Source organism: uncultured Xanthomonas sp., assembly GCF_964278005.1.
Taxonomy (GTDB): domain Bacteria; phylum Pseudomonadota; class Gammaproteobacteria; order Xanthomonadales; family Xanthomonadaceae; genus Xanthomonas_A; species Xanthomonas_A sontii.
Genome location: NZ_CAXYKF010000027.1, coordinates 1 through 56,418, shown reverse-complemented (window position 1 = coordinate 56,418; position 56,418 = coordinate 1). Strand labels below are relative to the sequence as shown.

Here is a 56,418-nt window from a genome sequence, read left to right as displayed (position 1 = left end):
CCCGTGGACCGCCGCGCACGAGAAGCTGCTGACCGCCTTCGCCGCCGACGGCCTGCCGGACGTGTGCCAGCTGGGCAACACCTGGATCCCGGAATTCGCCGAACTGGGCACGCTGCAGCCGCTGCAGCCCTATGTCGAGCGCTCCAAGGTGGTCGACCCGAAGGACTACTTCCCCGGCATCTGGGACACCAGCGTCATCGATGGCCAGCTCTACGGCATCCCCTGGTACGTGGACACGCGCCTGCTGTTCTATCGCAAGGACATGCTGCGCGACGCCGGGGTGACCAAGCTGCCGCAGACCTGGGCCGAGTGGGAGCAGGCGATGGCGGCGGTGAAGAAGCATGTCGGGCCGAAGCGCTACGCCATCCTGATGCCGCTCAACGAGTTCGAGCAGCAACTGTCGCTGGGCCTGCAACTGCCCGATCCGCTGCTGCGCGACCACAACAACTACGGCAACTTCGAAAGCCCCGGCTTCCGCAAGGCGCTGGCGTTCTACGCCAACATGTTCGACCAGGGCTGGGCGCCGAAGATGTCGGAGACGCAGATCTCCAACGTCTGGGACGAGTTCTTCAACGGTTTCTACGCGTTCTACATCTCCGGCCCGTGGAACATCCGCGAGTTCCGCAAGGTGCAGCCGGCTGCGCTCAAGGACCAGTGGGGCACCATGCCGCTGCCGGGCCCGGACGGCCCCGGCGCCGGCATCGCCGGCGGCACCAGCCTGGTGATCTTCCGCAAGTCCGAGCACAAGGACGCGGCGTGGAAGCTGATCGAGTTCCTGTCGCGGCCGCAGATCCAGGCGCGCTTCCACGCGCTGATCGGCGACATGCCGCCGCGGCGCAGCACCTGGGCGTATCCGTCGCTGGCCGACGATCCGCTGGCGCACGCCTTCCGCGATCAGCTGGAGCGGGTCAAGCCGGCACCGAAGGTGCTGGAGTGGGAGCGCATCGTGCAGGAGATGCGGCTGGCCACCGAGCGCGTGGTGCGCGGCGGCGAGCCGCAGGAGAAGGCGATGCGGGAACTGGACAAGCGGGTCGACGAGATCCTGGAGAAACGCCGCTGGATCCACCAGCAGCACCGCGAAGGCACGGCGGCGCCGGCCGCGGGAGCGGCGCCATGAAGCGCGGTTCCCTGATCGGCTGGCTGTTCGCCGGCCCGGCGCTGATCGTGATCGGCGTGTTCTTCGGCCTGCCGGTGCTGTCGGCGCTGGCGCTGAGCGTCACCGACTTCGACCTGTATTCGCTGGCCGACCGCCACAACCTGCGCTTCGTCGGCTTCGGCAACTACATCGAGTTGCTGCAGACGCCGATGTTCTGGAAGTCGCTGTGGAACACCACGTACTTCGTGATCGTCGGCGTGCCGCTGTCCATCGGCGCCTCGCTGGGCGCGGCGCTGCTGCTGAACGCGCCGGTGGCGCGCTTCAAGGCGCTGTTCCGCACCGCGCTGTTCGCGCCGGTGGTGACCACGCTGGTGGCGGTGGCGGTGATCTGGCGCTACCTGTTCCACACCAGCTACGGCCTGGTCAACTACGGCCTGGCGCACCTGGGCATCGGCCCGATCGACTGGCTCGGCGACCCGCACTGGGCGATGCCGACCATCATGCTGTTCGCGGTGTGGAAGAACTTCGGCTACAACATGGTGATCTTCCTCGCCGGCCTGCAGGCGATCCCGCAGGACCTGTACGAGGCCGCGCGCATCGACGGCGCCTCGAAGTGGCGGCAGTTCCTGCACATCACCCTGCCGATGCTGGGGCCGGTGCTGCTGGTGGTCGGGGTGATTACCGTGTCCGGCTACTTCCAGCTGTTCGCCGAACCCTACGTGATGACCCGCGGCGATCCCCTGCAGAGCACGGTCAGCGTGCTGTATTACATGTTCGAGGAAGGCTTCAAGTGGTGGAACCTCGGCCGCGCGTCGGCGGTGGCGTTCCTGCTGTTCCTGATCATCCTGGGAGTGACGACGGTGATGCTGCGCTTCGGCCGCAAGAGGGACCTGGTATGAGCCGGGAGATCGGCGCCTCGCGCTGGAACACGCTGCTGGTCAACGGCGGGCTGCTGCTGCTCGCCGTGATCAGCCTGGCGCCGCTGTTGTGGATGGTGTCGGTGTCGTTCATGCCGGCCGGGCAAGCGAGTCGCTTTCCGCCGCCGATGCTGCCCACCGGCGCCACCCTGGCCAACTATGGCGAGCTGTTCTCGCGCACCGGCATGGCCCGCAACTTCGCCAACAGCCTGCTGGTGTCGTGTGCGATCACCTTCGGTTCGCTGCTGATCAACACCATGGCCGGCTATGCCTTCGCCAAGCTGCGCTTCGTCGGCAAGGAACGGATCTTCCAGATCCTGCTGGCGGCGCTGGTGATCCCGGCGCAGGTGGCGATGCTGCCGCTGTTCCTGCTGATGAAGCAGTTGCACCTGGTCAACAACTTCGGCGGCGTGGTCGTGCCGGCGCTGGCGACGGTGTTCGGCATCTTCCTGGTGCGCCAGTACGCGCGTTCGATCCCGGACGAGCTGCTGGAGGCCGCGCGCATCGACGGTGCCGGCGAGCTGCGGATCTTCTTCCAGATCGTGCTGCCGATGCTCAAGCCGGTGCTGGTGACGCTGACCATCTTCACCTTCATGGCGGCGTGGAACGACTTCATGTGGCCGCTGATCGTGCTGACCGACCAGGAGCACTACACCTTGCCGGTGGCGCTGGCGGCGCTGTCGCGCGAGCACATCATGGACGTGGAGATGATGATGGCCGGCGCCGTGGTCACGGTGGTCCCGGTGCTGGCGCTGTTCCTGGCGCTGCAGCGCTACTACATCCAGGGCCTGCTGCTCGGCAGCGTGAAGGGGTGAGGGAACGCGCTTGCGAGCCACTGGCTCGCGCGTTCGCGAATGCCTGGCCATGGATGGCCAGGCCGGACGATCTGGTGTGGGATGGTTGCGCCATGGACGGCAGCATCGATGCGGAACATCGAGCGCCACTGGCGCGCGCGTTCGCGAATGCCTGGCCATGGAGTGCCAGGCCTGACGTGTAGGAGCGGCTTCAGCCGCGACAACATGCAAGGCGATGCCGTGGGGCGCCGATGGGTGCGATGCCCGCTGGGATGCACAGACACATACAAGCAGACACGCAACGAAACGACAGCGACGGGGAAGGCGATGAGGGACGGGATGGCGATGACGTGCGCACGCGCGATGCTGGCGATGCTGGGACTGGCGGCCGCCCAGGCCGTCGCCGCGCCGCCGACCTCCACGGTGACGCTGGACAGTTTCAACGATCTGGACAAGTGGCAGATCGTCGTCTCCAACCAGGTCACCGCCTCGACCCGGCTGGTGCAGGCGCCCAGCGGCGGCCGCGCCAAGGCGCTGTGCCTGGACTACGACTTCAACGGCGTGTCCGGCTATGCCGGGATCCGCCGCAGCGTGCCGATCGAGTACCCGGACAACTACCAGTTTTCGTTCCAGCTGCGCGGCGAGTCGCCGAGCAACGACCTGCAGTTCAAGCTGGTCGACGCCAGCGGCGACAACGTGTGGTGGGTCAACCGGCCGCGCTACGACTTCCCCACGCAGTGGAGCACGGTCACCTACAAGAAGCGGCAGATCGACAAGGCCTGGGGACCGAGCCCGGAGAAGGAACTGACCCGCAGCGCACAGATCGAGTTCACCATCTACAACCAGGTCGGCGGCGCCGGCACGGTGTGCTTCGATCAGCTGACCCTGACCCCGTTGCCGCCGCAGGACACCTCGCCGCTGACGGTCAAGGTCAACACCGATACCGCGCCGGCGCTGGAGCAGCGCATCGCCGACGGCAAGCCCGACACCGTCTGGTACAGCGGCAACGCCAAGACCCAGACGGTGATGCTGGACCTGGGCAAGGTGCGCGAGTTCGGCGGCGCCAAGGTGCAGTGGGCGCCGGGCGTCTATGCCTCGCGCTACACCGTGCAAGGCTCGGCCGACGGGCGTAGCTGGCGCGAGTTGCGCAGCGTGACCGCCGGCAACGGCGGCACCGACTGGCTGGCGCTGCCGGAAACCGAGGCGCGCTACGTGCGCTTCGACCTGCAGGACGGCCCCAGCTTCCGTTACGGCATCGCCGACATCACGCTGCAGCCGCTGGCCTTCGCCGCCACCCAGAACGACTTCATCAAGTCGGTGGCGGCGCAATCGACCCGCGGCTGGTTCCCGCGCGGCTTCAGCGGCGAGCAGCCGTACTGGACCATCGTCGGCCTGGATGGCGGCCGCGAGCAGGGCCTGGTCGGCGAGGATGGCGCGATCGAGGTGGGCAAGGGCGGCTTCAGCATCGAGCCGTTCCTGCTGCTGGACGGCAAGCGGCTGAGCTGGGCCGACGTCAAGACCGCGCAGAGCCTGCAGGACGACTACCTGCCGATTCCCAGCGTGGACTGGAGCCACGACAACGCCGCGCTGCGCGTGACCGCCTTCGTGCAGGGCGAGCCGGAGCAGGCGCAACTGGTGGCGCGCTACCGGCTCAGCAACCCGGGCAAGCAGCCGCACGACTACACCCTGGCGCTGGCGGTGCGTCCGTTCCAGGTCAATCCGCCCAGCCAGTTCCTCAACACGGTCGGCGGGGTCAGCCCGATCCGCTCGCTGGCCTTCGCCGGGACGCAGGTGCAGGTCAACGGCCAGCCGCGGGTGTTCGCGGTGCAGAAGCCGGACGCCGCCTACGCAAGCGCGTTCGACGCCGGCATGGACGTCGAACGGCTGAGCACCGACGCCAGCGGCCTGCCGCAGCAGGCGCAGGATCCGGACGGACTGGCCTCCGGCGCGTTGCTGTACCGCGGGCGCCTGGCCCCGGGCGAGGTGCGCGAGGTGGCGCTGGTGATCCCGCAGACCGGCAACGCCGGCGTGCCGGCAGGCTTCGACGCGGCGCGCGCGCAGCAGCAGGTCGCCGCGCAGTGGCACGAGAAGCTGGACCGCGTGCAATTGCACGTGCCTGCGCAGGGCAAGGCGGTGACCGACACGCTGCGCACCGCGCTGGCGCACATGCTGATCTCGCGGATCGGCCCGCGCATGCAGCCGGGCACGCGTTCGTACTCGCGCAGCTGGATCCGCGACGGCGCGATGATCTCCGAAGGCCTGCTGCGGCTGGGCCGCGCCGACGTGGTGCGCGAGTACGTGGAGTGGTATGCGCCGTACCAGTTCGCCAACGGCATGGTGCCGTGCTGCGTGGACGACCGCGGCAGCGATCCGGTGCCGGAGAACGACAGCCACGGCGAACTGATCTACAGCGTCGCCGACTACTACCGCTACAGCGGCGACCGCGCCTTCCTGGAACAGATGTGGCCGCACGTGCTCGGCGCGTACACCTACATGGAACAGCTGCGGCTGAGCGAGCGCACCGACGAGAACCGCGCGCGCAACGCCGCCTTCTACGGGATGATGCCGGTGTCGATCAGCCACGAGGGCTATTCGGCCAAGCCGATGCACTCGTACTGGGACAACTTCTGGGCGCTGCGCGGCTACAAGGACGCGGTGAGCATCGCCGCCGAACTCGGCCGCATCGACGATGCCGCGCACTTCGCCGCCTCGCGCGACCAGTTCCGCCAGGACCTGTACGCCTCGCTGGACGCGGCCACCCAGCAGCACCACATCGACTTCCTGCCGGGCTCGGCGGAACTGGGCGATTTCGACCCGACCTCGACCACCATCGCGCTGGCGCCGGGCGGCGAGCAGGGCTGGTTGCCGCAGGCGCTGCTCGACAACACCTTCGAGCGTTACTGGAGCGAGTTCGTCGGCCGCCGCGACGGCACCCGCGAGTGGAAGGACTACACCCCCTACGAGTGGCGCAACGTGTCCGCGTTCGTGCGCCTGGGCTGGCGCGAGCGCGCGTGGGAGGCGACGCAGTTCTTCTTCAAGGACCGCACGCCGCAGGCGTGGAACCAGTGGGCCGAAGTGGTCTCGCGCACGCCGCGCAAGCCGTTCTTCCTCGGCGACCTGCCGCATGCCTGGGTCGCCTCGGACTTCGTGCGCTCGGTGCTGGACATGTTCGCCTACGCCCGCGACGTCGACGACAGCCTGGTGCTGGCCGCCGGCATCCCCGCCGACTGGTTCGACGGCAAGGGCGTGGCGATCGAACAGTTGCGCACCCCGCAGGGCCCGCTGAGCTACCAGTTGCGCCGGCAGAAGAACCGGCTGCTACTGAACATCCCCGAGGGCCTGCGCATGCCCAGCGGCGGCCTGGTGCTGCCGTGGCCGTACCCGGGCGAACCGGGCCGCACCCTGGTCAACGGCGAAGCGGCGCAGTGGGAGCACGGCGAACTGCGCATCCACGCGTTGCCGGCGGATGTGCAGATCGAGGTGCGGTGAAGCCGGGAATGGGGAGTGGGGAATCGGGAATCGCAAAAGCAAAAGCAAAAGCGCCGGCATGCCGGCGCTTTTGCTTTCTGGAGTATGGAGTTGTGAGAGCCGAGGTTCGGGTTTTTACCGATTCCCGATTCCCGAATCCCGATTCCCGGCTTCACGCACGATCGCGGCCGCCTTCGCCGAGCTCTCGCGCACCTTGTCCCAGGCGCCGTCGGCCAGCCAGTCCTTGGGCACCATCCACGAGCCGCCGATGCAGACCACGTTCGGCTGGGCCAGGTACTCGGCGGCGGTGCTTTCGCCGATACCGCCGGTGGGGCACAGCTTGAGTTCGGCCAGGGGGCCGGCCAGGCCCTTGAGCATGGCCAGGCCGCCGACGGCGGAGGCGGGGAACAGCTTGCACACGCGGAAGCCGCGCTCCATCAGCGCCAGCAGCTCGCTCGGGGTGGCCGCGCCCGGCACCACCGGCAGCGGCGCCTGCGCCAGGGCGTCGGCCAGGGTCGGGGTGGTGCCCGGGGTGACGATGAAGTCGGCGCCGGCGTCGATCGATTGCTGCAGCTGGGTGGCGTTGAGCACGGTGCCGGCGCCGATCACGATGTCCGGCAGTTCGCGCTTGAGCATCGCCAGGGCGTCCATCGCCACCGGCGTGCGCAGGGTCAGTTCGATCGCCGGCAGGCCGCCTTCGAGCAGTGCGGCCGAGACGCGGCGCGCTTCTTCCAGGGTGTGGACGGTGACGACGGGCAGGATGCCGGCCGCGCGCAGCAGCTGTTCGGCCTTGGTCTGGTGTTCGGCGATGGTCATGGGCGTCTCGGTTGCGATGGGGGCGAGGCCCTGGCCGCGCACGGCCAGAGCGGGGTAGGGCGAACGGCGGCGCCGGTCAGGCGTCCTTGGCTTCGTGCGGCGCGGCGGCGGCCTCGGCATCGCGGCCCAGGTCGTACTCGGCGTCGTAGTTCCACAGGTCGCCGTCGGCGGCCGGCGGGCCGCAGGAGATCGACAGCGCACCCTGGTCGGCCGGACCGACCATGCGGCGGTTGAGCCCGAACAGGTTGCGACCCAGGTCGTGCGCGGCCGGCGCGGTGTTCGGCGCCAGCGGGCGTGCGGCCCACTCGGCGGCGTCCACAAGCACTTCCAGGGTGCCTGCCTCGCCGTCCAGGCGCACGATGTCGCCTTCGCGCACGCGTGCCAGGGGGCCGCCGCGCGCCGCTTCCGGGGTCACGTGGATGGCCGCGGGGAACTTGCCGGAGGCGCCGGACAGGCGTCCGTCGGTGACCAGCGCCACGCGCCGGCCCTGGTTCTGCAGCAGGCCCAGCAGCGGCGCCAGCGAATGCAGTTCCGGCATGCCGTTGGCCTGCGGGCCCTGGTAGCGCAGCACCACCACGAAGTCGTGCGGCAGCGCGCCGGCGGCGTGCAGCTTGTTCAGCGCCTGCGGCGCGTCGATCACCACGGCCGGCGCTTCGATGGTGCGGAACTGCGGCTTCACCGCCGACAGCTTGATCAGCGAGCGGCCGAGGTTGCCGCGCAGCAGGCGCAGGCCGCCCTGCGCCTCGAACGGGTTGGACGCCGGGCGTACCACGGCCTCGTCGGCGCTCTTGGCCGGGCTCGGCACGTAGGCCAGCTTGCCGTCCTGCACGCAGGGCTCGTCGCCGTAGGCGCGCATGCCGCCGGGCACGATGGTGGCCAGGTCGTCGTGCATCAGCCCGGCGTCCATCAGCTCGCGGAACACGAAGCCGATGCCGCCGGCAGCGGCGAAGTGGTTCACGTCGGCCTCGCCGTTCGGGTACACCCGCGCCAGCAGCGGCACCAGCTGCGACAGCGCGTCCAGGTCGTCCCAGGTCAGCACGATGCCGGCCGCGCGCGCCACCGCCAGCCAGTGGATGGTGTGGTTGGTGGAACCGCCGGTGGCCATCAGCGCGACCACCGCGTTGACGATGGCGCGCTCGTCGATCAAGCGGCCCAGCGGGCGGAAGTCGTTGCCCAGGGCGGTGATGCGCAGCGCGCGCTCGGTCGCCTGCTGGGTCAGCGCCTCGCGCAGCGGGGTGCCGGGATTGACGAAGGAGGCGCCGGGCAACTGCACGCCCATCGCTTCCAGCAGCACCTGGTTGGAGTTGGCGGTGCCGTAGAAGGTGCAGGTGCCGGGGGCGTGGTAGGACGCCGATTCGGCGGCCAGCAGCTCCTCGCGGGTAGCCTGGCCCGCGGCGTAGCGCTCGCGCACCTCGGCCTTCTGCTTGTTGGGGATGCCCGGGGTCATCGGCCCGGCCGGCACGAACACCGCCGGCAGGTGGCCGAAGGCCAGCGCGCCGATCAGCAGGCCCGGCACGATCTTGTCGCACACGCCCAGGTACAGGCTGGTGTCGAACATGTCGTGGCTGAGGCCGATCGCGGTGGCCTGGGCGATCACGTCGCGCGAGAACAGCGACAGCTCCATGCCCGGCCGGCCCTGGGTCACGCCGTCGCACATCGCCGGCACGCCGCCGGCGACCTGCGCGGTGGCGCCGAGCGCGCGCGCGGTGCTGCGGATGATCTCCGGGTAGTGCTCGAACGGCTGGTGCGCCGAGAGCATGTCGTTGTACGCGGTGATGATGCCGAGGTTGGGGGTGATCCCGCCTTCCAGCCGGCTCTTGTCGGTGGGGCCGCAGGCGGCGAAGCCGTGGGCGAGGTTGCCGCAGCTCAGGCGGCTGCGGAACGGACCGTCGCGCAGCGCGGCGTCGATGCCGGCCAGGTAGGCGCGCCGCGACGGCGCACTGCGCTGGCGGATGCGTTCGGTGATCGCGTGGAGGGTCGGATGCAGGCTCATTGGCGGAAGTGGCTATGAAGGGGGAGTCGGGAAACGGGAAACGGGAATCGGGAATCGGAAGAGCGGGAAGCGGGAATCGGAAGAGCGGAAAAGCGTCAGCGTGCAGCCGTTGCGAATCCCCAATCCCCAATCCCCAATCCCGGCCTCACTCGCACCAATGCACGCGCAGGCGCGCACCCGGCGTATCGAAGGCGACGCGGATCGGGTACTCGTGCGGATCGGTGCCGGCCAGCGCGCGCTCCAGCACTTCCAGCTTCTGCTTGCCGCGCAACAGCAGCATGCGCTGGCCGATCGGCGCCAGGCCGGCCGGGGTCAGGGTGATGCGCAGCGGCCAGGTGTTGGCGCCGGGGCAGCCGGTGGCGTCGAGCACGGCGTAGGGCAGTGGATTGGTCAGCGCCTTGTTCAGGTCGGTGGCGCCGGGAAACAGCGAAGCGGTGTGGCCGTCGCCGCCCATGCCCAGCACCGCCATGCACGGGGCCGGGGCGTGCTGCGCGTGCAGGTTGGCCGCGTGCACGCAGTCCTGCAGCGGCTTGCCGACCCGCACCAGCGGTTCGAAGCGCGCCTCTTCGGCGCGGTCCAGCAGACTGTGCCGGACCAGGTAGGCATTGCTGTCGCTGTCCTGCGGCGACAGCCAGCGCTCGTCGACCAGGCCGACCTCCAGCTTCGACCAGTCCAGCGGCAGCTCGGCCAGCGCCTGGTACACCGGCGCCGGGGTGGTGCCGCCGGACAGCAGCAGGCGCGCGCCGCCGCGGCGCTGGATCTCCTCGCGCAGCGCGGTGCCGATCTCGGCCGCCGCCGCGTCGATCCATTCGTCCGGATCGTCGTAGCGGATCAGCGTGATGCGGTCGGACAGCGTGGGGCTCATGCGATGGCTCCTGGGGATTGCCGCGCGGCGTCCACCGCGTAGGCGGCGGCGCCGAGCAGGCCGGGACGGGGGTGGATCACCGCCAGCGACGGCACCCGCGCCATGATCGACGAAAACCGGCCCTTGTGCTCGAAGCGCTGGCGGAATCCGGAATGCTGGATCGCGTCGAGCATCTTCGGCACCAGCCCGCCGGTCAGGAACACGCCGTCCCAGGCGCCCTGCATCAGCACCAGGTCGCCGGCGATGGCGCCGAACACGGCGCAGAACACGTCCACCGTGCGCATCGCCCGGTAGTCGCCCTGCGCGGCGCGCGCGGTGATGTCCTCCGGCTGCAGCGGGCCCGGGTCGTCGCCGGCGATCTCGCTGAGCGCGCGGTGGATGTTGACCAGGCCGGGGCCGCAGATCAGGCGCTCGTTGGAGACGCGGCCGAACTGCTGCGAGAGCAGTTCCAGGATGCGGATCTCCTCCGGCGTGCCCGGCGGGAAGCTGACATGGCCGCCCTCGGTCTCCAGCGGGAAGCAGCGCCCGCCGCGCATCAGCAGGCCGCCCACGCCCAGGCCGGTGCCGGGGCCGATCACCCCGTAGTTGCGCGGCACCTCGACCGGCGACGGCGTCCAGCTGGCGCCGCCGACCTGGACCACGTCCTGCGGCCGCAGCAGGCTGATCGCCATCGCCTGCGCGGCGAAATCGTTGATCAGGTGCAGTTCGTCGAAGCCGAGCATGGCGCGGGTGCGCGCCCGCGAGATCACCCACGGATGGTTGGTGATGCGCGCCTCGTCGCCGTCGACGCGGCCGGCGACTGCGAAGGTGCCGCTGCGCGCGTCCACCCCGGTCTGTTCCAGGTAGTGGCGGGCGGCGTCGCCCAGCGACGGGAATTCCACCACCGAGTAGGTCTGGGTGCTGTCGTCGAGCAGCGGCACCGAGGCGTCGAGATCGGCGAGGGCGAAACGGGCATTGGTGCCGCCGATGTCGGCGACCAGCACCGGGCGCTGCGGCGCGCTCATTGCGCGACCTTCGGCGCGGCGCCGGACTGGTCGCAGGACACGTAGGCCTGCGCTTCCTCCGGCCCCCAACTGCCGGCCGGGTAGGGCAGCAGCGGCAGGTGCGCCTGCGCCCAGGCGGCGCTGACGCTGTCGATCCAGGCCCAGGCGGCGCGGACTTCGTCGTCGCGCACGAACAGCGCATGGTTGCCGTTGAGCGCATCGAGCATCAGCCGCTCGTAGGCGATGCGCCGATGCAGGCCGGTGGGTACCGACAGTTCCAGTTCCAGCGGCTGCAGTTCCAGCGCGCCCCATTCCGGGCCGGCCAGGCTGCTCATCAGCCCCAGTTCGATGTTCTCCTGCGGCTGCAGCTGGAAGGTCAGCCGGTTCGGCGCCACCTGCTGCGCGGCCGGGCGCTCGAACAGCCAGTGGGTGACCGGCTTGAGCGTGACCACCACGCGGGTGGAGCGCTCGGCCAGGCGCTTGCCGGTGCACAGCCGGAACGGCACCCCGGCCCAGCGCCAGTTGTCGATGTAGGCGGTGACCGCGGCGAAGGTCTCCACGTCGCTGCCTTCCGGCGGCTGGTAGGCCTGCGCCGGCTGGCCGTTGATGGTGCCGGCGGTGTAGCGCCCACGCACGCTGTCGCGTGCGGCATGCTCGGCGCTGAGCGGACGCAGCGCGCGCAGCACCTTGACCTTTTCGTCGCGGATGCGGTCGGCTTCCAGCGACGCCGGCGGCTCCATCGCCACCAGGCACAGCAACTGCAGGATATGGCTCTGCACCATGTCGCGCAGCGCGCCGGAACGCGCGTAGTAGGCGTCGCGGCCGTCCACGCCCTCGCTCTCGGCGACCAGGATGTCCACCGACTCGATGTAGTTGCGGTTCCACACCGCTTCCAACAGCGTGTTGCCGAAGCGCAGCGCGATCAGGTTCTGCACTGCAGCCTTGCCCAGGTAGTGGTCCAGGCGGAACACGCGGTCCTCGTCGATCAGCGCGCCGATCGCCTGCACGATCTCGCGGGCGCTGTCCGAGTCGTGGCCGATCGGCTTCTCCAGCATCAGCCGGTGCGGTGCGGCCAGGGCGCCGCCCAGGGCCAGGCCCTGGCAGGTGCTGATGTACAGCCCCGGCGGGATCGCCAGGTAGCTCACGCAGCGGCGCGCGGTCAGGTCGCGCACCGCGGCGGCCACCGATTCGGCATCGCGCAGGTCCACCGAGCGGTAGTCGATGCGCGCCAGCAGCGCCTGCACGATCGATTCGCCGATCTGCGGCATCGCCGCCTGCAGGCGCGGCTTGAGGATCTCGTGGAACTTGGCGGTGTCGTGCGGCGACAGCGCCAGCGCGCGGATGCGGAAGTCTTCCGGCAGGAAGCCGTCGTCGAGCATGCGCAGCAGCGAGGGAAACAGGTAGCGCTGGGCCAGATCGCCGGTGGCGCCGAACAACAGGAAGGTATCGTGCATCGACCGGGTTTCGGTTTCGGGTGACATGGTGTCGATCACCTGGGGGCTAGGAGTGACGTGGCGTGGGAAAGCGAACGACGGCGACGGCCTGTATCCGGCCGGTTCGGGCGAGGGCGTGACGCGGGAGGGCCGCCAGGCGGGAACGCACGATCCAGGAGATGAATACGACTGCCAGACCTCTGAGCATACCTCTCCAATGCCTCATGCTGCAGGTCGGCTGTCATCCCGCAGGATGACGGGCGCGCGCCGGATCGGCGGCTGGCGGATCTCATTGCATGCCCTCCCAGGCTCGATGTTGCCCCGTGAAAACGGTTACATGGCAGAATACCGCATCGCGATCCATTGTTGCCTGCGCGCGGGCATGATGCGACCCGAATTCGTATGCACTGCCCTCGGGAGGGACCGGCGGCAGCCCGTTCCTCACTGCCGGAAACCGGATACATGGCGAAAGTACAACTGGACAACATCCGCAAGGTCTACGACAACGGCCAGGTCGCCGTGCACGGGGCCAGCTTCGAAGTGGCCGACGGCGAACTGATGGTGCTGGTCGGGCCCTCGGGCTGCGGCAAGTCCACGCTGCTGCGCATGATCGCCGGCCTGGAAGAGATCAGCGGCGGCGAACTGCGCATCGGCGAGCGCGTGGTCAACGAGGTGGCGCCGAAGGACCGCGACATCGCCATGGTGTTCCAGAGCTATGCGCTGTACCCGCACATGACCGTGGCCGAGAACCTGGCGTTCGGGCTCAAGCTGCGCGGCGAGAGCAAGGAGGTCATCCGTCAGCGCGTGGCCGCGGCCGCCGACACCCTGGGCCTGACCCCGATGCTGGACAAGCTGCCGCGCGCCATGTCCGGCGGCCAGCGCCAGCGCGTGGCGCTGGGCCGCGCGCTGGTGCGCGAGCCGGCGGTGTTCCTGCTCGACGAGCCGCTGTCCAACCTGGACGCCAAGCTGCGCCATTCGGTGCGCACCGAGATCGCGCAACTGCACCGCAAGCTCGGCACCACCATGATCTACGTCACCCACGACCAGGTCGAGGCGATGACCCTGGGCCAGCGCATCGTCGTGCTCAAGGACGGTGTGATCCAGCAGATCGACACGCCGATGGCGCTGTACGACCGCCCGGCCAACCTGTTCGTGGCCGGTTTCCTCGGCAGCCCGGCGATGAACGTGCTGCGCGGGCGGTTGGTGGAGGAGGGCGGCCTGCAGCTGCAGTTGCAGGACGGCGGGCGGGTGCCGCTGCCGGGCGCGCAGGTCGCGCCGCAGTGGTTGGGCCGGGAACTGGCGATCGGCGTGCGGCCGGAGCACCTGCAGCCCAGCGACGACGCGCAGGGCGGCTTCGAGGCCACCATCGAGGTGATCGAGCCGGTCGGCAACGAGATCTTCGTCAATCTCAGCCACGGCGCGCAGCCGCTGGTGATGCGGGTGGCGCCGCGCGCGCTGCCGGGCCTGGGCGAGCGCCTGCGGGTGGCGGTGCGCGGCGATGCGCTGCACTTCTTCGATGCCGAGAGTGGGGGGCGTCTGGAGGCGCGGGAGTCGGGAGTCGGGAATCGGGAATCGCAATAGCAACAGCGAAGGCGCCGGCGCGTTCAGCGCGCCAGGCCGTCGATCAGGGGCTGCCACCGTGCGGGGTGGCCGTCGATGTCCAGTCCCGCCGGTGGCGCCTCCTCGAGCGGCAGCACCGCCAATGCCAGGGTGCCGGCGACGCTGACCACGCTGCCGAACGGTTGGCCGTCGCGCAGCACCGGTGCGTCGATCGCGACGGGCGCATCCACTTCCAGCAACTGCACCGCGCGCTTGGCCTTGCCCAGGAAGTGGGTGCGGGCGACGATTTCCTGGCCGGGGTAGCAGCCCTTCTTGACGCTGAAGGCGTGCAGCCGGTCCAGACCCAACTGCTGCGGGGTCCATTGTTCGCGCTGGCTCGGCGCAAGCCGGGCCAGGCCCAGGCGCAGGTCGGCCGCGCGCCAGGCCTCGGCCAGCGCCGGGTCGGCGGCCGGCGCATCCGCGGCCGGCGCCGGCACCAGGCGCAGGGTGCGCGGCAGGCCGTCGCCGCCCATGTCCAGTTCGATCACGCCAGCCTCATCGTGCGCTGACGTCGCGCCGCGGGCCTGCTCGGGTAGGCTCAGGCGACCGAAAGCAACAAGCGTGTCCTCGACCGACACGCGCAGTTTGCGCCGGAACACGAAGCGGCCCAGTGCCGTTGCCAGTTCCTCGGCGCCGCCGTCGGCCAGCAGCATCAGCAAGGCGTCGTCGGCCTGGCGCAGCAGCGCGAACACCGCGATCACCCGGCCCTTGGCGGTGAGCCAGGCGTTCCACTGCCACTGGCCCACCGCCAGCGCCTGCACGTCGTTGGCGAATTGCGCATGGGCGAAGGCCGCTGCATCCGGACCGCGCAATGCGACGTATTGCAGGTGTGGCAAGGCGGAAAAACCGCCGGATTCCAGATTCAGGTTGTCAGGCACGAGAGGGGAGGACTAAAATTGACGAGTTGTGAGACCCGCATGATAGGCCAACCAACCCCCACACCCGAGTCCGATCCCGAAACGCAGCGGCCCGCCGAGGACACCCCTCCGCAGACCGAGCCTGCGCCGCGGGAGATCGGCGGGCGCGGCGGCCTCGAGCCGACGCGCTACGGCGACTGGGAGAAAAACGGACGCTGCATCGATTTTTGAGCAGCTTTGAGCCAACGCGGCCTTAAGCACGCCGCCCAGCCGAGACAACGAGCCCAGCGAATGGCTACGCGCGAACGTCCCCTTTCCCCGCATCTGCAGGTCTATCGCTGGCAGATCCAGATGGTCACCTCCATCCTGCACCGTGCCACCGGCATCGTGCTGTCGGTCGGTGCCCTGATCATCGCCGCCGCGCTGCTGGTGCTGATGCTCGGCCCGGCGTCCTGGAACTGCTTCCGCGGCATGGCCGGCGCCTGGTACGGCCAGGTATTCCTGTTCGCCTGGAGCTGGGCCTTCGCCTACCACCTGTGCAACGGCCTGCGCCACATCGTGCAGGACTTCGGCCATGGCTACAGCATTCCCGCCTTCGTGCGCAGCAGCTGGATGTCGGTGGTCGGCAGCCTGGTGATCGTGGCGCTGATCTGGGCCTACGTCCTCCACGGAGCCGCCGCATGAGCCGCTATCGCACCCCCCTGAAGAACGTCCGCGGCCTGGGCGCGGCCAAGTCCGGCACCGAGCATTTCGTGCTGCAGCGGCTCACCGCGACCGCGCTGGTCGGCCTGACCGTGTGGTTCCTGGTGTTCGTGCTGAGCCTGCTCGGCGCCGACTACGTCACCGCCACCGAAGCGGTGGCCAAGCCGTGGAACGCGGTGCTGCTGGTCGGCTTCCTGATCGCGATGTTCTGGCATGCGCAGATCGGCCTGCAGGTCATTCTCGAAGATTACGTGCACAACTCGCTGCTGGCCCTGGCGCTGCAGACCACGGTGAAGTTCGTCGCCGTGCTCGGCGCGATCGTCGGTGTATTCGCGGTCGCCCGCATCGCGCTGGGCAGCGCCTGATCGGCGCCCGGAACAGGAATTCAGATTCGATGTCCGCTTACAAGATCACCGAACACAAGTACGACATGGTCGTGGTCGGCGCCGGCGGCGCCGGCCTGCGCGCCACCTTCGGCCTGGCCGCCAAGGGCCTGCAGACGGTCTGCCTGACCAAGGTCTTCCCGACCCGCTCGCACACCGTGGCCGCGCAGGGCGGCATCTCCGCCGCGCTCGGCAACATGGGCGAGGACGACTGGCGCTACCACTTCTATGACACCATCAAGGGCTCGGACTGGCTGGGCGACCAGGACGCCATCGAGTACATGTGCCGCGAGGCGATCCCGGCGATCATCGAGCTGGAGCACTACGGCGTGCCGTTCAGCCGCACCGAGGACGGCAAGATCTACCAGCGTCCGTTCGGCGGCATGACCACCAAGTACGGCGAAGGCCCGTCCGCGCAGCGCACCTGCGCCGCCGCCGACCGCACCGGCCACGCCATGCTGCACACGCTGTACCAGCAGTCGCTGGCGCACAACGCGCGCTTCATGATCGAGTACTTCGCGCTCGACCTGATCTTCGACGAAGAAGGCGCCTGCCGCGGCGTGCTCGCCCTGGACATGGCCGAAGGCTCGCTGCACCTGTTCCGCGCCCACGGCGTGGTGCTGGCTACCGGCGGCTACGGCCGCGCCTACTTCAGCGCCACCTCGGCGCACACCTGTACCGGCGACGGCGGCGGCCTGGTGATGCGCGCCGGCCTGCCGATGCAGGACATGGAGTTCGTGCAGTTCCACCCGACCGGCATCTACGGCGCCGGCTGCCTGATCACCGAAGGCGTGCGCGGCGAAGGCGGCATCCTGCGCAACAGCAGCGGCGAGCGCTTCATGGAGCGCTACGCGCCGCACTACAAGGATCTGGCCTCGCGCGACGTGGTGTCGCGTTCGATGACCATCGAGATCCGCGAAGGCCGCGGCGTCGGCGAGCACAAGGACCACATCCTGCTCGACCTGACCCACCTCGGCCCGGGCGTGATCGACGAGAAGCTGCCCGGCATCGCCGAGAGCGCGCGCATCTTCGCCGGCGTCGACGTGCACAAGCAGCCGATCCCGGTGATCCCGACCGTCCACTACAACATGGGCGGCATCCCGACCAACTACCACGGCGAAGTGGTGCGCAAGGACGGCGACAACCCCGATGCGGTGGTGCCGGGCCTGTACGCCATCGGCGAGGCCGCCTGCGTGTCGGTGCACGGCGCCAACCGCCTGGGCTCCAACTCGCTGCTCGACCTGGTGGTGTTCGGCCGCGCGGTGGCCAACCGCTGCGCCGAGACGATCAAGACCGGCGCGCCGCACAAGGGCCTGCCGGGCGACGCCTGCGACAAGGCGCTGGGCCTGCTGGACAAGCTGCGCAACGCCAACGGCAGCACGCCCACCTCGGTGATCCGCGACAAGATGCAGCGCACCATGCAGTCCGACGCGGCGGTGTTCCGCACCAGCAAGACGCTGAAGGAAGGCGTGGACAAGATGGCCGACATCTTCGCCAGCTTCGAGGACGTGAAGGTCTCCGACCGCTCGCTGGTGTGGAATTCCGACCTGATCGAGACCTACGAGCTGAACAACCTGCTGCTCAACGCAGTGGCGACGATCAACTCGGCCGAACAGCGCAAGGAAAGCCGCGGCGCGCACGCCCACGAGGATTTCCCCGACCGCGACGACGTCAACTGGCAGAAGCACACGCTGGTCACCGTCGACGACAAGGGCCAGTGCAGCTTCGACTACCGCCCGGTGCACATGTACACGCTCAGCAAGGACGTGGACGTGGTGCCGCCGAAGCCGCGCGTTTACTGACCACAGCCGGGAAACGGGAGTAGGGAATCGGGAATCGAGAACAGCGCATGCGCTCTTCGCTCCCGCTTCCCATTCCCCATTCCCCAATCCCCATTCCCGGATTTTAAAGCCATGGCAGAGTTCACCCTCCCCAAGAATTCCAAGATCGGCAAGGGCAAGCACTTTCCCGCCAAGGGCGCGAAGAACGTGCGGACCTTCAAGGTCTACCGGTGGAATCCGGACGACAACAGCAACCCGCGGACCGACACCTACGAGGTGGACCTGGACGCGTGCGGCCCGATGGTTCTGGACGCGCTGATCAAGATCAAGAACGAGATCGACCCGACCCTGACCTTCCGCCGCTCGTGCCGCGAAGGCATCTGCGGGTCGTGCGCGATGAACATCGACGGCACCAATACGCTGGCCTGCACCAAGGCGATCAGCGACTGCGGCAAGAAGGAAGTGCCGATCTACCCGCTGCCGCACATGAGCGTGGTCAAGGATCTGGTGCCGGACCTGACCCACTTCTACGCGCAGTACGCCTCGATCAAGCCGTGGATCCGCACCCAGACCCCGCCGCCGCCGGACCGCGAGCGGCTGCAGTCGCCGGAAGACCGCAAGAAGCTCGACGGCCTGTACGAGTGCATCCTGTGCGCGTGCTGCTCGACCAGCTGCCCGAGCTACTGGTGGAACGGCGAGCGTTATCTGGGCCCGGCGATCCTGCTGCAGGCCTACCGCTGGATCATCGACTCGCGCGACGAGGACACCGGTGCGCGCCTGGACGATCTGGAAGATCCGTTCAAGCTGTACCGCTGCCACACCATCATGAACTGCGCGCGCACCTGCCCGAAGGGGCTGAACCCGGCGCTGGCGATCGCCGAGATCAAGAAGCTGATGATGGCGCGCCGCGCCTGATCGCAGCGGCGGACGTTCCATGCGGCGGGCCTGCCCGCCGACCGCGCGGCACCGGCTTTCGGGTTCGGTGCCGCGTTCGTTTTCGGCGGCTGCCGTGCGGCGCCGCCCCCAGGCAAAGGCGCATGCGATGGACGAGAGCACCGAACTGAAGAAGCTGCGCTGGCGCTGCCGGCGCGGCATGCGCGAACTGGACCAGTTGTTCGGCCGCTACCTGGACCGGCGCTGGGGAGAGGCTTCCGAGGACGAGCGCGGGGTTTTCCTATACCTGCTCGATTGCGAGGACGATAAGTTGTGGCGCTGGTTCATGGGCTACGAGGCCTGTCCCGATGCACGCGCCGCCGATCTCATCGCCTCCATCCGCGCCATGCCGGCTTGACTGGCGCCCCTCGCGCTGGCTGCTGGCCGCGCTGACCCTGCTCGGCGCGCTGGCGCCGCTGTCGCTGCTCGGCTCCGACCTGCCGCCACACCTGGCCTGGCCGGCGGTCGCGCTGGCGCTGCTGTATGCGGGGTGGCTGCTGCGCCGTGAGGCCAGGCGGGCGCCGCGCACGCTGTTGGTTCCCGCCGGTGCCGGTACGCCCAGCATCGATGGCGTGGCGGTGAGCGCGCTGCAGGTCGCCTGGCGCGGACCGCTGGCGTTCGTGCGCTGGCGCGACGCGCAGGGGAGTACGCAGCGCCTGGCGTGGTGGCCGGACACGCTGCCGCCGGCGGCACGACGTGAACTGCGTCTGGCCGCTGCCGCCCATGCCGCTTCGTCTGCGCCGCCGCAAATGGCACCATAGCGCTCCCTGGATGGTGGCTGCGCATGTTCAAACCCTTACCCGTGGCCATCGGCCTGCGCTATCTGCGCGCCAAGCGCCGCAACAATTTCATCTCCTTCATCTCCATGGCCTCGATCCTCGGCATCGCCTTGGGCGTGACCGTGCTGATCACCACCCTGGCGGTGATGAGCGGCTTCCAGAAGGAGATCCGCGACCGCCTGCTGCAGATGGCCGCGCATGCCACGGTCAGCGCGCAGGGCGCGCCGATGGAGGACTGGCAGCACGCGGTGGACGTGGCCATGCGCGACAAGCGCGTCGCCGGCGCCGCGCCCTACGTCGAGGAAGAGGCGCTGCTGACCGGCCAGCGCAACCAGCCGGCGATCGTCCGCGGCATCCTGCCCAAGGAAGAGGCCAAGGTCTCGGTGCTGGCGCAGAAGATGAAGCAGGGCTCGGTCGACAGCCTGACCCCGGGGTCGTACAACATCCTGCTCGGCCAGGAACTGGCGCTGTGGCTGGGCGTGGGCGTCGGCGACAAGGTGGTGGTGATGCTGGGCGAGCCGCAGGCCAGCCCGATGGGCATGGTGCCGCGCTACAAGCGCTTCACCGTCAGCGGCATCTTCGAGGCCGGCTACAACGAGATCGACCGCGGCCTGGCGGTGACCAGCATGCCCGACCTGCAGCGGGTGCTGCGCATGGGCGACGGCGTCACCGGCGTGCGCCTGAAGCTGTACGACATGGACCAGGCCTGGAACGTGGCGCGCGACCTGGCGCTGAACCTGCACGGGCCGTACATGGTCAGCGACTGGACCCGCGAGAACGCCAACCTCTACCAGTCGCTGAAGATGGAAAAGACGGTGATGGGCATCCTGCTGTCGCTGATCATCGCGATGGGCGCGTTCAACCTGGTGTCCTCGCAGGTGATGCTGGTGACCGACAAGCAGGCCGACATCGCGATCCTGCGCACGCTGGGACTGAGCCCGGGCGGGGTGATGCAGGTGTTCATGGTGCAGGGCACGCTGATCGGCGTGATCGGCACCGTCGCCGGCGTGATCGGCGGCATCGTGCTGACGCTCAACCTGGAGCGGATCCTGGCCGGCATCGAGGCGGTGTTCAACATCAAGCTGCTGCCGGAGGACGTCTACTACATCACCGGCCTGCCTACCGACATGCAGCCGCACGACGTCATGGTGATCACCATCGTCGCCTTGCTGATGAGCTTCCTGGCTACGCTGTACCCGGCCTGGCGCGCGGCGCGCACGCAGCCGGCGGAGGCGCTGCGCTATGAATGAGAGCCGGGAATCGGGAATGGGGAATCGGGAATCGGGAATGCAGAAGCGACAAGCGGACGCGGCGATCCGCGCCGAAGGCCTGGCCAAGACCTACGCCGAAGGCAAGATGCGCACGCCGGTGTTCGACGGCCTGGAGCTGAGCGTGGCGGCGGGCGAGACCGTGGCTATCGTCGGCGCCTCCGGTGCCGGCAAGAGCACCTTGCTGCACCTGCTCGGCGGCCTCGACGTGCCGACCTCCGGCGAGGTCTACGTGGCCGGCCAGCGCATGTCGGCGCTGACCGACGCGGCGCGCGGGCAGTTGCGCAACCGCTCGCTGGGCTTCGTCTACCAGTTCCATCACCTGCTGCCCGAGTTCACCGCGCTGGAGAACGTGATGATGCCGGTGCTGCTGGGCGGCGCGCCGATCCAGGACGCCGATGCGCGCGCGCGGGCGCTGCTGGAATCGGTGGGCCTGGGCCATCGCCTGGAGCACAAGCCGGGCGAACTGTCCGGCGGCGAGCGCCAGCGTGCCGCGGTGGCGCGTGCGCTGGTCAATCGCCCGGCCTGCGTGCTCGGCGACGAGCCGACCGGCAACCTCGACGACAAGACCGCGGCCAACGTGTTCGCGCTGATGCTCGAACTCAACCGCGCGCAGGGCACCAGCCTGGCCCTGGTCACCCACGACCGCAGCCTCGCGCGCAAGCTGGACCGGGTGCTGGAACTGCACCAGGGCAAGCTGCGCGAGCTGGCGCCTGCCGACGTTTGAACGTGCGTGGTGGCGGCCGCGATGTGCGGCCGTATTGCACGGTGTGGGGACTCAATCGCGGCCAGAGGGCGCGCCACTGAAGCCTGCTGCATGCGGGGGCCGGGCGTGAGAGCCTCGCTGGCTGTGCAGCGCCCGCGGTCACGACGAGAGCAGTGTCCTGCTATCTGATGCAGTGCGCGTCGGGACTGAAGTCCCTCCCACAGTGCACATCGCCGCTTCGCCGAGCGGTGGAGCGACGTCACGCGCGACGAACGAGGCAGCGAGCCGCAGTGGCTTCACTGCATCTGCCAACACCGGAGATCCTCGGACAGGCGAAAGCATTTCTAGCGCAAGCGCCCCGTAGGAGCGGCTCCAGCCGCGACGAACGAAGCCGGGCACGTCGCCGGCCTTGGTTGCTGTCGGTGCCGAAAAACTTCGTACAGCATGCCCGGCAAACACGTCGCCGCGGCAGTGCGGTGCATGTCCCTACAACGGCGACCGTGCTGGAGCGCACCGCGTGCCCCATAGGCGGCAACATTCCGGATTGCCGCTTTCCCACGGCATCGGCGACTCTTCACCCACCCGCGTGCCTCAGGGAATCACCCGCTGCGCGCGCAGCCGCGTGAACAGTTCCAGGAACGAGGCGCGGCTGTCGTAATAGCCCAGGAAGCCCAGATCGCGGCTCTTGGTCATGTCGTTGACGCATTCGATCTCGCGGCCCAGATCGGCATCGGTATGCCACCACGACGCCAGTTGGTTCACATCGGTCTGCACCAGTCCATGCCGCGCGGCGATCTCGCGCCACAGAGCCGGTGCGGTGTCCTGCAGGCGCGGCTGCAGCGGCATCGGTGCCTGCGGGTAGGGGGCAGGTTCCAGGCCGAAGAACGCGGCGATCTCGCCCCACATCCAGCGCCAGCGGAACACGTCGCCGTTGACCGTGTTGAAGGCCTGGTTGCGTGCGGCCGGATTGGTCGCGGCCCAGGCCAGCTGGCGGCCGAGCAGGCCGGCGTCGGTGAGGTCGGTGAGGCTGTCCCACTGCGCGCGCGAACCGGGGAACACGAAGGGCTGCCCGCTGTGCTTGCACAGCGTCGCGTACACCGCCAGGGTCACACCCATGTTCATCGCATTGCTGCCGTTGGCCTGGCCGATCATGGTGTGCGAGCGGTGCACGCTCCAGCCGAAGCCATGGCGCGCGGCGGCGTCGAACAGCAGGTCTTCCAGCGTGTAGTAGAAATTCTCGCCCGGCTGCCGCGGTTCGCTCTCGCGGAACGGCGTCTCCGCCTTGCCGCTGCCGTAGTGCTCGAACGAGCCCAGGTAATGCTTGGTGCCGGTGACCAGCGCCATGTGCTGCAGCGTCGCGCCGTCCAGGCCCTCGCACAGGTGCCGCAACATCGCGCCGTTGGCGGCGACGTTCTCCTTCTCGGTGTCGCGCCGCGTCCAGGTGCAGAAGAACACGTGGGTGATCGGCAGCCCGCGCAGCGCCGCGATGGTGGCGTCGCGGTCGAGCAGATCGGCCGCCACCGGAATCACGCCTTCCTGCGGCACCGGACGGCGTGCCAGCCCATAGACGGTCCAGCCCTCGGCGACCAGCACGTTGGCGAGGTTGTAGCCGGAGATGCCAGTGACTCCGACGATCAATGCGATGCCCTTGCGCATCCGCGAACTCCTTACGACGTGGGGTATCGCACCTTAGGCGCGGGGCGATGAAGCTGCGGAGAACTGCGTCGGGACTGTGACGCGGCGCGCGCTCGCGCGTTAGGCGAATTCTGACGCGGTGCCGCGGCATGGACCGATGGCTCGCGTCCAGGCGGGATGCGACGCTGGCATGGCGATACAGACGGTGTCGCGCGATGCGCACGTCGCGCCGCTTCGTCTCGCTGCTTCCGATCCATCGATGCCTAGGAGGGCAAGCACATGCAACCGTCGGCAGACGCCGTGCCGTGCCAGGGCCCCGTCGCGGCTCGCGCTGCCCGCTGGCCGGCACCGGCGCCGTTCGGCGCAGCGGTCGCGGCCAGCCTCGCCGCCGGCGTGCTGGCCGCGCTGTGGCTGCCGCGCCTGCTGCCCTGGCCGCTGGCCGTGGCGATCCTGCTCGCCGGGGCGTCGCTGTACGTGGCGGCGCCGCACTGGCGCTGGCTGGGGGCGTTCGCGATCGGTGCAGGCTGGCTGGCGCTGGTCGCCGGCATGGTGCTGGCAAGGCAGTTGCCGGCCGACTGGGAAAAGCGCGTGGTCGATGTCCGCGGCCAGGTGGTGGAACTGCCGCAGGCCGAAACCCGCCGCACCCGCTTCCTGTTCCGGGTGGACAGCGACGCGGCGCAGCCGGCGCCGTTACGCGGGCGCCTGCTGCAATTGGCGTGGTACGACGACTTCGGCACGCACCAGGCCGGGCCGCGCAGCGCCCTGCGCGCCGGCGCGCGCTGGCAGTTGCAGGTGCGCCTGCGCGCGCCGCGCGGCTTGAGCAATCCGGGCGGCTTCGATGCCGAGGCCTATGCGCTGGCGCAGCGGATCAGCGCCAGCGGCTACGTGGTGGCGCCGCATGCGGCAGCGCAACTGACGCCGGGGCAGGGCATCGACGCCTGGCGTGCGGATATGTCCGCACGCATCGCCGCGGCCGTGCCGCAGGCCTCGGCGCGCTACGTGCAGGCGCTGGCGCTGGGCGACACGCGGCGCCTGGACGATCGCGACTGGCGCATCCTGCGCGCCGCCGGCCTGACCCATCTCATTGCCATCTCCGGATTCCATGTCGGCCTGGTCGCCGGGGCCTTCGCACTGCTCGGTGGCGGACTGTGGCGGCTGTGGCCGCAATTGGGACGCTCTTGGCCGCGGCGCCAGGCGGCTGCCGCGCTGGCGCTGCTCGGCGCCGGCGGCTACACCCTGGTCTCGGGCATGGCCCTGCCGACCGTGCGCACCGCGCTGATGATCGCCGTGGTGGTCGCGGCCCGGCTGTGGCGGCGGCCGGTGCGGGTGGTCGACGCATTGGCGCTGGCGGCGATCGCCATGCTGCTCTGCGACCCGCTGGCGGTGCTCTCGGCCGGCTTCTGGCTGAGCTTCCTCGGCGTCGCCTGGCTGGCTTGGTGCATGCCCGATGCCGGTCGTGGCTGGCGCGAGACGCTGCGCAGCTTCCTGACCGCGCAAGGCGTGGCCACGGTCGGCCTGCTGCCGGTGAGCACGATGCTGTTCGGGCAGGCCTCCGTGGTCGGGCCGCTGGCCAACCTGCTGGCGATCCCGTGGTGGAGCCTGGTGGTGGTCCCGCTGGCCTTGCTCGGCACCGCGCTGGATGCGTTGCACGCCGGTGCCGGCGCCTGGCTGTGGCGCCTGGCCGCGGCCTGCTTCGACCTGACCTGGCCGTTGTTCGTCGCCTTGGGCGAGAGCCGCTTCGCCCTGCGCTGGTTGCCGGAGGCGCGCGACTGGGCGCTGCCGCTGGCCCTGCTGGGCGCGTTCTGGCTGCTGCTGCCGCGCGCGGTGCCGGGCAAACCGCTGGCGGCGCTGCTGTGGTTGCCCTTGCTGTGGCCGCCGCTGGAGCGACCGCGACCGGGCGAGGTCGATCTGGTGATGTTCGACGTGGGGCAGGGGCTGTCGCTGCTGGTCCGCACCGCCCACCATCAACTGCTGTACGACACCGGGCCGGCGGTGGAGGACGGCTACGACGCCGGCGAGCGGGTGGTGGTGCCGGCGCTGCATGCGCTCGGCGTGGCGCGGCTGGATCGCGCGGTGATCAGTCATGGCGACAACGACCACGCCGGCGGCCTGGGCGCGGTGCGCGCGGCGCTGCCGATCGGCCTGGTCCAGGGCCCGGCCGACGCGCCGGTGCCGCTGGACCGCCCCTGCGTGACCGGCGATGCCTGGGAATGGGATGGCGTGCGGTTCCGGTTCCTGCATCCGGCGCCGCACTTTCCCTATTTGCGCAACGAGTCCAGTTGCGTGCTGCGCGTGGAGACCGCGCATGGCGCGTTGCTGCTGGCCGGCGATATCGGCGACGTGGTCGAGCGCACGCTGCTGCGCGAGGCGCCGCAGGCGCTGCGCGCCGACGTCGTGGTGGCGCCGCACCATGGCAGCGCGCATTCCTCGCAGCCGGCCTTCGTCGCCGCCACCGGCGCGCGGTTGGTACTGGTGTCGGCGGCCTACGGCAACCGCTTCGGCCATCCGCATCCGGGCGTGGTGGCGCGCTGGCAGGCGGCCGGCGCCGAGGTCGCCGGCACGCCGCAGGGCGGTGCGCTGCGCGTGTGGCTGGGGCGCACGGGCCTGCAATTGCGTGAGCGGCGGCCCTGGCGGGCGCGGCTGTGGGATGCGGCGGAGCGGGCGCGGGCGGCTGCTATCCTATCGGCCAGTGAACGAACGGCCGAGCGTGCCGGAGGGTTGCGACGTGTGGGAACTGGTCAAGGCCGGTGGCTGGCCGATGGTGCCATTGCTGCTGTTGGGCGTGGTCGCGCTGGCGATCGTCCTGGAGCGGTTCTGGAGCCTGCGCCGTAGCGAGGTGTTGCCGCCGGGACTGGGCCAGGAAGTGCGCAACTGGGCCACGCGCGGCAAGCTCGACCCCACCCACATCGAATCGCTGCGGCGCAATTCGCCGCTGGGCGCGCTGCTCGCGGCCGGCCTGGACGTGCGCAACCGTCCGCGCGAGATCGTGCGCGAGCGCATCGAGGACACCGGCCGGCACGTCGTGCACCGCATGGAGCGTTACCTGAACGCGTTGGGCACCATCGCCTCGGCCGGGCCGCTGCTCGGCCTGCTCGGCACCGTGGTCGGCATGATCCAGATGTTCCTCGGCATCCTCGACCATGGCCTGGGCGACGTGAACCAGCTCGCCGGCGGCATCGGCAAGGCGCTGGTGTGCACCGCCACCGGCATGATCATCGCGGTGCCGGCGCTGATCTTCCATCGCCATTTCAAGGGCCGCATCGCCGGCTACGTGATCGAGATGGAGCAGGAAGCCACCGCCCTGACTGACGCGCTCGACGGCCACGGCCGTGCGGTTGCGCCGGCACGCGGCGCCGCGTCGAACGCCGCGTCGGCCAAGGGCTGAGCCGGTGCGGATCCGCGACGACCGTGGCCAGGACGAGCCGCACATCGACCTGGTGCCGTTGATCGACGTCATCCTGGTGCTGATCATCTTCTTCGTCGTGACCACCACCTTCGATGCGCGTTCGACGCTGCAACTGCAGTTGCCCAACGCCAGCGACCGCAACGCGCCGCCGCCGGCGCGAGCGCTGAGCGTGCTGATCAACGCCGACGGGCATTACTTCATCAACGACCAGGAAGTGCTGCGCACCGACGTGGAGTCGGTCAAGCGCAGCATCGCCCAGGTCGCCGGCGACGACCGCGAACAGCCGGTGCTGCTGCGCGCCGACGCGCGCACGCCGTACCAGGCGGTGGTCACCGCGCAGGACGCGCTGGGCCAGCTCGGATTCCGCCGCATCGCCATCGCCACTGCCCCCGAAGTCAACAGGGACGGAAGCTCCAAGTGAATGTACCCACCGACGTGCCCGTCCAGGATTCCCCCTGGCGGACCTATCGCCGCCTGTTGTCCTATGCCGGCGGCTACCGCGGCCTGCTGCTGATCGCCGCCGTCGGCGCGCTGCTGGAGGCGCTGGCCGGCTCGGGCTTCCTGGCGCTGATGAAGCCGATCACCGACGAGACCTTCATCGCCCGCAACCGCGAGGTGGCGATGTGGCTGCCGTTGCAGATCGTCGGCCTGTTCGTGCTGCGCGGTATCGCCGGCTACGTCACCGACATGTCGATGGGGCGCGCGGCGCGGAGCATTTCCCGCGATTTCCGGGTCAACGTGCTGGACAAGTACCTGCGCCTGCCGGGCAGCCGCTTCGATGCCGAGCCGGTGGCGTCGATGCTGGTGCGGCTGGGTTCGGACAGCGAGCAGGTGGCGCAGGCCGCGGTCGACGCGATGAAGGTGATGGTGCAGCAGACCCTGCAGATCGTCGGCGCGCTGGCGGTGATGCTGTGGTACAGCTGGACGGTGACCGTGACCATCCTGCTGGTGGCGCCGCCGCTGGCCTGGGTGATGGACCGCGTGGCCAAGCGCTACCGGCGGGTCAGCCACCGCATCCAGGAGAGCAACGCCGAGCTGATGCAGTCCGCCGAGCAGGCCCTGTCCGGCAACCAGGAGGTCAAGGTCTACGGCGCGCGCGCCAGCGAGATGGAGCGCTACCAGCACCTGGCCGACACCAACCTGCATCTGGCGATGAAGGTCGAATCCACCCGCGGCATCTCCTCGGCCGCGGTGCAGTTGCTGGGCGCGATCGGCCTGGCCGCGCTGCTGCTGATCGCCGGCCACGAGGCGCTGGCCGGGCGCCTGACCGCCGGCGAGTTCGTGTCGCTGATGACCGCGATGATGGCGATCATCCCGGCGCTGAAGAACCTCACCAACGTGCAGAACATGCTGCAGCGGGGCGTCGCCTCGGCGCAGCGGCTGTTCGTGGTGCTGGATGCGCCGGAGGAACAGGACAGCGGTACCCGCCACATCGAGCGCGCGCAGGGCCGGATCGAGTTCCGCGAGGTCACCGCCGCCTATCCGGGGCAGGCGCGGCCGGCGCTGGCCGAGGTCAGCTTCGTCGCCGAACCCGGCACCGTCACCGCCATCGTCGGCCGCTCCGGCAGCGGCAAGTCGAGCCTGGTCAAGCTGATCCCGCGCTTCTACGACCCGCAGTCCGGGCAGATCCTGCTCGACGGCCATCCGCTGCAGGAATACCGCCTGGAGGATCTGCGCCGGCAGATCGCCCTGGTCGGCCAGCAGGTGATGCTGTTCGACGGCAGCATCGCCGAGAACGTCGCCTACGGCGAGATGCGCGAGGCCGGTCCGGCGCAATTGCAGCAGGCGATCGCCGATGCCAACGCGATGGAGTTCGTCGAGCACCTTCCCGAGGGCGTGCAGGCGCAGGTCGGGGCCAAGGGCGGACGCCTGTCCGGCGGTCAGCGCCAGCGCCTGGCGATCGCCCGCGCCATGCTCAAGGACGCGCCGATCCTGATCCTCGACGAAGCCACCGCCGCGCTGGACAACGAATCCGAGCGGCTGGTGCAGGACGCCTTGCACCGGCTGATGCCCGACCGCACCACGCTGGTCATCGCCCACCGCCTGTCGACCATCGAACACGCCGACCAGGTGCTGGTGATGGACCACGGCCGCATCGTCGAGCGCGGCACCCACCACGAGCTGCTGGCGCTGGGCGGGGTGTATGCGCACCTGCACAGCATGCAGTTCCGCGAAAGGCAGTTCGGATGAGCGAGCGCGGGCCGCACACCCCCGCCTATTGGTACGGCACGGGTTCGCCGCCGCTGCACGCGCGCGTGCTGACCCCGCTGTACGCGGCGGCGATCGCGCTGCGCCGCGCGCTGTACCGGCGCGGCTGGCGCAAGCGCCACAGCATCGCCGCGCCGGTGGTGGTGGTGGGCAATCTGACCGCCGGCGGCACCGGCAAGACGCCGCTGACCATTGCCCTGGTGCAGCGCCTGCGCGACGCCGGCTGGAGCCCGGGCGTGGCCAGCCGCGGCTACGGCCGCAGCCAGCCGCAGGAGCCGCGCTGGATCGAGCCGGGCACCTCGGCCGAGCAGGGCGGCGACGAGCCGGTGCTGATCGCGCGCAAGACCGGCGTGCCGGTGCGGGTGGACCGCGACCGCGTGGCCGCGGCGCGCGCGCTGCTGCAGGCCGGCTGCGACATCGTGGTCTGCGACGACGGCCTGCAGCATTACCGGCTGCAGCGCGACATCGAGATCGAGGTGGTGGACGGCCAGCGCCGCTACGGCAACGGCCGCCTGCTGCCGGCCGGGCCGCTGCGCGAGCCGGTGGCGCGCGGCAACGAATGCGATTTCCGGGTCGTCAACCTGGGCCAGGCCAGCGACAGCGGCGCGCTTGAAGTCGGCTTCGGCGAATGGGCGATGCGCCTGCGCATCGACAGCGCGCAACCGTTGCGCGGCGGCCGTGCGCGGCCATTGCGCAGCTTCGCCGGCCAGCGGGTGCACGCCGTGGCCGGCATCGCCCACCCGCAGCGCTTCTTCGACATGCTGCGCGCGCAGGGCATCGGCGTGGTGCCGCATGCCTTTCCCGACCACCACCAGTACCGCGCCGCGGATCTGGGCTTCGGCAGCGAACTGCCGGTGCTGATGACCGAGAAGGACGCGGTCAAGTGCGCCGCCTTCGTCAACGACTGGTGCTTCAGCGTGCCGCTGGTCGCCGAGCTGCCGGCGGCGTTCTGGATCGGCCTGCTGGATCGGCTGGACAAGCTGCGCGGCCGCGCGGGCGGGACCGGCGACTAGGCGGGTCACCAATTCCCGAGTATGCCGCGCCGCGGTTGGCCTGCAGGAGCGCCATCGGCGCGCGTGGCGTAGCCTGGCCATTGGTCGCATCCAAGCTGCGGCCCCAGCGGTGCGTCCGCCATCTTCAGCCCCCAGGGCACTGGTGCTGCGCGCACGACGCCGTGTCATCGCTACGGGGTGAGGGGCGAACCACCTCCTCGCGCTTCCTCGCCACAGATGGGCGCCAACACGGCGCGCGTGCGGCGCGCGCGACGTGAGCGCAAGCCGCAGCACGCCGACGCTTTCCGCGCCGCGGGGCAGGGCGCGCGTGCGGTCGCCGGCCGGCGCCACCACCTGCACACCGGCGATCCCGACGTGGTCGATACAATGACCCTCAGTGCCGTTGCGGCGTGCGGCGGCCACCGGGCAGCTGCCCGGCGTCCACCAGGCCGTTTCGGCCAACCATGCGGAGAGCTTTCGATGACGGTCTTCTCGCGATATCCCCGGCGCACGCGCGCCGCTGCCGGCGCCACCCGCGCATGAGCGCCGCCGTGCCGCCGTTCGTCGTCGCCATCCCGGCCCGCTACGCCGCCTCGCGGCTGCCGGGCAAGCCCTTGCGTGCGCTCGGCGGCGAGCCGCTGGTCCGCCACGTGGCGCGGCGTGCCCTCGCCGCCGGTGCCACCCAGGTGTGGGTAGCCGCCGACGATGCCCGCATCGCCGCCGCCGTGGCCGACCTGGACGGCGTGCATGTGGCCAATACCTCTGCCGACCACGCCTCCGGCACCGACCGCCTGGCCGAGTGCGCCGACATCGCCGGTTGGGACGATGCGACCCTGGTGGTCAATCTGCAGGGCGACGAGCCGTTCGCGCCGGTGGCCGGCATCGTCGCGGTGGCCCGGACCCTGGCCGACAGCGGCGCCGAGATGGCGACCCTGGGCACCCCGGTGGACGCGGCCGAGCACCTGTTCGATCCCAACGTGGTCAAGCTGGTGCGCAGCGCCGCCGGCGATGCGCTGTACTTCAGCCGCGCACCGATCCCCTGGCACCGCGACGCCTTCGCCGCCTCGCAGACGCAGTTGCCGCTGCCCGGCCCGTGGCTGCGGCATATCGGCATCTACGCCTATCGTGCCGGCTTCCTGCGCCGGTTCGCGGCGATGCCGCCGGGCACGCTGGAGCGGATCGAGTCGCTGGAGCAGTTGCGGGTGCTGGAAGCCGGGTTCCGCATCGCGGTGGCGTTGTCGCCGGCGCCGTTCCCGCCGGGCGTGGACACGCCCGAGGACCTGGCGCGCGCCGAGGCCTACCTGCAGGGGCAGGCATGAAGCTGCTGCTGGTGTGCCTGGGCAACATCTGCCGTTCGCCGATGGCCGAGGGCGCGCTGCGCCACCACCTGCAGCGCTCGCCGCTGGCGAGTGTGGTGGAGGTCGACTCGGCCGGCACCGGCGACTGGCACCGCGGCGAGCCGCCGGACCGGCGCGCGGTCGCCTGCGCCGCCGCCCATGACGTGGACATCGCCGGCCTGCGCGCCCGGCAACTGCGCGACCGCGACTTTGCCGAGTTCGACTGGATCCTGTGCGCCGACGCGGCCAACCTGCGCGACGTGCGTCAGCGCGCCCCGGCGGCGGCGCACGAGCGCGTGGCCCTGTGGCTGCCGTGGGCCGGGGTGCACGGCCATCGCGAGATCCCGGATCCGTACACCGGCGGCAGCGCCCAGTTCGAGCAGGTCTGGCAACTGGTAGACGAAGCCGCCGCCGGCAGCGTGGCGCGACTGTCCGTCGACCTCGGCTCCGGCATAATCGGCCGATGAATTCCATCGCCGCCCTGGAACTCCCCGCGTCCGGCGCCTGGCTCAACGCCGAGCCCATTCGCCTGCGCGATCTGCAGGGCCGGGCGCTGGTGCTGGCCTTCGTCAACGCCGCCTCGGTCTGGTGCGCGCAGCGTCTGGCCGAACTCGGCCAGTGGCAGGCGCGCAATCCCGGACGCCTGCAGGTGATCGTGGTGCAAGTGCCGCGCTTCGACAGCGAGCGCGAGCCGCAGCGGGCGCTGAAGCTGCTGCGCAGCCAGGGCGTGTCCGCGCCGGTCCTGCTCGATGCCGATTGGGCCGCCTGGCAGCGCTTCGGCGTCCAGGCCTGGCCGACCCTGGTGCTGATCGACGCCGGCGGCGTGGAGCGCGAGCGCCTGGTCGGCATCGGTGGCGCGGAACTGGACAAGGCGCTGCACGCGCTCTGCGCCGGGCAGCCGCTGCCGCTGGACGAGGACCTGCGCGACGCGCGCGAGACCCAGCCGGAGCCGCGCCTGCCGCTGCGCTTCCCGACCGGCCTGGCGGTGGCCGAGGATCGCCTGTACGTCGCCGACAGCGGCCATCACCGCATCCTCGAATGCAGCACCAGCGGCCGCGTGCTGCGCCAGTTCGGCATCGGCACCGCGGACTTCATCGACGGCGCGATCGGCGAGGCGGCGTTCCACCGCCCGCGCGGGCTGGCGCTGGAGCGCGGCGTGCTGTACGTGGCCGATACCGGCAACCATGCGCTGCGCCGGATCAACCTGCTCACCGGCCAGGTCGACACGCTGTGCGGCAACGGCCGCGCCGGCGAGCCGGTCGAAGGCCCGGTGGAGCAACCGCTGCTGGCGCCGCTGAACCATCCGCAGGACGTGGTGATCGCCGACAACCAGGTGCACCTGGCGATGGCCGGCGACAACCGCATCTGGAGCTACGACCTGGGCAGCCGCAGCCTGCGCTGGCGCGCCGGTGCCGGCGCGCTGGAGCTGCGCGACGGCAGCGGCCACCTGGCCGCGTTCGCGCAGCCGTGCAGCCTGGCCGCGGTGCAGCAGGTGCTGTACGTGTGCGATGCGCTGGGCTCGGCGGTGCGCTCGATGCAGTTGCGCGGCGACCTGGTGCAGACCCTGCTCGGCGGCCAGGGGCCGTGGGATTTCGGCAACGAGGACGGGCCGCGCAGCCGTGCCCGCCTGCAGTTCCCGCAGGCGATCGCGCTGAGCCCGGACGCGCCGCTGCTGTGGATCGCCGACAGCGGCAACGGTAGTCTGCGCAGCCTGCGTCTGGGCGGCGGCGAACTGTCCACCGCGGCCTTGCCGCGGCGCCTGCATGGCCCGGGCGGGTTGGCGGTCAGCGCCGGCACGGTGTGGATCGCCGAGACCGATGCGCATGCGGTGCTGCGCTACGACATCGCCAGCGGCGAACTGCGCGACCTCGCGATCGGCGAATGAGTACCCCCGCATTGCCCGCGTTCGACGGCAAGGCCTTTGCCGCCAACCTCAGTACCGCGCCCGGCGTCTACCGCATGTATGCCGCCGACGACACCTTGCTCTACGTCGGCAAGGCCGGCGCGCTGCGCAAGCGCGTGTCCAGCTACTTCAGCGGCTCGCCGAAGAACGCGCGGACCATGGCCATGCTGGCGCAGGTGGCGCGCATGGACGTCACCGTCACCCGCAGCGAGGGCGAGGCGCTGCTGCTGGAAAACCAGCTGATCAAGTCGCTGTCGCCGCGCTACAACGTGTCGCTGCGCGACGACAAGAGCTATCCCTACGTGCTGCTGACCCGCGAGGAGTGGCCGCGGATCACCCTGCACCGTGGCCCGCGCGCGGTGCCCGGGCGCTATTTCGGGCCGTATCCCGGCGTCACCGCGGTGCGCGAGACGCTGAACCTGATGCATAAGCTGTTCAAGCTGCGCAGCTGCGAGGACAGCGTGTTCCGCAATCGTTCGCGGCCGTGCCTGCAGTACCAGATCGGCCGTTGCAGCGCGCCGTGCGTGGCGTTGGTGGCGGCCGACGAGTACGCCGAGGCGGTGCGCCGCTCCACGCTGTTCCTGGAAGGGCGCAGCGATCAGCTCGGTGAGGAATTGGTGCAGGCGATGCAGGCCGCCAGCGAACGTCTGGAGTTCGAACGCGCCGCGCGCCTGCGCGATCTGCTGGGCTCGCTGCGCAGCATGCAGAGCCGGCAATACGTGGACGGCCGCGCCGCCGACCTCGACGTGCTGGCCTGCGCCACCCAGGGCGCCAACGCCTGTGTGCTGCTGCTGGCGTTCCGCGACGGGCGCAATCTCGGCACCCGCGCGTTCTTCCCCAAGACCAATGGCGAGGACAGCGCCGCCGAGGTGCTGGGCGCGTTCGTGTCGCAGTACTACGTCGAGCACGCGCCGCCGCGCGAGGTGCTGCTGGACCGCGAGATTCCCGACGCCGAGCTGATCGAGGCGGCGCTGAGTTCGGCCGCCGAGCGCAAGGTGCAGCTGAAGTGGAACGTGCGCGGCGAGCGCGCCGGCTACCTGGAACTGGCCAGCCGCAACGCCCAGGCCACCCTGGTCACCGAACTGACCAGCCGCAACGCCCAGCACGCGCGCAGCGAGGCGCTGCGCGAGATGCTCGGCCTGGCCGAGCCGGTCAAGCGGGTGGAATGCTTCGACATCAGCCACACCATGGGCGAGGCCACGGTGGCCTCCTGCGTGGTGTTCGACGCCAGCGGCCCGGTGCGCAGCCAGTACCGGCGCTACAACATCAGCGGCATCGAGCCGGGCGACGACTACGCGGCGATGCGCCAGGCGATCGAGCGCCGCTTCCGCCGCGCCGCCGAAGGCGAGGGCAAGGGCGATGCGGTGCTGCCGGACGTGCTGCTGATCGACGGCGGCGCCGGACAGCTGGCGCAGGCCACCGGTGCGCTGGCCGACCTGGGCGTGGACGGGGTGCTGCTGATTGGCGTGGCCAAGGGCGCCGAGCGCCGTGCCGGCCACGAGACCCTGGTGATGCCGGACGGGCGCGAGCTGCGCCCGGGCGCGGCGTCGCCGGCGCTGCAGTTCATCCAGCAGGTGCGCGACGAGGCGCACCGCTTCGCCATCACCGGCCACCGCGGGCGCCGCCAGAAGGCACGGATGACCAGCAAGCTGGAGGACATCCCCGGCATCGGCCCGCGGCGCCGCGCCAGCCTGCTCAAGCATTTCGGCGGGCTGGCCGGACTCAAGGCCGCCGGCGAGGCCGAGATCGCGCGGGTGGAAGGCATCAACGACGCACTGGCTGCACGAATCTACGCTAACCTGCACGGGCTGCCGGTCCCCGATCCGGCAGGCGAGTAGAGCAGCGCAATGAAGTTGACCATCCCCACCTGGCTCACGCTGCTGCGGATCGTGATGATCCCCGTGCTGGTGCTGGTGTTCTATCTGCCGTACACCTGGACCAACTTCGCCTCGGCGGCGATCTTCGGCCTGGCCGCGTTCACCGACTGGCTGGACGGCTGGGTGGCGCGGCGCTACCACCAGTACTCCGCGTTCGGTGCGTTCCTGGATCCGGTGGCCGACAAGCTGATGGTGGCGGTGGCGCTGTTCCTGATCGTGCAGGGCCACCCCACGCCGTGGATGGCGTTCTGGGCGGCGGTGATCGTCGGCCGCGAGATCGCGGTGTCGGCGCTGCGCGAATGGATGGCCGAGATCGGCCAGCGCGCCAAGGTGCGGGTGGCGATGATCGGCAAGATCAAGACCACCGCGCAGATGGTGGCGCTGCTGTGCCTGCTGTACTCGGTGATGCCCGACGGCTCGCCGCCGGAGAGCGTGTGGATGGGCTTGTTCATCTTCCACGTCGGCGACTGGACCCTGGCGATCGCGTCGATCCTGACCCTGTTTTCGGGCATCCAGTACCTGCATGCGGCCTGGCCGAGCCTGCGCGACGACGAGCGCGCGGCGATGGCGGAAAAGAACGCGAAAAAAATCGAAGGCAACGGTTGACAGGCTGCGTGGTCCCGGTAGAATTCGCGGCCTCAAGCGGGAATAGCTCAGTTGGTAGAGCGCAACCTTGCCAAGGTTGAGGTCGCGAGTTCGAGTCTCGTTTCCCGCTCCAGATCATGAAAACAGGACCTTCGGGTCCTGTTTTCGTTTTGGGCGGATGCGCTGCATTGGCAGATGCGTGCATGCGCGTCGAGCCGTCGCGCAGGGCCGTTTCGCTTCATGCGGTCGCCAGCAACGCGATGGCGAACTGCACTGCGTCAGTTGGCCATCGCATCGCATCGCATCGCGTTGCCGGATGGCCGTGCCACTCGCCGTTGCCGGAAGCGATCCAGCTCGCTGCCTTGGCCTGCCACGCCCGCGTTGGGGTGTGGTTCGCATGCAGGTTGCCGGCTGCTCCACGTTGAATGGGACGCGCCGTTCGCCATGCGCAATCTCGGCTGGATCAACACGCAGGCACCGTGGCCGCGTTGAGGATGCAGCGGGCGCTGCATCGGCATGTACTCGCCGCCGTGCGCTGCCCGCGCGCGCCAGCGTCGAGCGCGTCATACAGACACGACCGTGACGCGATAGATGCGCCCCTGCGTTCTTGTGCCGCCTCAGGGCCTTGGAGTGGCCGCACGGAAGCCGGCATGCCCGCAGGCCGCGTCGTAGGCGTAGTCGCCGGCGGCAAGCAAATGGCGGCCGCTGTTGATGTGGGCCGGCGGCGTCTTCAGCGGCCCGCGCCACTGCACGCTGTCCGGGGTCGCCGCCTTGCCGTCGCCGACCGCAAAGTTGTAACCGAACACCGATTGCCCCTTCGCGTCGACGACGTCGAGCCGCAGTTGGGTGGCATCCGGCACCACGCGCGTCGGATGGCCTGACATCTCCACGGTCTGTTGCATGCTCGCGGGCGTGGCCGGCGGCACCACCGGGTTGAGCATCATGTAGGACACGCCGGTATCGGGCAGCAACTTGCCGCAGACGCGGTAGTCGCTGCCGCTGCCGGGAAAGCTGGCGCAGGCACTGGGCGCCTGCCAGTCGCCCGGCGCATCGGCGGTGGCGCCGCCGCGCTGCAGCGGTACCAGTGCGAATCCCTTCAGCGCCGCCTGGCTGACGCCCAGGGTGATGCCCTTGGCACTGACGATGTAGCCGGGGCTCATGCGCTGCGCGCGCATCTGCGCCAGGTTGAGGAACGGATTGCGCGCGGCATCGACGCCGCGGTCGTAGCCCACGCCCATCATGCCGAAGGTCGGCGAGATGGTGCTGCAGTTGCGCAGCACCTGCGTGCTGCTGCTCAGCGCAGGGCTGCCGTCGTAACCGGCGCAGGTGGCGGGCACCTGTGTCAGCGGCTTGGGTTGTTGGGCCACGCTGGCGACATCGCAGGTGCACTGCGCGGCCAGCACGGTGATGCGGTCCACCCGCGCGGCGGCGCGTTTGCCGTCGGGCGAGACACCGAGTTGCATCGGCACGTCCACGTACTTGCCGGGGTGATACTTGCTGTCGCTCGAGTAGAAGATGTGACCCGGCGTGCTGGACGCGTCCCAGGCGCTGCGCAACGCGTCGCTCAGCGGCACCACCACGCCGGTGGAGCCGGTATCCACCTCCAGCACCTGACTGCCCTTGCTGCGGCCGTCGGCATCGCTGCCGAGCTGCACCCGCACCTGGTAAGCGAACTTGGGCATGGCCCTGGAGGCCAGCGGCAGGTCGACCGTTTGCGTCTGCAGCGCGCAGGTCTGCGCGGCGGCGGTGGCGCTCGCGGCCAGGCACAGCGCGGTCCCGCTCCAGCGTGTCCATCGGTTCATGGCGATGTCTCGTTTGGGTGTGGCGCCATGCTAGAGCGCGGCGGCATGCCCATCGTGCGCGGATCCGCGCGATGCGGCGCTTGTCTACCGCCGCTGGCGTGGCGCTGTGGTCGGCATTCCAGTCGCGACGCGGCGCCATCTGCACACGCGAGGCGCGCATTCGGATCCCGGCAACGTCTGCGCGCGCGCAACCCAGGGTTGCCAAGCCGGGGAGCTTGGTACACAATGCAGTCCGTTGTGCGCCGGGCTGATTCAAAAACATCTTTTGAATCAACGCGTTGGACGAGAGCCGCAAGGCATCGTCCGGTTCCCGCCGCAAGGGCCCCGGCAGCGGGGCTTTGTTTTTGTCGGACGCCACAGGCGTTGCGGCGAGACGTCAGTCCACCGGCCTGGTGGCAGAGTGGTTATGCAGCGGACTGCAAATCCGCGTACGCCGGTTCAATTCCGACCCAGGCCTCCAGTTCGATGTAATGCAAAAGGGCCGCTTTCTGCGGCCCTTTTGCATTGTGCAGTGCGTGCACCTTTCCGCAATCGCGCAGAACGTGCCGCCATTGCGCGATGGCGTGGGGAACGACCTGCGCGAAGCGTGTGCGCGATGACGCCTCTCGCCATCGCGCACACGCCGCTTCACCGGCGATATGTGGCCGTGGCCATGACACGTCGCTGTTCGCCGTAGTAGCAGTCGTCGTGGGCGTCGCAGTGTTGAGACGCAGCTTCTCCTTGAATGGCAGCGCTTTCATCGCTTCCTTGAAGGTCGCCGACTTGGGTTCGCCGTGGGTGTCGTAGAAGCTGAAGCGGAACTGCCATTTCGGGCTGTACTGGCTGTAGTCGTGGGTCGTGCTTTGCATCGGGGTTCTCTTCTGCGGGTGGATGGGGCGGGGGAATGCAGGGAATGGCGCCAACGCACGCAATGACGCCCGCTGCGCGTCGTGTCGTCGCGTTGACCTTTGGCGATGTCGGAGGCACCGTATGCGCGGCCTGGCGATGTGGCCTGCAGCAGTGGTCGGCTGTGCCGCCGGGCGTGCGAGGCGAAGGCCGAGGTCTTTGCCGGTCTCGATCCTGCAGCCGACAGGGAGCGTGTGATGGTGTCGAAGGGAATGTCCGCCACGGCGCGCTGCGCGCTGCCGCTGCTCATCGCCGTGTCCGCTGCGCCCGCCGCGGCCAGGGAGACGCTGCAGTGCCCCGAGCGCCTGCGCATCGCCGAGGCACAGCTGCAGAGCCCCGACGTGCCGGCCGGCGCCCGCGTCGATCTGGCCGCCGCGCCGCCGCTGCGGCTGTTCTCCAGCGGCGTCTATTCCGGGCCGCAGCGCGAGATGGCTGCACTGGTGCCGAGCAACGAGGACGCGCGCCGCCCCGGCGATGCGGGCGTGTCGGTCTGGCGCTTCGATGCGCCCGATCCGCATGGCCTCTATCTGGTGTGTGGATACGGGCCTGACGGCAGGGTGCAGGTCTCGCGGCGTGTCGGCGACGTCGCGCGGTGCGAAGCGAAGCCGCTGCGTCCGGGCAGTGCCGATCCGGCCGCCGGCACCTTGTTCGTGTGCGAGTGAGGCCGCGCGATGGCAGCTGCGCGCAAGGCCGTGGCGATCGCCGCGCAGGCGCTGTCCTGGAGCGGCTATGCGTTGGGCATGCTGCTGCTGTATGCCGTGTCCGGTAGCCCGTACGCATGGGGGGACGGTGCCGATCCGCAGTTGTCCTCCGCCAATTTCCAGGACAGCGGCAACGGGTGGCTGGTCGGCCTGTGCGTGCCGGCGGTGCTGGTGCTGTTGCAGGCCGTGCACGCGCTGCTGAGCCGCCGCCGCAGCGTGCGCCTGTGCTGCCCGGTTGCGCTGACGATCGCCTGCCTGGTTTGGTACTGCTGGAACTGAGCGCAGTCTCCAGGCCGCATGTCTGCGGGACTGGCGCAGGCACGTGAACGCCACGCGGCGCATGCCGCGAGCGATGACGTGCTTGTCGCGCGTGGTGCGGTGCTGCATCGGGAGAACGGTCGTCCAGGACGACAGAGCGGCCGGCGCCGCATGCATCGACGCGATTCCAGCGGTAAACAGGAAAGTCCTGTTGAAGAGACGAGCGGGGGCGGCGATCCCTACCTTCGGGGTTGGGGAGTCGGGATTGGGGATTGGTCGGAGCGGCGCAGTGCAGGCCTGACGGTTTCGCCGGTGGTGGCAAGCAATGCGCTCGTGCGCGGATCGCGGCCGACCCGCGCCGCGGGCTCAGTCCTGCGGCGTTTGCGCTGCGACTGTCCGTGCCTTGCGCTGCATGCGCCGGCGCACCAGCCAGCCTGCCGCGGCCAGCAGCGCCAGGCCGGCCGCGCACAGGGCGAGCCGTTGCGTGTGCACGAACTGGCGTACGGCCTGGCCGCGCTCGATCCACAGGCGCCGCCGCGCGCCCTCGAAATCCGGCGTCTCGCAGGCGCCTACGCCGAACACATAGGCCTTGCCAGGCACCGGATTGAGTGCGCCGTGCGCGACATAGCGCTGGTAGGACCGACGCGCCTGCGCCGGGTCGATGGTGATCAGCCAGTCGGTCGCCTGGCACAGCGCGGCGGCGTAGGCCTGGCTGCGTGCGGGCAGGTCGTCGGCGGCGCGATCGGCCAGGGCGGCGGCGATCCAGCGGTAGTGGTAGCGGCGGTAAGGCTGCGCGGCGGTGGTGTTCCAGCGCTGCGCTTCGGCGGCGGCGATCAGGCCGCCGGGGCGCAGCTGCGCATGCGCCGTGGCTTCGGCATAGTTGCCGGCGTAGACCCGGTTGTCCGGCCCCATTTCGTAGCCCAGCAGTTCCATGCCCTGGCGGCGCGCGATCAGGGCGGCCCGGTAATTGCCCTCGGCGCGGCCGAGGCCGGTCCAGGCCGATGCGCCTTGCCGCCGCGCATCGCGATAACGGCGCGCCGCCTCGCGCAATTCGGGCTGGGCGAAGTAGGGCAGCGCCGCGTCGTAACGGCCGTCGCGCATCAGCCGGCGCGCCAGCAGTTCGCGCAGTTTCAGGGCCGGCGTCCGTTCCCAATACGCCGGCGCCGCGTTCGCGGTGGACGGCGGCGTGGCGGGAACGTGGCGATCCACGTAGTCCTGCAGTTCCGGCACGGTGAGGACGCGCTCGGCGACCGCGGCGGCGTCTTCCCAGTAGAGGTCGCCGCTGCGGTACAGCTGTGCGAACGCCTCCACGTAGCTGCCGCGTTGCAGCGCCAGGATCGCCGCTTCGCCCTCGATGCGGCACTGCGGTTTGAGCGTCTCGTTGCTCCAGTCGCCATTGCGGCGCGTGCCCCAGTCCTCGTTCGGCGGGAAGCGCCGGGATGCCTGCGCGTAGGCCTGTGCGGCGCGCGCGGCGTCGCCGTCGCGCAGTGCCATCTTGGCGCGCAGCCACCAGGCCAGGCCGCTGTCGCCGGCATGCGCGAGCAGGCGCGCGGTGCCGGGGTAATCGCCCTGGCGATAGGCCAGCGCGGCCAGGCGGTCGGCGTCTTCCATCGGATCGCCCGCGGCGTCCTGCAACAAATTCAGGAAGCGCGTCGAGGTCAGTACGCTGCCGGAGTCGGCATCGAAGGCGTGGCTGTCGCTGAGCAGCCGGGCGATCAACAGCCGCCGCACCGCCTGCTGTCGCAGCAGCGGCGCCAGTTCGGCATCGCTGCGGCGGGCGAGATCGGCGGCCACCTGCTTGAGCGAACTCATGCCGGTGTCCGAGCCCTGTGCCGCCTGCACCGCGTACAGGCCGATCGCGCCGTTCCAGTCGCCGCTGGCGAGCAGCAGACGCGCCTCCTCGCCGAGGCTGGCGATGCCCAGCTCCAGCGGATCGTCGAATCCGGCCAGGCGTAACGCGCGGGTCTGCTGGAAGGCCTGCCGCGCCTGCTGCCGGTACGACTGCCGCTGCGCCACGGCATCGCCGGCCAGCGCGCCGTCGGCGGCCAGCGCCAGGCTGCGTCCCAGCGAATAGGCGGCCCACGTGCTGCGCGCCCGGCGCTGTGCCTCGGGCAGCGCCAGCACCTGGCGAAAGTAGTCCGTTGCCTGTGGATAATGCCCCTGCGCGAACGCCACCGCGCCGGCGGTGTACAGGCGCAGTTCCGGTGGCAGGTCGGCGCCGTCGCGCTCGGCCTGCTGCGCGTCGTCCAGCGCGCGCAGTTGTTCGATCCGGGCGAACCGCGCGGTGCCCACTTGCCTGCGTTCGACGTCGTCGCGCTGCTGCGGGAACTGCGCGCTGGCGTCCCAGTAGCGCGGCAGGGTCGCCGTGCCGGCGCGGCCGAGGCCGTCGATCGGTGCGCCCAGGCGCTGCACTTCGCGAGCGAAGCTGCCTTCGGGCAATTGCGCGAGCGCGCCGGCACGATCGTCGAGCAGGCGGTACGGGAACTCCGGGCCGCAGGCGCGGGCGCCGCCCAGCGGCAGCAGGAGCAGCATCAGCGCGGCGGCAGGCGTGGCCGCGGGTCGGGGATCACGGCAGGACATCGATGGCACCTGTGTGCAGGCGGCGGCAGCGGACCCAGCCGAGCGCACGGCGTTCTCCGGCGGCCAGGGGTTGGGATGCGCGAGTGCGTTCGAAGCGGGGCGACGGTGCCGGCCATTGCAGCCGGTAATCGCCGAGTGCGTCGCCGGCTTCGCAGGCGCTGCCGCGCAGAACCACGCGCTGCGGCGGCGTGGCCGCGGTCGTGCCATCGTTCGCGAGCGTCAGGTCGTAGACCAGGCCGGTGCCGCTGGCCTGCACCTGCACGGCCGCCTGCAGCGGACGTCCGTGCACCACCGCCTGCAGCGTCGCCAGCGGCCAGGCGCGGCGGTCGCCCGGCAGCGGCAGGCGGAACCAGACGATGCCGGCCAGGTGCGGCGGGCGACGGGCGCGCAGCGCATCGACGAAGGCGGCGAGCTGCTGCGGCGACACGCGCAGTTCGTGGCGTGCGCCGCTCGCCGCCAGCGGCACCTCGCTTTCGATCAGCGGTGCAGTGTCGGTGTCGGTGCCGTCGACCAGGGCCACGCCGTAGGCCGGCAAGGCCAGCCAGAACGGCGTGGCGCTGCGCTGGGCGTAACGGTCGGCCCAGCGTCGCGCCTGCACCGGATCGAACAGGCCGGCCGTCGGTGCGTTCACCGCATGCACCTGCAGCACCGAGCTGTCGACCGTGCGCAGCATTGCGGTCAGTGCCGGACTGTCCAGCCAGGCGGGCAGGGCGGTGATGCTCAGCGCCAGGTCCGCCGGCAGCGCGCCGCGCAGTTGCCGCAGCAGCGCCGCATAGGCGGGCAGACGCGCGGTGGCGCAGTCGTGGTCGATCTCCACGCCGCGCAGCGCCACGCCGGCGGCGCGCCAAGTGCGTACCACCTGCAGCACCTCGGCCTCGATGCGCGTCGCGTCCAGTTGCGGCAGTTGCCCGTCCAGCCGCACCACCGCGATCACCGGGCGGCCATCGGCGGCGAGCTGCCGCAGATCCACCGCGGCGGGACCCCAGCCGGCGCGGGGATGCGCCTGCAGCGCGAGTACGCGCAACGTCGAGAAGTCCGCGCGGGTCTGTGCCAGCGCCACCGCGTGCGCGCCACTCCATTGCCGCTGCCAGACGTAGACCTGGTGTTCCAGCGGCGTCGGGGCCGATGCCGCACAGCCACCAAGCAGCAGACTCAGCCCGAGCAGCGCGCAGCGCAGCGACACGACGGCTGCGTCAGGACAGGTACGGCCGCATGCGGCCGCGGCACGGGAATGACGCCGTCAGGCCGGCAGTGCCCGGAACGTGGCATGCCGTGGCGGTCACGAGAACAGTCGTCCGAACAAGCCCTTCTTTGGTTTGGCGGCCAGTTGCCGGGCCAGCTCGTAGCTCTCGCGCACGTCCGCACGCTCGTGCAGCGCCAGCGAGCGCTCGAAGGCGGCGACCGACGCGGGATAGGCACCGAGGTTCATGTGGCAATTGGCTTGCATCATGTACAGCTGCGCCGCCGAGCCGAGGTCCGCCTGCACCACCGCGTCGTCGAGCAAGGCGCGTGCCGCGTCGCAGGCCGGCAGTGCGCTGCGGTAGTCCTTGAGCACGTAATGGCAGTTGGCCCGGTAGTAGTGCGTGTAGAAGTCGTCCGTGCCGTCGCGCTGCACGGCGAGGAAGTCCTGCAGTGCGGCCTTGGCGTCGGGCAGATAGTACAGCAGCAGGTAGCCGCGCCCGTGCCGCGCGCGCTTGAGCGCCTGTAGGTCCTGCCGCTGCGAGGCCTGGGTGATCAGCGTGCCGTACGCGTCGACCGCGGCCGGGTAGTCGCGCGCCTCGCCGAGTGCGCTGGCGTGCACGAACAGCGTGTCCAGGTCGTGCGGATTCGCATCCGCTGCCGCCTGCGACAGGGCGGTATCCACATGCTCCGGCTGCAGCCGGCCCAGCGCCCGCGCCGCGGTGAGACGGTGGTGCGCCTGCACCAGCGCATACATCCGCAGCAGTTCCGGATCGGCCTGGGCCTCGTCGGGCAACGCCTCGAACTCTTCCTGCGCCGCATCGGCGATTTCCAGCACGTCGGCATGGCGGCCGACGCGATTGAGATGGCTGCATGCCGCCTGCGCGCAATCCAGGAACAGCGGCGTGTCCAGTTCGTAGTCCATCATCAGGGTCAGCGCCAGATCCGCAGCCTCGGCGCGCATGCCCTGGTGGCGATAGGCCTCGCGCAGGTTCTGGTACAGGAACTGGAACTGGCTGTGGCGCAGCCCTTCTTCGAGGATGGCCTGCGCCTGCGCGTACAGGCCCCGGTCCAGGTACAGCAGGCCGAGATTGTTGCAGCACATCGCGAAGGTATGCGTGTCGGTGTTGCAGGTGGCGGCCTCGCCCTGTTCCAGGGCTTGCCGGAACAGCGTGGTGCCGTGCTCGTAGAGGGCGAACTGCACCGCGTCGACGTAGCCGGCATCGGCCGGCTCCATTCCGGCGTGTTTCCATTTGCCGATGGAGACGCCGGCGCTGTAGTAGTGGCAGGCGTTGCCGTCGCGGAAGTCCAGCTGCAGCAGCTGCGGCGACTGCCCGGCAGGCAGCGATTCCATCTCGAACAGGCGGACCTGCAGGTCCACCTGCGGCTGCAGCGCGTGGGCGTTGCGGTAGGCGCTGATCGCCGATGCGGGTTCGTCCAGCCAGTAGTGCGCGCTGCCGAGCAGGCGGTGCGCCTCGGCGTCGTGCGGGGCCAGGCCGATCGCACGTCCGGCCCACTCGGCGACGGTGCGCAGCGCCTGCCGGCGGTCGCTGGTGAAGTGCGCGCTGCGGTCGAGGTAGATCAGGCACTTCAGCCGCCATGGCGCCGCGTCGCCCGGCACGGCCTGGATCCGGGCGTCGCAGCGCTGCATCAGCACCTCGAGGTCGGCCTCCTGCAGATGGTTGAGCACGGTCGTGCCGGACCACAGCCTGTACAGGCCGTCGACGTCGTTCTGGCGAAGGGCGGCCATGCCGCGTTGGATCAGGGTCTGCATGCAGCGGATGCTCTGGAAAGACGGTGCGGGACCCGGCAGCAGCGCGCGGCAGCGTCTCCCGCAGGGCGACGTTGCGGTAGATAGACGAGCCAGTTGCGGTTTTCCCTACCGCGACCGCGGTGCGCCCGGCGCCGGCGACGCTGCGTCGCCGCTACGGCGCCGCCGCCCAGAAGCGCTGCTTGTACTGCACGAACCGCTGGCGGCCGACGGTGTCGAACCAGGACAGGTCGTAGAACGGACACACGACGGCACTGCGATCGCGCGGCGGCAGCGCATCGAACAGGAGAGGCGGCATCGGCGCTGTGCCTCGCCGCCTGCAGGGCCTCCCGGCAGCGCCGGCGGGCGCCGATTTGCGATGATGCCGGTCTCGTCCCTCGATCCTGATGTCATGCATCCATCGCGACCTGTTTTGCGTTTCGCCAGCGTGTTCGGTGCGGCCCTGGCTGCCATGACCGGCCTGTGCGCTGTCGCCGATGCCACGCCGCCTGCCGGTGCCGTCACGCGTTGCGGCTGGTTCGACAATCCCTCGCCAGGCAACGCCACGCTCGTGGACAAGGACGGCGAGTGGACGGTCGGCCAGCAGGGCGGGCACCAGGCCGAGGGCACATGGCCGACGTTCTCCCAGGCGCGCTGGGTGGCGACCGGGACGGGCAGCGCTGGCTACGGCTGCGCCTGCCTGAAGGTGCATGCGCGTGACGACACCCGCGAGGTGACCGCGATCGAGTCGGCGACGGCCCAGCCCTTGAAGACCTGCCGGCAGGACAAGGCACTGCGGGGCAGGGAGCCGGAGAATCCGCTGAAGTAGCGCGCTGGTTGCGTGGTTCCGTGGTGGCGGGTCGCCGGCGCGATGCCATCGGGGACGCATTGCCGCAGAGAAGGCGTCTCGCGATGCAGGCTGACCGCCGGTTCCAATGCCGCGGGGAGCGTCTTGTTGTTTGCGTCGGAAAGACGCCGCTCCAGTTTCCGGCAGTGGGGTTCCGATTCAGCGAGGTGGCAGTGCCCAGCCGAATGCCGCCATGGCCACCGTTCGGTGCGTTCGGGCTTGGACGGCCGAGGTTGCGTGTGGCATCGGCCGGCGGCCGCCCGACCCGGCGCGCACAGGGCCGCTGCCGATCCGACCCTGCCGCAGAACCGCGAACCGGAAGGGCCGAATCGCGACCTGGCACCGTGCCGGCCGGCGGCGGACATTTTTTTGCAACGAAGGGCTAGCGCACCTCCGGGGAGGCGTGTAGAATGCGCGGCTCCCAAGCGGGAATAGCTCAGTTGGTAGAGCGCAACCTTGCCAAGGTTGAGGTCGCGAGTTCGAGTCTCGTTTCCCGCTCCAAATTGCGTCACGTGCCTCTTGCGAGGCGGGTGAAACCCCGAAAAAGGAGCCGCGGCTCCTTTTTTTCGTTTCCGCGATTCGTCTTTTCCGAAGAGCGCCGGCCCCGGCCCTGCGCGACGACTTCCCGGCATCACGAACACGCCCGGCGTCCGCTCACGCAAGCGAGCTGGCCAGGAGCGCCTGCCTGGTCGCATCGTCGGCAGGGTAGAAGCATTCCAGTGTCAGCTCGGCCAGTGTCACGTCGGTTGCGGTGCCGAAGACGGTCGTGGTGGACAGAAACGACAGGACGCTTCCGCTTGTTCCGCTGCGGATCGAAAGCGGCACCGCGATCCGTTCGGTAGGCCCGGGTGGGCGATCGCTGGCCGGGCAGGGGAACCCGTTGAGTTCGGCATGCAGGGTTTCGAGTGCTGGATCGGCCGAATGGTCGATCTCGAGGCGAAGCCGGGCCAGCAGATGGTGCCGCCATTCGGCCAGGTTGACGATGCGTGGCGCCAGGCCATTGGGGTGGAGCGTGGCCCGCAGCACGTTGACGGGTGCGGTCAGCAACGTCGGATCGATGCCGACCAGCAGCGCGGTCGCCGCCTCGTTGGCGCACACCAGGTTCCAGTGACGGTCGACCGCAAGGGCGGGAAACGGGGCGTGCGCGCGTAGAACCGTGTCGACGGCCGCCAGCGCGGCCGCCATGTCGGGTGTGTCGAGGGCGCGCTCGCCATGCACTGGCGCATAGCCCGCCACGTGCAGCAGCCGGTTCTGTTCCCTGAGCGGCATCGCCAGCGGTGCGGCCAGGCGCAGCAGCAGGTCGCGGCTGGGAGCCGCTCGCCCGCTCTCGACGAAGCTCAGATGCCGCGTGGACACCTCTGCCGCGCAGGCCAGATCGAGTTGGCTCAGCCTGCGCCTGGCCCGCCAGTCGCGCAGCACGTCGCCAACAGTGATCGCGCGTGTGGTCATGTCCTCATCCTACCGGCCTGCGGCGGTGGTGCCATTACCTGCGAGGTAATCGCAGCGTCCGAGCGGCATCGGCATGCTCGACCCATCAACGACGAGGAGATGGCGATGAATGACCCTGACCTGCTGGCACGTGCCTATCTTGCGCTATGGAACGATGCCGATGCGGCCTCGCGCGACCGTCGCTTGGCGGACGGCTGGACCCCCGACGCCTGCTATGCCGATCCGATGATGACGGGCGCAGGCCATGACGGCATCGCCGCGATGATCGCAGCTGCCCGCGCACAGGTTCCCGGTCACCGATTCGCGCTGCGCGGCGTGCCCGATGCGCACGGCCCCTTCGTGCGTTTCTCCTGGACGCTGTCGCCCGAACACGGCGCTCCGATCGCCGCTGGAACCGATATCGCCCGACTCGCCGCGGACGGGCGCATCGCCGACGTCATCGGCTTTCTCGACAAGGAGAGCGCATGACGCCGGCATTCATCCCGCGTGGCGACGGCCATGCGCTGTTCGTGCGCGACTGGGGCGAGGGTCCGCCTGTGGTTTTGCTGGCGGGCTGGGCGATGGACGGCCGGATCTGGGGCGACACCATGCTCCATCTCAACGCCGCCGGCCTGCGCACCATCGCGTACGATCGCAATGGCCACGGGCGCTCGACCGACCGTGCTGGCTATGGCTACGACGCGCTTGCCGACGACCTGGCCGCCGTCCTCGAGGCGCTCGACCTGGAAGGCGTCACGCTGGTGGCGCATTCGGGCGCTGGCGGCGAGGCGATCCGCTATCTCGCGCGCCACGGTCGTACGCGGATCGCGCGATTGATCCTGGTCGGTGCGACCGGTCCGCGGGTCGTCGGTGATGCCGGGATCACGCCGGCGATGGTGGACGATTTGTGCGCGCAGCTCGCGTCCGATCTGTCGGGCTGGATCGACGCCAACATCGATCCCTTCGCGCCGGGTGCGTCGAGCCGCGTCAACGCATGGATGGCCGCCATGGTGCTCGACTGCTCGCGCCGCGCGGTGGTCGCGTTCCAGCGCACCATCGCGCTGAGCGACCTGTCGGCGGAAGCCGCCGCGCTCCATCTGCCGGTCACGATCATTCACGGCGACCGCGACGCGTCCGCGCCACTCGAGGTGAGTGGACGTGTCTATGCTGCGACCATTCCCGGCGCCGAACTGCTCGTCTACGAAGGCGCGGCGCACGGCGTGATGGTGACGCATGCAGCGCGGCTTGCCGGCGACATCGTCAGCCGAGCGGCGTCATGAGCTGGCTGGCCGCTGCCCGGGCCGGCGTCGCAGGCCGGCTGCCGGGTAGATCTGTCGTGCGCTCGCTGGGAATGGTCGCCGATCCGGTCGCTCAGGGTTTGGTTCGTCCTGTCGCCGAGGCGAGACTCACGGTAGCGCGCGCATGAACGCGAAGCCACTCCCGGAAACGTACGTCATCACCTTCCACGTCAAAGCGGATCAGGTGGATCGCTTCCGCATGCTGCTCGACCCCGTGCTCGACGCAATGCGTCACGAGCGGACCTTCGTCCGTGCGGCGCTACACGTCGATCCCGAGCGGCCGACCGTGTTCCAGCTCCATGAAACCTGGACCGATCGCGACGATGTCCTCAACGTGCAACTGCATCGGCGCTATCGTCGAGCGTGGAACGCCGCGCTCGACGACGTGCTGGTTGCACCCAGGCACATCGCCATCTGGACAGCCGTGCGAGTGGATTGAGGTTGGACGGCAAGAGCGCCAGCCACCTCGTTGCGCCGCCGATGCTCTGCCAGCGTACCGCCGACCGCACGGCAGGATGCGCAGCGCAGGCGGCGGCCGCGGCTGCCGTGAGCGTGTTCAACGCTGCCCGGGCAACGGCGCGAGGCCTCGTGATCGAGCCGGGAAAGCGGAGTGATCTCCATGCCTGGCGCCTGCGCAAGCCGCAGACCCGGTGAGTAACCGGCCCGGATCACGCCGCCAGCCACCACCACGCCAGCAACGCCGCCAGCAGCGTGGCGGCGCCGCCCAGCAGCCGCGGCCGGCGCCACCAGTGCCGCGGCTGGCGATCGATGGCATTGGCACCGGCCAGACGCAACAGGCCGCGGGCGAAACCGTGGCGATCCATGCTGCGGTCGCAGGCCTCGACGCACGCGCCGCAGGCGGTGCAGGCGTAATGCGCACCATTGCGCGGATCGATGCCGGCCGGGCAGGCCTGTACGCAGGCGTCGCAGGCCACGCAGTCGCCGAGTTGTTCGACGCTGAACTTGGGCAGGGTGCCGGCATACGCGGCCAGGGCCTCGCCGCGGCTGCCGCCCTGGCCGGCGAGCTGGGCGATGCTGGCGCGCACGGCATAGTCGCGGGCGGTGACGGGGTCGAGCAGGCGCCGCCCGCGCTTGGCGATGCTGCCAGTGCCGCATGCGCGGGCGCCACGCGGTTCGCCGCGCATCGCGTCGTAGCCGACCAGCGGCGTGTCGCGGTCGCACAGCAGCGGTTGCAGGCGCGCGTACGGGCACAGGTAGCGGCAGACCTGACTGCGCAGGAAGCCGGCGTTGCCCCAGGTGGCCAGTGCATAGAACAGTACCCAGAACGTCTCCCCACCGCTCCAGGCGAACGGATGCAGGCGCGCGACCAGGTCGGCGATCGGCACGAAGTAGCCGACGAAGCTGACCCCGGTCCACAGCGCCACGGTCGCCCACAGCAGGTGCCGTGCCGCGGCCGGCCAGTCGGCGAAGCGCCGTTCGATCCAGGCGAAGGCATGGCTCCACACCGTCTGCGGACAGGCGAAACCGCACCACGGGCGCCCGGCCAGGGTGGTGAGCACCGCCAGCGAGGCCGCTGCGGCGCCCAGCGCCAGCAGCAGCCAGCCGACGTCGTGCGGCCACAGGGTCCAGCCGAACACGTCGAAGCGCCGCGCCGGCAGGTCCAGCAGCAGCGCCTGCCGGCCCTGCCAGCGCAGCCACGGCAGCAGGTAGAAGGCGGCGAACAGCAGCCACAGCACCACGCGTCGGAACTGCGTGTACCGATGTGGCGGCGCCGGTCCTGCCGTGGCTGCGGGCGAGGTGACGACATGCAAGTGGATCGGGCGAGGCATCGGCAGCCGGCTCAGGACAGCGGCGCGGTGTCGCCGTGCGGCGCCGGACGCAACAGGAAGCCGGTCAGCACGCTCGAGGCCAGCGTCGCCAGCCAGAACATGAAGAAACCCACCGTATAGCCCAGCTCGCGGCTCAGCTGGCGGCCGGGGAAGGTGATGTCGCGCAGCGCCAGCGGATCGACCAGGGCGAAGAACAGCACGCTCATCGCGCCGGCCACCAGGAAGCTCGGCCACAGGATCACCCCCAGCCGCTGCACCAGCGGGCGTGGCGTACCGGGATCGAGCGGGTCGAGCAGCGGATCGTCGGGAGAGGCCATGACGGTGGATTCCATCGCGAAAGGAGGATGCGGCATGCGCCAAGGGGGCAGCGCCACACACGTCGCCGCGCCTGCCAGCCGCCTGGCCGCCGATCCCCCGTCGACACCGGCGTCGGCGCATGCCGCAGCGGCAGACTAGGCAGTGCCGGCCGTGCCGACATTGATCCTGATCAAGGCCGCCGCGGTGGCGGCGTGGAGACTGTCGGCGTCGAGCGACGTGGAGCGGACCATGCAGGACCAGATCGAGGGCATGCCCTTGCCGGGGCCGGACCTGTGCAGCGAGGCCGAGGTGCAGGCGCTGGTGGAGACGTTCTACCGCCGCGTGCGCGCCGACGCCGATCTGTCGGCGGTGTTCGCCGCGCACATCGAGGACTGGGACGCGCACCAGCAGCAGCTGTGCGATTTCTGGTCGGCGATGCTGCGCGGCACCCGCCGCTTCCGCGGCGCGCCGATGCCGCGGCACATGGCCATGCGCGAACTCAGCGCACTGTTGTTCCAGCGCTGGCTGGGCCTGTTCCGCGCCACCACCGCCGAGCTGCCCAACATGCCGATGCGGCTGCTGGCCGACGACATCGCCCAGCGCATCGCCGAGACGTTCTGGCGCCGCCACCAGATGAGCTGGCGCCCGTTCGAGCCGGCATCGCCGCTGCCGCCGGCTGCGTGCGCGGATTGATCCAGGTCAAGGCGGCCGTGCCGGGCGCCGCGCATGCTCGGGGCATGGACATTCTGACCGCGCCCGATTCCTCCGCCGCCTGGACCTTCGACGCCGACCTGCTGCGCCGCTACGACCGTCCCGGCCCGCGCTACACCTCGTACCCGACCGCGCCGCATTTCCAGACCGGTTTCGGCCCGGCGCAGTTGTTCGCCGCGGTCCAGGCCAGCGATCCGCGGCGGCCGCTGTCGCTGTACGTGCACGTGCCGTTCTGCCGCAATCCCTGCTTCTATTGCGGTTGCCATCGGGTGATCACCCGCGACCCGCAGCGCGGCCGCACCTACGTGCAGCGGCTGCTGCGCGAGGCGGCGATGATGGCCGCGTGTTTCGAGGGCGAGCGCGAGGTGGTGCAACTGCACCTGGGCGGGGGTACCCCCAACTTCCTCGCTCCCGAGTCGCTGGGCGAACTGGTGCATGGCCTGCGCGGGCTGTTCCGCTTCAGCCAGGCGCCGGACCGCGAGATGTCCATCGAACTGGACCCACGCACGGTGACGCCGCAGGACATCGCCGCATTGGCCGAACTGGGCTTCAATCGCGCCAGCCTGGGCATCCAGGATTTCGACCCGCTGGTGCAGCAGGCGATCAACCGGCGCCAGGGCGTGCACGAGACGCTGGACATCCTGCGCGCCTGCCGCGTGCACGGCATGCGCTCGGTCAACGTCGACCTGATCTACGGCCTGCCGCGGCAGACCCTGGCCGGGTTCGAACAGACCCTGGAGACGGTGATCGCGGCGCGCCCGGACCGCCTGGCGGTCTACGGCTACGCGCACATGCCGCAGCTGTTCAAGGCGCAGCGGCGCATCGCAGACGCCGATCTGCCCGATGCCGAGCAGAAGCTGGCCCTGCTCGGGCTGGCGGTCAGCAGGCTCTCGGCGGCCGGCTACCAGTACATCGGCATGGACCACTTCGCGCTGCCGCAGGAAGACCTGGCGCGCGCGCAGCGGCAGGGCAGCCTGCACCGCAACTTCATGGGCTACACCACCCACGCCGACACCGACCTGCTGGGCCTGGGGGTCAGCGCGATCAGCCGCATCGGCGCCAGCTACAGCCAGAACCAGCGCGACCTGCCGGCCTGGGAAGCGGCCGTGGACGCCGGCGACAGCCCGGTGCTGCGCGGCCTGCAGCTCAGTGCCGACGACGCCTTGCGCGCCGAACTGATCCAGCAGCTGATGTGCCAGGGGCGGGTGGACGCGGCAGCGGTGGCGCAGCGCCACGGTATCGACTTCGCCAGCTACTTCCGCGAGGAACTGCGCGCACTGGCGCCGCTGTGCGCGGACGGTCTGGCCGACTACCGCGACGGCGTGGTCCAGGCCACCGCCCGCGGCCGCCCGCTGCTGCGCCTGATCGCCATGTGCTTCGACCGCTACCTGCGCCAGCCCGACCAGCCGGCGCGCTACTCGCGCGCGATCTGAGCGCCGCGAATCACGCTTGCCGTTTGCATCCCCGGTGCCGCCGTGGCGGCGATGCCGGGGACTTTTCGGTGGCGGTACTCAGGCCTGTCGATGCCGGCATGTGCTGTCTCGGTTCGGCGCGTCTGCCGGATCTGCAGCGCCCTGCAGTTCACAAGCGCCGTGCGATCAGGCACGCTACGCGCCACCAGGCCCGGATGGCGAAACTGGTAGACGCATCGGACTTAAAATCCGCCGGGGGCAACCCCATGCCGGTTCGATTCCGGCTCCGGGCACCATGGGTGCGTAAGAGTTTCAGTGCTTTGGCGGCTTCGATTGATTTCGCCGCTGTGCATTTTTTGTGCAGCCCACTACATCGCTAGCGCTTCGGTGATGTGCTTGTGGTGTCAAGTGGCACGAGCTTGCTGGGCGACGTCATCGGCAAAGTGACCCCATCCGTGTATGACGCCGCTACGGCCGGCACCTGCTTATCCTGCAGGCGCGCGCATTTTCGGACGCCACGCCAGCCAGGTCAGCTACGGGTACAGCCGCCTGCAGGTGCTCTGGTGTCGGATCATCCTGCCCGCACGTCTTCGCTCACGCTCGACCTCGTGTGCACCGATCCGGATGGATATTCGGGTCTGGAGACGGTGTGGGCCGGCATTCGGCAGGACTGCAACCGCATTGTCATCGCTAGCCAGAACGGGTTGCAGAACTCCGTGAACCAGTGGGGCAGGAACTCACCCGGCGGAACCTCAATGTTCAGTCCACCTCGGCCACGCGGTCCGGGTCGTCGGCGCGCATTGTCATCAACCGGGACCTGGTGCTACGGCCTTACCAGCAGATCTTCTTTGCCAACCACAGAGAGCGTCGCGATGACCCAGAGCGACGACAGCATGCATACATAGCAACGACAGTGCGAAGAGCGAAGTGCCTTGTAATGGCAGCACTGGCGTACGCGTGTTGCAGAACCGCCGCACGCTGCGGCGGGTGCCGCTACCCGGGACTGCAAGCATCAAGATCGCCCTCGCGTATCCAGCCAGCCTTAAGACAGACCTCGACCCCAACGCCGCGCTGCATGGGCAGACCTACCGGGAGACCGTCGATGCGGCTGCGCTGATCCCGTACATGCTGGAAGCGTTCATGGCGGGGGATCGGGGTTTCGGCGGAAGGGCTGATTGACGCTTGCCCTTGCAATATGTTCGGAGGTAGTGTGGCGCCCGCGATGTTCAAGTGTTCAAGGACTGAATGTGAACAGAACTTCCAGCTTGCGGCATGTCGGCAAGCATCCAGGCAATCTGTTGCCCTGTCTGTTGAAGACTCCGGGCAATTCACCAAAATTACTCAGCACCCTCAATTTGCGTCGCGGTGAAATCGCTGCGCAATCTTCGGTGGCAGCTATCTCGTAATGGAAAGCCCGAGTATATGTACTTCGGGCAATGAAATCAGATCACGACAGGGAGTCTGACATGCAGGTCTTGTTTGGCGGTGGGTGCCGAATATTTTCGGCTCTGGTGGCGGCTTTGGTGATATTTTTTGCCACTTCCTTCGGCGTTCGTGCTGAAAGTAAATATTGTTACGTGGAGTCCGTTACTGGAAGTCCGGATCAGTGTTTTTCGAGCTTTCAAGCCGCACTCGATGCAGCGACTGCCGATGCGAACGGGCGTCAACTGCGCATGATTAGGCAAGGTCCATATTACGCAGATGTACTGGATAATAAGGCGCAGGATTTGCTTCTCTACGAATATGAGGCAAAAGATCTTCCTCCCGCCAGTTTTTTAAATAAAGGGTATTCTCTCAGCCCTGAGGGAATGCCTGGCCAGTCTCCTTGTGATTACAAGATTCCCTATGCTGAGGGGTATCATTGCAAGTCGGAAAATGATTTGTCTGATGTGGTGGCGAAGAATTTGCCGGAAGTGGTAAGTGGTCGCGAAGTGGTGACTCCTAAAGCGAGCTCCGGCTCATGGGCTGCTGTGAGTTCAGGCACAAAGCCTACCATGGGCGGTGATCAGCCGTCAGACCCAAGGGCGCCTCATTACGGTGCGGTGGTTTATTCGGGCCGGAAGTTTAATCTGCACCATTTGGTGAGGCAGACTGGAGAGACATACGAAACTTCTGGAGATTATACGCGTGTCGACCCTTTCCAGTGCCCTCAGGGTATGGTTGCTCGCGATTATGAGGATGGCGACTGGGGTTCGGCGGGTAGTTCGAATCCACCTTCGGAACTGTGCATGGACCCTCATGTGTACAAGATCGTTCAGCGTCTCGACCTCTCTTGCGGAGAAGAGGGCTGTAACTCGGCGGGCGTGCAGCTTGGAACAGGTGCTCATGCCCTCAATGAAGACCTGTTGTCCATCGAAGGTTTTCCCATTTCGCTTACGTATGACTCCAAGTCCCGCTCGTGGGATTTAAACTTTGAAAAGCGCATGGCTTCCGGTGGAAATGATTCTTACATCGAGGTCGCGCCAAGCACGTATTCAAGGTTATTTGTAGACGACGGCGAGGGCTTTGGCTTGGAGGGGCGCCCAGCGGATCGGGTGACCAACGATGACAATGGTAGTATCTATACGTCCGGGAATTTTCAGTACAAATTCAACGACGATGGCCGGGTCGCCGAATTCGGACCTATGGGCCAGGCACCATTCGTGGTGCAACGTGATGACGATGGTCGAGTCGTTCGGCTGACGTCGCCGGCGGGGCGGACGCTGAACTTCGAGTACGTGAATGGCCGGATCAGCAAGGTCACCGGCGCCGATCGTGAGGTTCTTCTCGAATATGATGCCTCGGGCAATCTGTCGAAGATATGGAAGGACGCTAGCGCGGTCCGCCAGTTCTTGTATGGCGAACAGGATCTGATCGGGGTTGCAGGGCAGAACGTCTTGACGGGTGTTGTCGATGAGCAGGGGCAACGCGAAAAGAGCTTTGGCTACGACGCCAAGGACCGGTTGATCTACAAGTCCGAAGGCGGTGGGCAGACCCCGGTCAATACCGTCCGCGTGAGCTATCCCGACGCGACGCATACACAGGTCGTCACTGCTGCCGGCGCAACACGCGGCTATACGCTGCGCGACGACGCGTATCACCGTCCAACCAGCGAGCTGGATCCCGCGGGTCAGGTGTCGAAGCAGTACGACGAGAACCAGAGGATCATCAAGTCCATCGCGGCGACTGGATCGGTCACGCAGCACACATATTCGTCCGATCCTTCAGAATCGATCGTTGAGGGCTTGGGATCCGCGCAGCAGCGCCGGTTCGAGATCACGCGCAGCACCTACGGACAGATCGCCAGGCGCTTGGTGTACGACGCCGCCGGTAAGCCGGTGGCAGGCTACATGCGGACCTTCAATGCGCGTGGCCAACCGTTGGCCTTGACGCAATTCCAATCCTCGCAGACTGCGGCCGTTCGTAAGAGTATGACGACCTATTGCGAGCAGGACGACATCAGCGGAGGCACATGCCCGCTGCTTGGATTGGTGATCAAGGTGGATGGGCCGCGCTCAGACAAGGCGGACGTCACGACCTACACCTATCGGATGGCGGATGCGCCCAATTGCGCCACTACCTCTGCCGCCTGCCCATACCGCAAGGGCGACCTTTGGAAGGTGACCAACGCTCTCGGCCAGGTTACCGAGTACCTGGCCTATGACGGCGCCGGCCGCGTGCTGTCGGCGAAGGACGCCAACGGCGTGGTCACCGACTACACCTATCACCCGCGCGGCTGGCTGACCGCCAGCAAGGTGCGTGGGGCCGACGACAGCAGCGAGAGCGATGACCGCATCACCGCGATCGACTACTGGCCGACTGGCCTGGTCAAGCAGGTGACGCAGCCCGATGGCGCGTTCACCCGCTTCACCTACGATGCGGCGCATCGCCTGACCGATATCGCCGACAACGCCGGCAACACCATCCACTACACCCTGGACAATGCCGGTAATCGTTCCAAGGAAGACACCAAGGACGCATCGGGTGCGCTCAAGCGCACGCTTTCGCGCGTGTACAACCAGCTCGGCCAACTGGCGACGCAGGCCACCGCGCAGGGCGATCCGACCGACTTCGGCTACGATCCCAACGGCAACACCAAGACCGTCACCGACGCGCTCGGGCATGCCACCCAGAACGACTACGATCCGCTCAACCGCCTGGCGCGCACGCTGCAGGACGTGGGCG

48 protein-coding genes, 4 tRNA genes and 2 pseudogenes (1 of these 54 only partly in view) are annotated in these 56,418 nt (G+C 69.4%); 39 read left to right on the top strand and 15 right to left on the bottom strand.

The window, feature by feature from the left end; translation table 11 throughout:
* The 4 genes from ACHWVH_RS19810 to ACHWVH_RS19795 form a co-directional block, all read left to right on the top strand.
* Positions 1-1,117, top strand: the 3' portion of a protein-coding gene (locus tag ACHWVH_RS19810; protein ID WP_043095594.1) for a sugar ABC transporter substrate-binding protein. It extends 179 nt beyond the left edge of the window; 1,117 of the gene's 1,296 nt are visible here — the last part of the coding sequence; its start codon lies beyond the left edge, outside the window; its stop codon occupies positions 1,115-1,117.
* Positions 1,114-1,995, top strand: coding sequence for a carbohydrate ABC transporter permease (locus ACHWVH_RS19805; protein WP_010342668.1), 882 nt, complete (start codon positions 1,114-1,116; stop codon positions 1,993-1,995). The genes ACHWVH_RS19810 and ACHWVH_RS19805 overlap by 4 nt, the downstream gene beginning before the upstream one ends.
* Entirely contained in the window at positions 1,992-2,828 is an 837-nt protein-coding gene (locus ACHWVH_RS19800) for a carbohydrate ABC transporter permease (RefSeq protein WP_017909683.1), read from the top strand. The genes ACHWVH_RS19805 and ACHWVH_RS19800 overlap by 4 nt, the downstream gene beginning before the upstream one ends.
* 351 nt (positions 2,829-3,179) lie before the next feature.
* Complete coding sequence (locus tag ACHWVH_RS19795; RefSeq protein WP_394687824.1) at positions 3,180-6,296, top strand: discoidin domain-containing protein; 3,117 nt, start codon at positions 3,180-3,182, stop codon at positions 6,294-6,296.
* Positions 6,297-6,410: 114 nt separating this feature from the next.
* On the opposite strand, the gene ACHWVH_RS19790 is transcribed toward ACHWVH_RS19795, so the two are convergent.
* The 5 genes from ACHWVH_RS19790 to zwf form a co-directional block, all read right to left on the bottom strand.
* Positions 6,411-7,091 carry a bifunctional 4-hydroxy-2-oxoglutarate aldolase/2-dehydro-3-deoxy-phosphogluconate aldolase gene (locus ACHWVH_RS19790; protein WP_152237421.1) on the bottom strand — a complete coding sequence of 227 codons (681 nt, stop codon included), beginning with the start codon at positions 7,089-7,091 and terminating at the stop codon, positions 6,411-6,413.
* 76 nt (positions 7,092-7,167) lie between these two features.
* Positions 7,168-9,084: a phosphogluconate dehydratase gene (gene edd, locus ACHWVH_RS19785; protein WP_017917732.1), complete on the bottom strand. Its 1,917-nt coding sequence runs from the start codon at positions 9,082-9,084 to the stop codon at positions 7,168-7,170.
* A gap of 145 nt (positions 9,085-9,229) precedes the next feature.
* Positions 9,230-9,949: a 6-phosphogluconolactonase gene (pgl, locus tag ACHWVH_RS19780; RefSeq protein ID WP_295928686.1), complete on the bottom strand. Its 720-nt coding sequence runs from the start codon at positions 9,947-9,949 to the stop codon at positions 9,230-9,232.
* Positions 9,946-10,953, bottom strand: a complete 1,008-nt coding sequence (glk, locus tag ACHWVH_RS19775; protein WP_017909678.1) for a glucokinase — start codon at positions 10,951-10,953, stop codon at positions 9,946-9,948. The genes pgl and glk overlap by 4 nt, the downstream gene beginning before the upstream one ends.
* Positions 10,950-12,386 carry a glucose-6-phosphate dehydrogenase gene (gene zwf / locus ACHWVH_RS19770; RefSeq protein ID WP_026144039.1) on the bottom strand — a complete coding sequence of 479 codons (1,437 nt, stop codon included), beginning with the start codon at positions 12,384-12,386 and terminating at the stop codon, positions 10,950-10,952. Before zwf ends, glk begins: the two co-directional genes overlap by 4 nt.
* 441 nt (positions 12,387-12,827) lie before the next feature.
* Here zwf and ACHWVH_RS19765 point away from each other — a divergent pair, with 441 nt between their 5' ends.
* Positions 12,828-13,946, top strand: coding sequence for an ABC transporter ATP-binding protein (locus ACHWVH_RS19765; protein ID WP_267099386.1), 1,119 nt, complete (start codon positions 12,828-12,830; stop codon positions 13,944-13,946).
* 23 nt (positions 13,947-13,969) lie between these two features.
* On the opposite strand, the gene ACHWVH_RS19760 is transcribed toward ACHWVH_RS19765, so the two are convergent.
* The gene (locus tag ACHWVH_RS19760) at positions 13,970-14,842 is read right to left on the bottom strand and encodes a YgfZ/GcvT domain-containing protein (protein WP_394687818.1); all 873 of its coding nucleotides are present in this window, start codon (positions 14,840-14,842) and stop codon (positions 13,970-13,972) included.
* Here ACHWVH_RS19760 and ACHWVH_RS19755 point away from each other — a divergent pair.
* From ACHWVH_RS19755 to lolD, 9 genes are all read left to right on the top strand, one after another.
* Positions 14,744-15,052 (top strand): DUF1674 domain-containing protein, encoded by a 309-nt coding sequence (locus tag ACHWVH_RS19755; RefSeq protein WP_309252725.1) that lies wholly within the window; start codon positions 14,744-14,746, stop codon positions 15,050-15,052. The genes ACHWVH_RS19760 and ACHWVH_RS19755 overlap by 99 nt on opposite strands.
* A gap of 60 nt (positions 15,053-15,112) precedes the next feature.
* Positions 15,113-15,505, top strand: coding sequence for a succinate dehydrogenase, cytochrome b556 subunit (sdhC, locus tag ACHWVH_RS19750; RefSeq protein ID WP_026144277.1), 393 nt, complete (start codon positions 15,113-15,115; stop codon positions 15,503-15,505).
* Positions 15,502-15,888, top strand: a complete 387-nt coding sequence (gene sdhD / locus ACHWVH_RS19745; protein ID WP_017908440.1) for a succinate dehydrogenase, hydrophobic membrane anchor protein — start codon at positions 15,502-15,504, stop codon at positions 15,886-15,888. The genes sdhC and sdhD overlap by 4 nt, the downstream gene beginning before the upstream one ends.
* Before the next feature lie 29 nt (positions 15,889-15,917).
* Positions 15,918-17,708, top strand: coding sequence for a succinate dehydrogenase flavoprotein subunit (gene sdhA / locus ACHWVH_RS19740; RefSeq protein ID WP_295920732.1), 1,791 nt, complete (start codon positions 15,918-15,920; stop codon positions 17,706-17,708).
* 111 nt (positions 17,709-17,819) lie between these two features.
* Positions 17,820-18,602, top strand: coding sequence for a succinate dehydrogenase iron-sulfur subunit (locus ACHWVH_RS19735; protein WP_394687817.1), 783 nt, complete (start codon positions 17,820-17,822; stop codon positions 18,600-18,602).
* 127 nt (positions 18,603-18,729) lie between these two features.
* Positions 18,730-18,978: a succinate dehydrogenase assembly factor 2 gene (locus ACHWVH_RS19730; protein WP_017912578.1), complete on the top strand. Its 249-nt coding sequence runs from the start codon at positions 18,730-18,732 to the stop codon at positions 18,976-18,978.
* Positions 18,929-19,381: a hypothetical protein gene (locus ACHWVH_RS19725; protein ID WP_295920734.1), complete on the top strand. Its 453-nt coding sequence runs from the start codon at positions 18,929-18,931 to the stop codon at positions 19,379-19,381. The genes ACHWVH_RS19730 and ACHWVH_RS19725 overlap by 50 nt, the downstream gene beginning before the upstream one ends.
* A gap of 23 nt (positions 19,382-19,404) precedes the next feature.
* Positions 19,405-20,649 carry a lipoprotein-releasing ABC transporter permease subunit gene (locus tag ACHWVH_RS19720; protein WP_010342649.1) on the top strand — a complete coding sequence of 415 codons (1,245 nt, stop codon included), beginning with the start codon at positions 19,405-19,407 and terminating at the stop codon, positions 20,647-20,649.
* Positions 20,642-21,394 carry a lipoprotein-releasing ABC transporter ATP-binding protein LolD gene (lolD, locus tag ACHWVH_RS19715; RefSeq protein ID WP_026143294.1) on the top strand — a complete coding sequence of 251 codons (753 nt, stop codon included), beginning with the start codon at positions 20,642-20,644 and terminating at the stop codon, positions 21,392-21,394. Before ACHWVH_RS19720 ends, lolD begins: the two co-directional genes overlap by 8 nt.
* A 570-nt stretch (positions 21,395-21,964) precedes the next feature.
* Here lolD and ACHWVH_RS19710 read toward each other — a convergent pair.
* On the bottom strand, positions 21,965-23,029 hold the full coding sequence (locus ACHWVH_RS19710; RefSeq protein ID WP_394687816.1) for an SDR family oxidoreductase: 1,065 nt from the start codon (positions 23,027-23,029) through the stop codon (positions 21,965-21,967).
* A gap of 258 nt (positions 23,030-23,287) precedes the next feature.
* Between ACHWVH_RS19710 and ACHWVH_RS19705 the strand changes: the two genes are divergently transcribed.
* The 11 genes from ACHWVH_RS19705 (at position 23,288) to ACHWVH_RS19655 (ending at position 35,449) form a co-directional block, all read left to right on the top strand.
* Entirely contained in the window at positions 23,288-25,840 is a 2,553-nt protein-coding gene (locus tag ACHWVH_RS19705) for a DNA internalization-related competence protein ComEC/Rec2 (RefSeq protein WP_394687815.1), read from the top strand.
* Positions 25,734-26,393, top strand: coding sequence for a MotA/TolQ/ExbB proton channel family protein (locus tag ACHWVH_RS19700; protein WP_026143405.1), 660 nt, complete (start codon positions 25,734-25,736; stop codon positions 26,391-26,393). Before ACHWVH_RS19705 ends, ACHWVH_RS19700 begins: the two co-directional genes overlap by 107 nt.
* A 4-nt stretch (positions 26,394-26,397) precedes the next feature.
* On the top strand, positions 26,398-26,835 hold the full coding sequence (locus ACHWVH_RS19695; protein ID WP_010342642.1) for a biopolymer transporter ExbD: 438 nt from the start codon (positions 26,398-26,400) through the stop codon (positions 26,833-26,835).
* Complete coding sequence (msbA, locus tag ACHWVH_RS19690; protein WP_267096637.1) at positions 26,832-28,604, top strand: lipid A export permease/ATP-binding protein MsbA; 1,773 nt, start codon at positions 26,832-26,834, stop codon at positions 28,602-28,604. The genes ACHWVH_RS19695 and msbA overlap by 4 nt, the downstream gene beginning before the upstream one ends.
* Entirely contained in the window at positions 28,601-29,635 is a 1,035-nt protein-coding gene (lpxK, locus tag ACHWVH_RS19685; protein ID WP_394687814.1) for a tetraacyldisaccharide 4'-kinase, read from the top strand. The genes msbA and lpxK overlap by 4 nt, the downstream gene beginning before the upstream one ends.
* Positions 29,636-30,153: 518 nt before the next feature.
* Positions 30,154-30,933 (top strand): 3-deoxy-manno-octulosonate cytidylyltransferase, encoded by a 780-nt coding sequence (gene kdsB, locus ACHWVH_RS19680; RefSeq protein WP_267081569.1) that lies wholly within the window; start codon positions 30,154-30,156, stop codon positions 30,931-30,933.
* Positions 30,930-31,418 carry a low molecular weight protein-tyrosine-phosphatase gene (locus ACHWVH_RS19675; protein ID WP_017917314.1) on the top strand — a complete coding sequence of 163 codons (489 nt, stop codon included), beginning with the start codon at positions 30,930-30,932 and terminating at the stop codon, positions 31,416-31,418. Before kdsB ends, ACHWVH_RS19675 begins: the two co-directional genes overlap by 4 nt.
* Positions 31,415-32,836 carry a redoxin domain-containing protein gene (locus ACHWVH_RS19670; RefSeq protein WP_152237407.1) on the top strand — a complete coding sequence of 474 codons (1,422 nt, stop codon included), beginning with the start codon at positions 31,415-31,417 and terminating at the stop codon, positions 32,834-32,836. The genes ACHWVH_RS19675 and ACHWVH_RS19670 overlap by 4 nt, the downstream gene beginning before the upstream one ends.
* Positions 32,833-34,692, top strand: coding sequence for an excinuclease ABC subunit UvrC (gene uvrC, locus ACHWVH_RS19665; protein WP_295927981.1), 1,860 nt, complete (start codon positions 32,833-32,835; stop codon positions 34,690-34,692). Before ACHWVH_RS19670 ends, uvrC begins: the two co-directional genes overlap by 4 nt.
* A gap of 9 nt (positions 34,693-34,701) precedes the next feature.
* Complete coding sequence (pgsA, locus tag ACHWVH_RS19660; protein ID WP_394687813.1) at positions 34,702-35,337, top strand: CDP-diacylglycerol--glycerol-3-phosphate 3-phosphatidyltransferase; 636 nt, start codon at positions 34,702-34,704, stop codon at positions 35,335-35,337.
* 36 nt (positions 35,338-35,373) lie between these two features.
* Positions 35,374-35,449: transfer RNA gene (locus tag ACHWVH_RS19655), tRNA-Gly, on the top strand.
* A 484-nt stretch (positions 35,450-35,933) separates the two neighbouring features.
* Here the strand turns inward: ACHWVH_RS19655 and ACHWVH_RS19650 are convergent.
* Entirely contained in the window at positions 35,934-37,118 is a 1,185-nt protein-coding gene (locus ACHWVH_RS19650) for a hypothetical protein (RefSeq protein WP_394687812.1), read from the bottom strand.
* Between the two features lie 386 nt (positions 37,119-37,504).
* On the opposite strand from ACHWVH_RS19650, the gene ACHWVH_RS19645 reads away from it, so the two are divergent.
* The 3 genes from ACHWVH_RS19645 (at position 37,505) to ACHWVH_RS19635 (ending at position 38,983) form a co-directional block, all read left to right on the top strand.
* A tRNA-Cys gene (locus ACHWVH_RS19645) sits at positions 37,505-37,578 on the top strand.
* Positions 37,579-38,071: 493 nt separating this feature from the next.
* Complete coding sequence (locus ACHWVH_RS19640; protein WP_394687811.1) at positions 38,072-38,665, top strand: STY0301 family protein; 594 nt, start codon at positions 38,072-38,074, stop codon at positions 38,663-38,665.
* A 9-nt stretch (positions 38,666-38,674) separates the two neighbouring features.
* A complete protein-coding gene (locus ACHWVH_RS19635; protein WP_394687810.1) occupies positions 38,675-38,983 on the top strand; it encodes a hypothetical protein in 309 nt (102 codons plus the stop codon).
* Between the two features lie 345 nt (positions 38,984-39,328).
* Here the strand turns inward: ACHWVH_RS19635 and ACHWVH_RS19630 are convergent, their stop codons facing one another.
* The 4 genes from ACHWVH_RS19630 to ACHWVH_RS19615 all read right to left on the bottom strand — a co-directional run bounded on the left by ACHWVH_RS19630 (position 39,329) and on the right by ACHWVH_RS19615 (position 44,790).
* Positions 39,329-41,494, bottom strand: a complete 2,166-nt coding sequence (locus ACHWVH_RS19630) for a hypothetical protein (RefSeq protein ID WP_394687809.1) — start codon at positions 41,492-41,494, stop codon at positions 39,329-39,331.
* Between the two features lie 34 nt (positions 41,495-41,528).
* Positions 41,529-42,725, bottom strand: coding sequence for a DUF3142 domain-containing protein (locus ACHWVH_RS19625; protein WP_394687808.1), 1,197 nt, complete (start codon positions 42,723-42,725; stop codon positions 41,529-41,531).
* Positions 42,726-42,821: 96 nt separating this feature from the next.
* Positions 42,822-44,495, bottom strand: a complete 1,674-nt coding sequence (locus tag ACHWVH_RS19620; protein ID WP_394687807.1) for a hypothetical protein — start codon at positions 44,493-44,495, stop codon at positions 42,822-42,824.
* A gap of 151 nt (positions 44,496-44,646) precedes the next feature.
* On the bottom strand, positions 44,647-44,790 hold the full coding sequence (locus ACHWVH_RS19615; protein ID WP_267113786.1) for a hypothetical protein: 144 nt from the start codon (positions 44,788-44,790) through the stop codon (positions 44,647-44,649).
* Between the two features lie 63 nt (positions 44,791-44,853).
* Here ACHWVH_RS19615 and ACHWVH_RS19610 point away from each other — a divergent pair, with 63 nt between their 5' ends.
* Together ACHWVH_RS19610 and ACHWVH_RS19605 are read left to right on the top strand one after the other, a co-directional pair.
* Positions 44,854-45,300 carry a DUF4087 domain-containing protein gene (locus tag ACHWVH_RS19610; protein ID WP_394687806.1) on the top strand — a complete coding sequence of 149 codons (447 nt, stop codon included), beginning with the start codon at positions 44,854-44,856 and terminating at the stop codon, positions 45,298-45,300.
* Positions 45,301-45,743: 443 nt separating this feature from the next.
* Positions 45,744-45,819, top strand: a tRNA-Gly gene (locus tag ACHWVH_RS19605).
* Between the two features lie 153 nt (positions 45,820-45,972).
* On the opposite strand, the gene ACHWVH_RS19600 is transcribed toward ACHWVH_RS19605, so the two are convergent.
* On the bottom strand, positions 45,973-46,767 hold the full coding sequence (locus ACHWVH_RS19600; RefSeq protein ID WP_394687805.1) for a helix-turn-helix domain-containing protein: 795 nt from the start codon (positions 46,765-46,767) through the stop codon (positions 45,973-45,975).
* Positions 46,768-46,872: 105 nt separating this feature from the next.
* Between ACHWVH_RS19600 and ACHWVH_RS19595 the strand changes: the two genes are divergently transcribed.
* From ACHWVH_RS19595 to ACHWVH_RS19585, 3 genes are all read left to right on the top strand, one after another.
* Positions 46,873-47,235 carry a nuclear transport factor 2 family protein gene (locus ACHWVH_RS19595; protein ID WP_394687804.1) on the top strand — a complete coding sequence of 121 codons (363 nt, stop codon included), beginning with the start codon at positions 46,873-46,875 and terminating at the stop codon, positions 47,233-47,235.
* Positions 47,232-48,026, top strand: a complete 795-nt coding sequence (locus ACHWVH_RS19590) for an alpha/beta fold hydrolase (protein WP_394687803.1) — start codon at positions 47,232-47,234, stop codon at positions 48,024-48,026. Before ACHWVH_RS19595 ends, ACHWVH_RS19590 begins: the two co-directional genes overlap by 4 nt.
* A gap of 142 nt (positions 48,027-48,168) precedes the next feature.
* The gene (locus tag ACHWVH_RS19585; RefSeq protein WP_394687802.1) at positions 48,169-48,483 is read left to right on the top strand and encodes a putative quinol monooxygenase; all 315 of its coding nucleotides are present in this window, start codon (positions 48,169-48,171) and stop codon (positions 48,481-48,483) included.
* 229 nt (positions 48,484-48,712) lie between these two features.
* Here ACHWVH_RS19585 and ACHWVH_RS19580 read toward each other — a convergent pair whose 3' ends face one another.
* Positions 48,713-49,744: a 4Fe-4S dicluster domain-containing protein gene (locus tag ACHWVH_RS19580; protein ID WP_394687801.1), complete on the bottom strand. Its 1,032-nt coding sequence runs from the start codon at positions 49,742-49,744 to the stop codon at positions 48,713-48,715.
* A 101-nt stretch (positions 49,745-49,845) separates the two neighbouring features.
* Positions 49,846-50,151, bottom strand: coding sequence for a hypothetical protein (locus tag ACHWVH_RS19575; RefSeq protein WP_394687800.1), 306 nt, complete (start codon positions 50,149-50,151; stop codon positions 49,846-49,848).
* Between the two features lie 142 nt (positions 50,152-50,293).
* Between ACHWVH_RS19575 and ACHWVH_RS19570 the strand changes: the two genes are divergently transcribed.
* The 6 genes and pseudogenes from ACHWVH_RS19570 to ACHWVH_RS19545 form a co-directional block, all read left to right on the top strand.
* On the top strand, positions 50,294-50,824 hold the full coding sequence (locus ACHWVH_RS19570; RefSeq protein ID WP_295973594.1) for a group III truncated hemoglobin: 531 nt from the start codon (positions 50,294-50,296) through the stop codon (positions 50,822-50,824).
* A gap of 44 nt (positions 50,825-50,868) precedes the next feature.
* Positions 50,869-52,275, top strand: a complete 1,407-nt coding sequence (gene hemN, locus ACHWVH_RS19565; protein ID WP_394687799.1) for an oxygen-independent coproporphyrinogen III oxidase — start codon at positions 50,869-50,871, stop codon at positions 52,273-52,275.
* 188 nt (positions 52,276-52,463) lie between these two features.
* Positions 52,464-52,550: transfer RNA gene (locus ACHWVH_RS19560), tRNA-Leu, on the top strand.
* Between the two features lie 99 nt (positions 52,551-52,649).
* Positions 52,650-53,104: pseudogene (locus tag ACHWVH_RS19555) on the top strand (TrbI/VirB10 family protein); the annotation flags it as partial.
* A 110-nt stretch (positions 53,105-53,214) separates the two neighbouring features.
* Complete coding sequence (locus ACHWVH_RS19550; protein ID WP_394687823.1) at positions 53,215-53,433, top strand: DUF2274 domain-containing protein; 219 nt, start codon at positions 53,215-53,217, stop codon at positions 53,431-53,433.
* A gap of 287 nt (positions 53,434-53,720) precedes the next feature.
* Positions 53,721-56,418: pseudogene (locus ACHWVH_RS19545) on the top strand (hypothetical protein); the annotation flags it as partial.

Bases quoted from the DNA above. Each gene is read 5' to 3' on its own strand.
- ACHWVH_RS19805 (WP_010342668.1), top strand. From the start codon at position 1,114: ATGAAGCGCGGTTCCCTGATCGGCTGGCTGTTCGCCGGCCCGGCGCTG.
- ACHWVH_RS19800 (WP_017909683.1), top strand. From the start codon at position 1,992: ATGAGCCGGGAGATCGGCGCCTCGCGCTGGAACACGCTGCTGGTCAAC.
- ACHWVH_RS19795 (WP_394687824.1), top strand. From the start codon at position 3,180: ATGCTGGGACTGGCGGCCGCCCAGGCCGTCGCCGCGCCGCCGACCTCC.
- ACHWVH_RS19790 (WP_152237421.1), bottom strand. From the start codon at position 7,091: ATGACCATCGCCGAACACCAGACCAAGGCCGAACAGCTGCTGCGCGCG.
- edd (WP_017917732.1), bottom strand. From the start codon at position 9,084: ATGAGCCTGCATCCGACCCTCCACGCGATCACCGAACGCATCCGCCAG.
- pgl (WP_295928686.1), bottom strand. From the start codon at position 9,949: ATGAGCCCCACGCTGTCCGACCGCATCACGCTGATCCGCTACGACGAT.
- glk (WP_017909678.1), bottom strand. From the start codon at position 10,953: ATGAGCGCGCCGCAGCGCCCGGTGCTGGTCGCCGACATCGGCGGCACC.
- zwf (WP_026144039.1), bottom strand. From the start codon at position 12,386: ATGCACGATACCTTCCTGTTGTTCGGCGCCACCGGCGATCTGGCCCAG.
- ACHWVH_RS19765 (WP_267099386.1), top strand. From the start codon at position 12,828: ATGGCGAAAGTACAACTGGACAACATCCGCAAGGTCTACGACAACGGC.
- ACHWVH_RS19755 (WP_309252725.1), top strand. From the start codon at position 14,744: ATGGGCGAAGGCCGCTGCATCCGGACCGCGCAATGCGACGTATTGCAG.
- sdhC (WP_026144277.1), top strand. From the start codon at position 15,113: ATGGCTACGCGCGAACGTCCCCTTTCCCCGCATCTGCAGGTCTATCGC.
- sdhD (WP_017908440.1), top strand. From the start codon at position 15,502: ATGAGCCGCTATCGCACCCCCCTGAAGAACGTCCGCGGCCTGGGCGCG.
- sdhA (WP_295920732.1), top strand. From the start codon at position 15,918: ATGTCCGCTTACAAGATCACCGAACACAAGTACGACATGGTCGTGGTC.
- ACHWVH_RS19735 (WP_394687817.1), top strand. From the start codon at position 17,820: ATGGCAGAGTTCACCCTCCCCAAGAATTCCAAGATCGGCAAGGGCAAG.
- ACHWVH_RS19730 (WP_017912578.1), top strand. From the start codon at position 18,730: ATGGACGAGAGCACCGAACTGAAGAAGCTGCGCTGGCGCTGCCGGCGC.
- ACHWVH_RS19725 (WP_295920734.1), top strand. From the start codon at position 18,929: ATGCACGCGCCGCCGATCTCATCGCCTCCATCCGCGCCATGCCGGCTT.
- ACHWVH_RS19720 (WP_010342649.1), top strand. From the start codon at position 19,405: ATGTTCAAACCCTTACCCGTGGCCATCGGCCTGCGCTATCTGCGCGCC.
- lolD (WP_026143294.1), top strand. From the start codon at position 20,642: ATGAATGAGAGCCGGGAATCGGGAATGGGGAATCGGGAATCGGGAATG.
- ACHWVH_RS19710 (WP_394687816.1), bottom strand. From the start codon at position 23,029: ATGCGCAAGGGCATCGCATTGATCGTCGGAGTCACTGGCATCTCCGGC.
- ACHWVH_RS19705 (WP_394687815.1), top strand. From the start codon at position 23,288: ATGCAACCGTCGGCAGACGCCGTGCCGTGCCAGGGCCCCGTCGCGGCT.
- lpxK (WP_394687814.1), top strand. From the start codon at position 28,601: ATGAGCGAGCGCGGGCCGCACACCCCCGCCTATTGGTACGGCACGGGT.
- kdsB (WP_267081569.1), top strand. From the start codon at position 30,154: ATGAGCGCCGCCGTGCCGCCGTTCGTCGTCGCCATCCCGGCCCGCTAC.
- ACHWVH_RS19675 (WP_017917314.1), top strand. From the start codon at position 30,930: ATGAAGCTGCTGCTGGTGTGCCTGGGCAACATCTGCCGTTCGCCGATG.
- ACHWVH_RS19670 (WP_152237407.1), top strand. From the start codon at position 31,415: ATGAATTCCATCGCCGCCCTGGAACTCCCCGCGTCCGGCGCCTGGCTC.
- uvrC (WP_295927981.1), top strand. From the start codon at position 32,833: ATGAGTACCCCCGCATTGCCCGCGTTCGACGGCAAGGCCTTTGCCGCC.
- pgsA (WP_394687813.1), top strand. From the start codon at position 34,702: ATGAAGTTGACCATCCCCACCTGGCTCACGCTGCTGCGGATCGTGATG.
- ACHWVH_RS19650 (WP_394687812.1), bottom strand. From the start codon at position 37,118: ATGAACCGATGGACACGCTGGAGCGGGACCGCGCTGTGCCTGGCCGCG.
- ACHWVH_RS19640 (WP_394687811.1), top strand. From the start codon at position 38,072: ATGTCGGAGGCACCGTATGCGCGGCCTGGCGATGTGGCCTGCAGCAGT.
- ACHWVH_RS19635 (WP_394687810.1), top strand. From the start codon at position 38,675: ATGGCAGCTGCGCGCAAGGCCGTGGCGATCGCCGCGCAGGCGCTGTCC.
- ACHWVH_RS19630 (WP_394687809.1), bottom strand. From the start codon at position 41,494: ATGCTGCTCCTGCTGCCGCTGGGCGGCGCCCGCGCCTGCGGCCCGGAG.
- ACHWVH_RS19620 (WP_394687807.1), bottom strand. From the start codon at position 44,495: ATGCAGACCCTGATCCAACGCGGCATGGCCGCCCTTCGCCAGAACGAC.
- ACHWVH_RS19615 (WP_267113786.1), bottom strand. From the start codon at position 44,790: ATGCCGCCTCTCCTGTTCGATGCGCTGCCGCCGCGCGATCGCAGTGCC.
- ACHWVH_RS19610 (WP_394687806.1), top strand. From the start codon at position 44,854: ATGCCGGTCTCGTCCCTCGATCCTGATGTCATGCATCCATCGCGACCT.
- ACHWVH_RS19600 (WP_394687805.1), bottom strand. From the start codon at position 46,767: ATGACCACACGCGCGATCACTGTTGGCGACGTGCTGCGCGACTGGCGG.
- ACHWVH_RS19595 (WP_394687804.1), top strand. From the start codon at position 46,873: ATGAATGACCCTGACCTGCTGGCACGTGCCTATCTTGCGCTATGGAAC.
- ACHWVH_RS19590 (WP_394687803.1), top strand. From the start codon at position 47,232: ATGACGCCGGCATTCATCCCGCGTGGCGACGGCCATGCGCTGTTCGTG.
- ACHWVH_RS19585 (WP_394687802.1), top strand. From the start codon at position 48,169: ATGAACGCGAAGCCACTCCCGGAAACGTACGTCATCACCTTCCACGTC.
- ACHWVH_RS19575 (WP_394687800.1), bottom strand. From the start codon at position 50,151: ATGGCCTCTCCCGACGATCCGCTGCTCGACCCGCTCGATCCCGGTACG.
- hemN (WP_394687799.1), top strand. From the start codon at position 50,869: ATGGACATTCTGACCGCGCCCGATTCCTCCGCCGCCTGGACCTTCGAC.